Source organism: Citrobacter braakii, from assembly GCF_002075345.1.
Classification (GTDB): Bacteria; Pseudomonadota; Gammaproteobacteria; order Enterobacterales; family Enterobacteriaceae; genus Citrobacter; species Citrobacter braakii.
In genome coordinates this window covers 115,344-173,014 of record NZ_NAEW01000001.1, presented here as the reverse complement: position 1 = coordinate 173,014, position 57,671 = coordinate 115,344, and the positions used below count along the sequence as shown (strand labels likewise).

Below are 57,671 nucleotides of genomic sequence, written 5' to 3'. Positions count from 1 at the left end.
CGGTAGCCTGGAGGAATAAACGGAGGGGACCACGAAGTGGCAATTTTCCCGCCGGGAGCCGGGATTGTTAAGGGTACGGCGATAGTACCCTTAACACGTTCACAGGGAGGATCGTTTCAGAGAAGTGACAAACATAAGGTGAACGTAGCAATATACCGGAGGCAACAGATTCATTACCTCCGTATGTGCCACTCATCCTCGTTAACTGACAAGCATGACTCCGGTAACGGGGCCTTTTTTTATGGATCCAGAGGGAAGCATGAAACGAATCGTACTGACATGTGCAGCGCTGCTGTTGAGCGGCCAGGCGCTGGCGGATGACTGCGCCAACGCGAACACTCAGATTGAGATGAACACCTGTGCGGCAGAGCAGTTTAAGGCGGCCGACACCAAACTTAATGACACTTATCAGAATGCGCTTAAGCGCGCCGCCCCAACCCAGCGCGATTTACTGAAAAAAGCGCAAATCTCATGGATAACCCTGCGCGATGCGGACTGCGCGTTAATCAGTTCCGGCACCGAAGGCGGTAGCGTCCAGGCGATGATTTCCAGCCAGTGTCTGACGGATAAAACCAACGAGCGTGAAGCGTTTCTCGCCTCGCTCTTACAGTGCGAAGAGGGCGATTTAAGCTGTCCGTTACCACCAGCCAGTTAACGCACGCGGATCCCTTCAATAATCATCCGCTGCACGCTCTCCACCGTTTGGTTAAAAAAGGCTTCATCACGCAGCGTTGCGCCCGTTACCGCCTCTACCTGTGGGGCAAAGTCGGCGTAGTGCTGGGTTGAAGCCCAAATCATAAAAATCAGATGATGCGGATCGACCGGAGCCAGTTTCCCACTTTTGATCCAACCGGCAATCAGCGCCGATTTCTCATCAATTAGCGTTTTGAGATCGCCCGTTAATTCAGCCATCAATAAAGGCGCACCTGCCAGCATCTCCATACAAAACAGTCGTGAAGCCTGAGGGTAATCGCGCGACACTTCCAGCTTAAGGCGAATGTATTCTTTAATGGCCACTAGCGGCGCAAAGTCTTCGCGAAAAGCCTTCAACGGAGCCAGCCAGACGTCGAGGATTTGCCGCAAAACGGCAATATAGAGCACCTCTTTTGACGGGAAGTAATAAAGCAGATTCGTTTTTGACACACCCGCCTGCTCAGCGACCTGTTCGAGACGCGTGCCGTGGATCCCATATTGGGAGAAGATATTTAATGCCGCGGTTAATATGGCCTGGCGTTTTGCACTGACGGCCTGCGAGCGCTTACCTGTTTTTTTCTCTGCGCGTTGGACCATGCGCCCTCTCCTTCTTGTGAGGGCGTCAGCATACCAAATCACGCGGTGAATGGTTAAATTAAAGCGACTCCGGCGGTGCCTCTTGCACTACCCCTTTTTTCTTTTTGAACTTCAGTTCGCTGACCAGCACGCCAACAATAATGAATGCTGCGCCGAGCAAAGCCAGTAGCGGTAAGCGTTCCCCCGCCAGGCGACCAAAGATCCCCGCCCACACCGGCTCACCGGTATAAATGACCGTCGCGCGCGTCGGCGAAACGCTGCGCTGTGCCCAGTTCATGGTAACCTGAATAATCGCACTGAAAATCCCCAACCCCAGCGCCACCACCAGCAATCCCGTAGACATCGGGGGTACGGTCTCTCCGGCCGGTCCCATCGCAATAAACGCCACTATCGAAGCGGTTGCCAGTTGTACCACCGTTACCCGCCGCACATCCACTTTTCCCGCCCACGCGCTAATCAGGATAATTTCTGCCGCAATCGCCACCGCGCCGGCGAGTGTGATCCACTCTCCTTCGCCTAAAGCCAGCAAATTGCCTCCCGGTCCGGCGAGAAAAATCAACCCGATAAAGGCCAGCACAATGCCGACACACGGCATCAGGCCGGGCATACGCCCCAGACACAGCCATTGTAAAAGCGGGACCAACGGCACATACATCGCGGTAATAAACGCCGATTTACTGCTGGGAATAAACTGTAGCCCCCAGGTTTGCAGACTATAGCCCAACGCAATTGCGATACCGATCGCAATGCCTGCTTTGACTTCCAGCCACGTCAGTTTATGCAATGTGCATAGTGACAAAAGCGCGACCGCCAGCGCAGCGGTGGCAAAACGCACGCCGACAAAGAAAAAAGGTCCGCTCAGGGTAACGGCATATTGCACTGCCAAAAACGTGCCACCCCAGAACATAGTGATCACAATGAGGATCGCTTCCTGAGGTTTAACAGAGAAGGAATAACGAGAAAGTAATGACATGAGACACCCGATTAACTGAATGTCGTTAGTCTGCGTTGCGTTTTGTTACAGTTCAACCTTGCAGACAAAAAAACCGCCGGAAGAAACCGGCGGCGGTGGGTGGCTACGTAACGTCTGACTCTGATCCTCAGCCGTCACGGCATATCTGACAGCTAGCCCGGCAATTACGATTTGTTGTTGCCGTGGCTATTTTTGCCCCCTTTTTTGCCTGCCTCTGAAGCGCGTTGCGGGTCATTCTTAAAATTGCCCCCGCTGTGCTGGCCACCTTTTCGACCTGCTTCTGATGCTCTTTCGCGATCTTCCGCAAAGTTGCCGGAACCGCCTCGATGGTTTGCCATTACTGACCTCCGTCATTGATTAGACATCATATTGCATAGGTACTGAGGAGTGATACCTCACGCAGCGTTACGGGCGATACCCTGAAAATAACTGCGTGGGATTAAGCATAGTGAAGCGTGGCCTGAGCAGCCGCTAACTGTAATATCCTGCAACAGGATTGGTGGTGATAGAGAAATAATCACAGCGAGAAATCAATAAGTCTTTCTTATGACTACCAAATTCCACCCGGTTAAATATGTATCATTTTGCAACAAGAGAAGTTGTTATAAAAATTGTTATAAATCAAAGAAGTGATTGTGAAATTTGCACTCCTGACAGTACGTCATATCTTTAAAGGTAGGTAGCGAGTCGCTACGGACACGGTTAACTCGAGGAGTAGTGTAAAATGGCAAAAGTTCTGGTGCTTTATTATTCCATGTACGGACACATTGAAACTATGGCCCATGCAGTCGCAGAAGGCGCAAATAAGGTAGATGGCGCGGAAGTAATTATTAAGCGTGTACCAGAGACCATGCAGCCGGAGATTTTCCTCAAAGCTGGTGGCAAAACACAAAACGCACCAGTCGCAACCCCGCAAGAACTGGCAGATTACGATGCCATTATTTTTGGTACCCCCACACGCTTTGGCAATATGTCCGGTCAGATGCGCACCTTCCTCGACCAGACTGGCGGGCTGTGGGCTTCAGGCGGCCTGTACGGCAAACTCGCCAGCGTATTCAGCTCGACAGGAACCGGCGGCGGTCAGGAACAAACCATTACATCAACCTGGACTACGCTTGCTCACCATGGGATGGTGATTGTGCCTATCGGTTACGCGGCGCAAGAGCTGTTTGATGTTTCTCAAGTTCGCGGCGGTACCCCTTACGGCGCAACCACCATCGCCGGAGGCGACGGCTCACGCCAGCCAAGTCAGGAAGAATTATCTATCGCCCGCTATCAGGGTGAATATGTCGCAGGTCTGGCAGTAAAACTCAACGGCTAATCTTCAACAGGAGGATTCGAATGCCAACTCAAGAAGCGAAAGCCCATCGCGTCGGCGAATGGGCAAGTCTGCGCAATACATCGCCGGAAATAGCCGAAGCCATTTTTGAAGTCGCGCATTATGACGAGAAACTGGCGGAAAAAATTTGGGAAGAAGGTAGCGACGAGGTGCTCATCAAAGCCTTTAAGAAAACAGACAAAGATTCGCTCTTTTGGGGTGAACAGACTATCGAACGCAAAAACGTCTAGCGCTCAGACTCCCCCGCGAACACGGGGGAGTTTTTCTTTTACTTAGCCGCCTCATTCAACACGCTGTCGAACTTATCTATCGGGCAAAAACCATCCGCATCTATCGGACACCCTTTCAGCTCCAGCGTTACGCGCTGCGCCGGGGATTTCAGGGTCAGAACGTCAGCATTACGCAACTGCTGCGAGCTCTGATACACGTACTCGATTTTCATCAGATCACGATTCGCGTTGCTGTCATGCCAGCGCTGGAAGACAATCTTCCCGCCAATCGGCGTACGCTCGTTCTGATCGTGAAGCTGGTACGGTTTGAAATCCAGCGCGGTGAGCAGCGATGCGATGTTTGAGTCATGCCCCACCAGCACGGTTATTTTTGGCGCTTTTACGCGTTCAGTAACCAGCGCATTATCAATATACTTCACCAGCGGTTTGGCGACGTTCTGCGCCACTTCCGGGGAGGTGAACAGGCTGTCCTGATAGCCATTTTTCAGCTTCGACAGAACCTTCCACTGTTGATCGGATTTAATCTCGCCCCAGGCGACCTTGTCCATCGGGAAGCCTTCGTAATATTGCAGCGTGAAGGCATCAACCAGCGAATTTCCGACCTTCAGCGGCCCCGAAACCCCAGGCTCCTGCTGATATTTCGCGCTAAACGTATCTTTGGCATCGGTCAGGGAACACTGCTGTTTTTCTTTGCAGGATGGAGAGTCTTTGTAGTCGGTCATTTGCTCAAGCAACTGATAGCTGTCGTTGAGCTGCATTTGGCTACGCTCTTTCTCCATTGCCTGAACCGCCTGCTGGCTGAAGGCGGCGGAATCATCGGTGATCACCGGGTTAAAGGTGGGATCCATGGTGCCCATTTTTTCCTGATGATGGACCGGGACGTCGCAACCCGGGAAAGCACCGGTGACAAAGAACTGCGCCGTCGCGACCGTACGCTGCAGGCTGTTAGCATAGGTATAGACCGTACCCGGCGCCGGACATTCGCCCGATTTCACCATCCCCTGCTCTGCCAGCCACTCTCGCATATAGTGGCCCATATAGATTTCCAGCACGCCGCCTTTGGTGGTGAGTTGTCCGCCGGGGACATCCCATTCTGGCCATTGTTTGGGGGTGGACTGCTCAAGAACACTGCCATTATTGGCTAAAGGTGCGCGTAAGTTATGCCGACTCATCATCAATACTTGCTGAAGCTGATAGCCTTCCGGCGCGGTCTGCGCCTGCGCGGCGGTTGACATTAATACAGCCCCTGCCACGGCTGCGGCGATTAACGATTTATTCATCCCTACGACCTCTTGTTGTTATCAATCACAACAGAGTGTGACAGAAATATGACATATTTCCCGGAACGCTTTCGCAAAACGAACCATCTACGGTGTCGTTTTAATACCGAACTCGGTTTCTAATTTGCGAATGCCAAGCGGGGTGAAGGTGACGCGGCGACCACTCAGCTCCGTTTTTATCCATCGTTTTTCAATCAGCCAGCGTAGCAGCGATGCGCCAAGCACGCCGCCGGGATGGTAACGTCGTTCACTCCAGTCCAGACAACCGCAGGTTAATTTCCGCCGCGATGCGCTCGCAGCAAGGACAATCCCCATTTGTGCCAGTTTTTCCTGCCCAAGAGAGGTCAGCGTTTCACCATCCGGCGTTAACCATTGACGGGAAACCAGCGTATCGAACAGCCTCACCGCCACCTCGCCAGCGAGATGATCGTAGCAGGTTCGGGCATGTCGTAAGCCTGGCGGCGTCGTGATTTTTCGTGGCGTAGATGTAGCCCACGCCACGCCCATCAGGCGCTCCAGCAGTTCAGCGATATCGGAGCCTGCAAGGCGAAAATAACGATGCCTGCCCTGCGCGAGCGCCACAACAAAACGTTGTTCGCACAGACGCGCCAGATGCGCACTGGCGGTCGACGCTGACACATCCGCCACTGCGCTGAGTTCGGTCGCGGTCCAGGCGCGGCCATCCATCAGGGCGCACAACATTCGCGAGCGCGATTTATCGGCCATCGCCGCCGCGGTGAGCGCCATTCGTGACTCCAGAGCGCCCTCTTCCTCACTTAACATCACTGATGCCATAGCGACCTCTTTGACACTGAATGTCTGAATTAACGATGCCATGAATGCGTTCTAAAGTCACCGCACAGGTCACACCGCACGCAGCATCATCTCAATACCCAACCCGACCAAACAAAACAGAAAACAGCGTTTAAACACGAGCGGAGAAATAACCCGTCGTACACGGGTTCCTAACCACTGACCAATCAGCGCAGGAACAATGGCCAAAGCCGATAAGCTCAACGACTGTACGGGCAGCGCGTTGTGCCACCACAGACCAAGCGCCAAAGCCAATGTCGAAAACGTAAAAGAGATCCCGAGCGCCTGAACCAGTTCATCTTTCTCAAAACCCAATGACTGGATCCAGGGCACGGCGGGCATCACAAATACACCGGTTCCGCCAGTCAATAAGCCAGTAACAAATCCTATGACGAGGGAGTACGGTTTTTCATGCTGCGGAGCCACTGCGATTTTCTTTCCGGCCAGCGTCCAGATAGCGTAAGCCACCAGCGCCACGCCGAGCGCAAACTGGGTACGGGTGGTGTCGCCGCCGGTAATCCAGGCGCTGGCAAGCAATGTCGCCACCACCACCGTCAATAACATCGGCCACAGTCGTTTGACTAATTGACGCGTATTTCCGCCACCGCCAAACTGAAACAGATTGCTAATCAGCGAAGGCAACAGCAGCATGGCCGCCGCCGCAACCGGCGAAATAAGCGATCCGAGGATCCCCATAGCCACGGTGGGCAATCCCATACCAGTGACGCCTTTTACCATCCCGGCGAGGACAAACGTGGCGGCAATCATCATCACCAGAGCGGGCCCAAACGCTAACGAACTCGTCATGTTGCACTTTCCTGAAAAAGAGAAGATGACCCATTCTGGACGTTAATCGCGGCGCTCGCTTCGCCAGGCAACGAAATATGTCTTCCCGCTTACGGGTAATAATATAAAAAATGCCGGGTTTCCCCGGCACATTATCAGAACGTTTTGGCCCACCACAGCCGCAGCTTCATGCCCCAGTAGCTGGTCCAGCCGCTGGTTGTTGACACCACCCGACCTTGTGACACTACCACCAGCGTGGGCGTGACGCTAATCGCCCAACTGCGGGAGATTGCCCCGTTCGCATCATTGATGACCGGAAAGTCCACGCCTTTACGCGACAGCCAACGAGACACCTCAGCTTCACTGCCGGAGCGTAACGCAATGGTCATCACGTTTGCCCCTTCCGAACGCAGCCTGGCGACTTCCGGCGTCGTGAAGCGGCAAACGCCGCACCAGCTCGCCCAGAAATAAAGCAGCACCGGCTCGTCTTTGCTGAGCGCCGCCAGCGTGACGGTTTCACCATCCAGCGTTTGCAAAGGCGTGCTGTCAAAAGAGCCAGGGAGCTGCGGCGCGCGCCAGACATCCATCAGCAGCATCGCCCCTGCCAACAGCGCCAGTAAGATCAGCCCTTCGCGCAGCCAGCGGCGCAGTTTACTGAGCATTGGCCGCCGCCAGCTTTTCTTTGACCACTTCCTCAAGGGTTTCCCACGGCACCGCACCGGGAATAAGCTCATCACCAATAATCGTTGCGGGGGTGCCCTGCACGCCCACCAGTCGCGCCAGTTGCAGGTTAGTGCTTAGCGTTTCAGCGCTTTGGGCACCCAGCGTCACCGGACTGGCTCCCGATTTTTCCTGTGCCTGTTTGATACTGACATCGGTATGGTAACCCTTTTTCTGCATCAGTTTTTCATGTAGCGCCAGAAACTGCTGCGGATGCTCAAGCCAGGTAGTCAGCACGGTCCGCGCCGCCAGTTCCGAACTTTCCCCTTTAAACGGCAGAGGTTTAATCACTACCGCCACGTCAGGATATTTCTGCACAATTTTTTCCAGCATGGGATCCAGTTGCTTGCAGTACGGGCAGTTGTAATCGGTGAAGTTTATCAGGGTCAGTTTCGCCTGCTTAGCGCCAATCCGCGGGCTGTTGGGATCGTTAAACAGGGCCTCCTTGATTAACGCTTCAATTTGCTTTTCCTGTTCCGGTGTAAACGGTGCAGGTTCTTTAGCTACGCTGACGGCAGAAAACAGGGTTAACAGCAGAACAATCATTATTTTCATGGGGTTACTCCTTTGGCGTCGGTCAACGTTTGCAATACCGCATCGCGGGTTAACAACGTTGGTAACGCCTGGCCTTCCGGCAGACCGGGGCCATAAATTTGGTTATACGGCACAGCAACCTGGCCGCGTTTTTTCAGAAATTCGGTGATGGCTTCAGAAGGGAGCGTCCAGTCGCCGCGCAGCGCCACTACATCCGGCTGTTGCAACGCGGCCTGTACGTCATCTTTATGCAACACGTTGTATTTGTTGACCTTACAAGTGATGCACCAGTCGGCAGTGACGTCAATGAACACTCGCTTATGTTGCGCCAGCGCATCCTCAATCGCCTGCTCGCTAAGCGGTTGCCAGTTCACGCTTTCTTTAGCACTAGCGTGTCCGGCCAGCCCTAAATGTGGGAGCAGCAACGTCGTAAGCCAGATAGCCGAACCCAGCATCATGACACCGAGAAGACGCCGCAAAATATTCATCCAGCGTCCCGGACGCGGCAAACGCAGCGCCAGACCGGGACGCAGAGCCACCAGCAGCCACGGCAAGCTCATCCCCAGACCAAGTGCGATAAACAGTCCCCACAACGTTGGCAGCGAAGCGGTCAATGCCACCGCTACCGCTGTTCCCAGAAACGGGGCGCTGCACGGCGTGGCGAGCAGGGTCGCAAATGCGCCTTGCCAGAAATGTCCCGACAAGCCGTTGCCACCGTGAGTCGCCAGCGTGGTGGTCATCGCCGAAGGCAGGCGGAATTCAAACCACCCGAACAGGCTGGCGCTGAACGTCAGCATCACCACGACCATGACTCCAATGAACCACGGGTTCTGAAACTGGATCCCCCAGCCCAGCGCCTGATTGGTTAAACGTAGCACCGTCATCAATAGCGCCAGGGCCATAAAGGAGACCAGGATCCCGGCTACCGATGCGAGGAACTGACGGCGGATCTGGCGACGGCTTTTTTCCTCAACCAGCAAAATAGAGCCCAGTTTCATGCCGAGAACCGGTAACACACAGGGCATCAGGTTGAGGATCAAACCGCCCAGCAGCGCCATTAGCACCACCTGCCACAATGGGAGTGAGGCGTTCTCAATAACCGGGGCTTCGCCAATCGCAAGACGACTTTCCTGGGCAACACCGTTATCTGACAGCACCAGCGTGACCGACTTACCGCGTAAATCCGGCGCGCCTTCCCCCCAACCATCATGAACGGGCACCGTGGCGCGTAACGTCTCACCTGCGACGTGAATTTGCGGCATGCCAAAATCAGCATCATCAACGGCGTCCAGATACAGCCCAGGCGCAGTCCAGCCTCCCGCGCGGTGAGCCTCGACGACCAACTCGCCGGCCCGTGCGCCAGCGCGCAAAGTATCGGTCAGGCCGCTGGCAAGCGGGATCTGCCCCATTGCCTGCGCATAGTCATGCGCAAAAGTCGGGTCCTGGGTCGTGGAGGTCACGGAAAAAGGAAAATCCGTCAACAGGCAAACGTTGCTACAGGTGGATAGCGTCAAAACACCGCTAAGCGTGGCGGGCGATCTGCCGCGCACAACCATCGGGAACGTCACATTATCGTGATAGCCCTGGGTCGTGATATTAGCGACCTCAAAGCGTGCAGGGGTTGGCCAGAACCAGTCGACCGCAGGCATTTCCCCTTGCCAGGCGATAGATGGCGCGACGCCTCCCTCGCCCGGCGAACGCCAGTAGGTTTTCCAGCCGTCCTCCAGTTTAACATCCAGCAACAGACGAGTTTCGCCGCCTGAGGACGTATCAGCGCGTAACCGCACGCTGGCGTGATCGTTATCGGGTGAACGCAGCCAGCCGGGTTCAGCCGCCCAGGATACGGGCAGCCATAGCAATAACAGACAGAGCAGCGCCTGCCTGAAAACAGTCATCATATATTTTCTCCGTGAATAATTATCTAACAGTCAGCAACGGCTGTTCTGTCATTCACGGAAGACGCAAAATCGCAGATGTACCCTTAGCGTGGGCGGCGAGATGGCTCGCGGTGGGAAAAAAGGCAGACGAAACGCCCGCACTGGCGCCAGCAGCGACAGTAGCAGACACAGCACCAGAATAGCGCCTTCGAACAGTACCGGGGGCGCCGCCAGTAATGACTTCGCGCTCAGTTCACAAGGGGTAACGGACGAGGCCTCATCGGTCTGCGCTTGTGCGCTTACGACCACGCTTGTGGCAACGGTGTCCATCTGCAACGCGTGCAGGCCCGCCATGCGTTGTGCGGTGCAAACCATCACCACAACACATGCCAGACAGAGGAACCACCATCCCATCCGTTGACGTTTCGCCATTATACCCTCACTGATTGATGCGAGTTATCTTAACCACTCACCAGGTTTTGGCAACCTTTGCGCTGTAAAGTTATGTCCTGTCATCAGCAGGATATACCGCGATTTCAATCAGATTGAGATCGGGATCTCTGACATAAACCGAGCGAATCGGTCCCATCGCACCGGTTCGTGCAACCGGTCCCTCAACAATATCGACCCCGTGCGTTTGAAACGTGGCAATCACCTCTTCCAGCGCACGCGTGGTGATAAAACACAAATCCAGCGCCCCCGGCGTTGGCGCGTGAGCTTTGGGTTCAAACTCTTTTCCCCGAATGTGGAGGTTAATTTTCTGATTGCCAAAGACGAAGGCTTTCCGCCCTTGCGCGAAGGTTTCCAGCCTCATCCCTAAAAGTTCGACATAAAAACGAACGCATGCCTCTTCATTATTGGAGGTCAATACCAGATGATCCAGGTGGTCAATCATAGCGATATCCATTTTGGTTGCTCATCACTGACACTTACCCTATTCATTCACACGCTACAAGAAAAAGAGAATCTTACGGCTGCGTTGACAGAACATAGCGCAACGCGTTGCGGCTCACGTTTTATAAATCAAATGATAATTAATCATATTTCCGTTTTTATTTATTACAATATAACATTGCCAAAGTAATTACGAAAATATCACGGAAGTGATCATTCACTATTTACGAAGAGTACCAAAGGATATTCGCAGAACAGTACATAAATACTGTCCCGCTACGTATTGATGCGTAAATGAAAGTAAGGGGCAGCGCATTTTTAGGTGATTATCGTATTATAGCCCGACGCAATGAAGAGCGTATTCATTCGCAGAAAATTTGTTTATTGAATGTTATTTAGAGTATATGGAAATGAAAAAATATTTATTACCCCTGATTGGGTTACTTTTTACCGTTAGCGCTCAGGCAGCACCATTTACCGACGGCAAAGAGTTTATCTCACTGGAAAAACCCGTCGCTTCAGCCCCGGCAGCGCTGAAGTTTTTCTCATTCTATTGTCCTTCCTGCTATCAGTACGATGAAGTTTTTGAAATCACTGATAACGTGAAAAAAGTTTTGCCTGCTGACGTCAAACTCACCGAATACCACGTCGACTTTTTAGGCCCTCTGGGGCAAGACATGACGCACGCCTGGTCCGTCGCCATGCTGTTGAACGTGCAAGATAAAGTTAAACCGTTGCTTTTTGATGCCGTGCAGAAAAAACAAACCATTAAATCGGCGGACGATATTCGTAACGTATTTATCAGCGCGGGCGTCAGTGCCAGTGATTATGATGCTGCATGGAATAGTTTTGCCGTAAAATCACTAACCGCCAAACAGCAAGAAATGGCTAAAGCTGTAGATTTAACCGGTGTGCCCGCCTTTTTTATCAACGGTAAATATATGATCAATCCGAAAGGACTGAAATCTGATGACCTTAACGCGTTCGTACAAAACTATGCTGATACGGTCCGCTTCCTGATCACTAAATCCTGATGTTTAGCTAATCTCACTATTCGCACCACACAACAGACGCCATAACGTCAAAAAGCGCTGTTGGTGGTGCAACGCCCGCATCGTTTATAGCAATATCCTCCCTTCCCGGTTGGCATTCTCCGTTATCAGGATTACCCTAAACTTAGCGGTGATACCTGTTGTCAGGGTTCACCTTCTGCAAGTGTTGATTTACACGAGAGAACGCTATGGAATTAAAGGATTATTACGCCATTATGGGCGTGAAACCGACAGACGATCTCAAGACAATCAAGACCGCCTATCGTCGACTCGCCCGTAAATATCATCCTGATGTCAGCAAAGAGACTGACGCGGAGGCCCGGTTTAAAGAGGTTGCTGAAGCCTGGGAAGTCCTGAGTGATGAACAGCGACGCGCCGAGTACGACCAGTTGTGGCAGCACCGCAACGACCCACAGTTCAACCGTCAATTCCAACAAGGAGAGAATCAACGCTATAACGCCGAAGATTTCGACGATATCTTCTCCTCCATCTTTGGTCAGCATGCGCAACAGTCTCGCCAGCGTCATGCCAGCCGCGGGCACGATATTGAAATTGAAGTCGCCGTATTCCTCGAAGAAACGCTTACTGAGCATAGCCGCACGATCAGTTACACCCTGCCGGTTTACAATGCGTTCGGCATGGTCGAACGTGAAATTCCTAAAAGGTTGAATGTGAAAATTCCGGCTGGCGTCGGTAACGGTCAGCGTATTCGTCTGAAAGGCCAGGGCACCCCCGGTGAAAACGGCGGGCCAAACGGTGATTTGTGGCTGGTGATTCATATCGCGCCACATCCGCTGTTCGATATCGTTAATCAGGATCTGGAAGTGGTCGTTCCCCTGGCGCCGTGGGAAGCCGCGCTGGGCGCGAAAGTAACCGTTCCGACGTTAAAAGAGAGCATCCTGCTGACCATTCCTGCGGGCAGCCAGGCCGGGCAGCGGTTACGCATTAAAGGCAAAGGTCTGGTAAGTAAAAAACATACCGGCGATTTGTATGCGGTGATCAAAATCGTCATGCCGCCGAAACCTGACGACGCCAGCGCCGCCCTGTGGCAGCAGTTGGCGGATGCACAAAAGACCTTTGATCCGCGCAAAGAGTGGGGGAAAGCATAATGGCTAACGTCACCGTCACCTTTACCATTACCGAGTTTTGTCTGTACACCGGTGTGTCAGAAGAAGAGCTACATGAGATTGTCGGCTTAGGGGTGATAGAACCTCATGAAGACGAGACTTTTGACGATCATGCGCTGAACGTCATGCGTCGCGCGATACGCCTGCGTCAGGAGCTGGAACTTGACTGGCCGGGAATTGCCGTTGCGCTGACGTTGCTGGAAGAGAACGCTCAACTGCGGCAGGAAAACCGCCTGCTGCGCCAGCGATTGTCTCGCTTTATCAGCCATCCTTAATGTGTCAAGGCCAGCATGGTGCTGGCCCTTTTATTATCCGCAACCCGCTCTTAATGACATTGCGCAGCAGATGGCATACAGTCAGCGATAAGAATTATCTCAAACAATAAGACGTTGAGCCATGCAGCTTAAACCCCTCACAAAAGGACGTTTTCACAATATCTGGCAGCAAGATGATGCCTTAATTGAGAAGATATTCCAGGAGTTGCTCTCTGAAACACAGATTATCCAGGAAGATGACTATCTTTACCGCCAGGGACAGGTAGTCGATCGACTGATCATGGTGCAGTCAGGAAGAATTTCTCTGCGTTATAGCGCGGAGAATGGTCGCCGTTTTCAACTGGGTGCAATGGAATGTGATGAGCAACTGTTTGGCGAAATGGAGTTTTTTACCGGGTATCGTTGCCAGCTTGATATCGTAGCCGAAGAACCGCTGACCGTGGCGGTATGCAACTGTGACCGTCTGGAGGAAACGCTGAACCAGCACCCCAGACTGGCGATATTTTTCGCCAGCGCAATGGCCGTTGATTATCAGGATATGCTGGAAATCTTCCTGCACCGGATGCTCTACCCTATCGTACATAACGTGGCGTATGACCTGTATCGCCAGCATCAGGACAAGCAGCCAATGGATGGTTTTCATAAAAAATACCAGGAAGCTGAGCGATTTGGCACCACCGACCGGGTCTATCGGCGGGCGGTGAAAGCGCTGACGGATGCCGGGCTGGTAACGCGCACGAAGCAAGGACTGGAGATTAAGGATCTGGATGGGCTGCGTAAATTTCTCGGCAATGACATCATTGACTGACACACCAACCCTGACAAACAGAGCATTGGTGTGTCATTTCAGCGCAATCAGAACTTATAGGTGAGGTTGAAATAGTGACCCAGCCCGGTGGTACGCCCTGCTCCACCGTGATTTTCCATTAATGCCATGTTGCGAAAATATTTTAAGCCATAACCTACTGCATAATGCTCTGAATGCCAGTAGATGCCGTTATACCATTCAATCGCGTTATTGCTATATAACGGCTGGTTAGCAATCTTGTTCGCGGCGAACTGGTAGTCAAAGTAACCCTGATAGTTCAAATAACTGCCGTTGGCGAACGTATAGAACGGCGTCGACCAGTTGGTCGAGAACATGTAACCATCCCACTTGCCTTCGTTATCTGCACCGTAATTTTCACGTACATAGTGCGCATAAATGTTCATTCCCACCAGACCAAACCACGGCACTTTAACATCCGTGCCGAGACCAACGTAATGCTCAAATAATTCCCGGTCACCAATGTTATTTACCGTTGCGATATAGAATTCGTTAAATGGCCCAACGGATAAATCTTTATTAAAAATGGCGTCGAGGGAAAAACGTGGAGATATCTTGGCAAAGAAGTTATCTCCCCCGTGACGATCGTCCTGCTCGCGATCCAAAATATCAAAGAAATCCACATAACCATACAGATCGATAATCCCGGATCGTGCGCCAAACTCCAGCTCAAGATAGGTGTCATTACGAATACCATAAGGCACTTTCGCATCCACACTTTGCATTAAGTTCATCTGCATCCAGTTAAAATCATTTTTTCGGATGTTGCCATCAGCATAATCAGCCGCAAGCGCTTGCGTACAGCACATCGCAATTACCGCACCCAGAACTGTTTTTTTCATCATTGATTTATTTTTCTTCAGCATTTTCAATTCCTTTGAGCAAGGTTGAGTGTCGCCCCACCAGATAAATGGCGTGACGGCGGGCTATCTAATTAAAGAGGTAAGCGTTATTACTGTGTTTAATTACGTTTGAGTTTTAATGTACCCATCAACATAATAAAGATAATTAAATACAACACCGGTATTGCGTACATAATTTTCTGCAACCCCATAGTTTTTTCCATTAGCGCACTGATCGCCGGACTAAACATGGCGCCAGCACTACCGCTAATTAAAATATAAGAAACGTTCTGGCTACTCGCGCGCTTCACGAAAGAAACCCCGTAGGCAATAAAGGAGTTATACAGCGCTGCGCAGACAAACCCGTAACTATAGGCCAGATAATCAAGCCCGGAGATATTTTCCTTCGTGACAATGATGGTAGTAATAACGCAAGCTAACAAAATAATGCTAAGCAGGAAATAATGTATCTTTACGCGGGAAACAATAACGGTTGAGACTAACGCGCCGACCAGCGCAGCCCCCCAGTATTGCGTAATAATATTACCTGCTTCTTCGAAGGGAATACCAAATTTGTTCTTCACAAATAATGGTGCCCAGGTCAGGAAGGTATACAGCGCCAACATACCTAAGAACAGGCCAATGCCTCCGCTGATAATCCCTGGATTCCACTCGGATTTCACCGGGTCTGCGCTATCCGCTGCAGGGGCCGCTTCACAGGCGGTAAAGCGGGTGAGAGCCACAACGCCCAGCGTGAGTAAGGCCACTATGCCTACGCTCAGATAGCTGTAACTCCACGACATATTGTGCGTCAGGGCGAAGGTGGTAATCAGCGGGAAAACTACGCCCGCGACGTTAAAGGTGGCGTCCTGCACCACCAGCATCGTACTTTGAATGCGATCCTGCCAAACCGAAACCACGATCGTTCCCGCCACGCACAGACCAATCCCGCCGCAGAAACCCACCAGGGTCATGGCGACCATCACCGGCCATAAGCCAGGGCTTAAGTGCATTGCCAGAGCGCAGAGGAACACTATCGAATAGATAATGAGCGTCATACGCTTAACGCCGATTTTCTCAATCAGGAAAAAGGCGGCGATGGTCCCGGCTAACGCCCCACCGTTAAGCAACGAAAATATCGAGGCGACGGTATTCACATCGGCACTGTAGCGTACTGCAATCGGTTCAATCAGCATGCCAAACTGACTGGCAAATCCTGCCATAATAAAATTTGCCAGAAAACTAATCAGCGTAAGTGCTATTTTATTCTTCATATAATGCCATCTCTGATTGGTTCATTTAAATGCTGATGCTAAGCCGTAACAGCTGTATTTAGCGCCAGCTCTATCATATTTTTAAAGGTTAACTGCCGTTCTTCCGCCGTTGTTTCTTCTCCTGTCAGGCAATGATCGGATACGGTTAATATAGCCAACGCTTCAATATTAAATTGATGCGCTAAAGCGTATAACCCTGCCACTTCCATATCCACACCCAGCACACCAAACTTTTCCAGTGCAGGTATTAAATTTTCGTCAGGATCGTAATAAAGATCGCCACTGAAGACATTGCCGACTTTAACGTCAATACCGGCCTTCTGCGCCAATGCCCACGCCTGCTGCAATAATGGGAAATGGGCAGATGTCGCCATCGTGTAGCCCGCGCTACGTTTTAAATTTGTGACGGAATCCGTTCCGGCGGCGATGGCAAGAATAATATCTCGCATTTTGACATGATGTTGTGTTGCCCCCAGACTGCCGACACGAATAATTCGCTGTACACCGAAGTCATGTACCAGTTCATGAGCATAAAGCGTCATTGACGGAATACCCATGCCATGTCCCATCACCGAAACAGGTTGCCCAAAATAAAGACCGGTATAGCCCAGCATATTGCGTACATTGGTGACTTCGCGGTAATCCATTAGATAATTTTCGGCAATAAACTTAGCGCGAAGCGGATCGCCCGGCATAATAACGGTTGGCGCAAAATCACCCGCTTTGGCATTAATATGTGCAGTCATAACAATTCCTGAATTATGGGTATTGAAGATATGCAGGGATTGTAACCAGCGGATTGCAGAGGATTGAGGACAAAAGTCCTGCTCAGAGGATCGGCCTCTCATTTCTGAGAGTTAGTGTTGCGGGCTTGTGGCCCAGCGGAAAACCGCGCTCCCGGCACAGTCGCTCGGAGGTATCGCAAAACAAGTCTCTGCGAAAGGTAAAAGTCGAAGTGTCGATCTCGTTTTGTATCAATGTTAAACTCGCACACTTTCTATTAAACCTTTCTTAATTATGATAAAGCTACTTTCACGCTACATTTCCGTAGGGATTGTAAACACGGCATTACATTGGGCGGTGTTCGGCATCATGGTATACATCATGAAAAATGACCAGGCCGTGAGCAACGTGGTGGCATTTTTGATAGCTGTGACATTTTCATTTTTTGCAAACGCAAAATTTACATTTAGCGCAAAAGCCACCGGCCGAGGGTATGTGCTATTTGTTGGATTTATGGGACTACTAAGCTTTATCTCTGGTCAGGTATCTGATCACTACAACATTTCCCCTCTCATAACGTTGATAGAGTTCTCCTCCATCAGCTTGGTATGCGGCTTCTTATACTCCAGGTTCATTGTTTTTAGGGATCCGAAATGAAAATTTCTCTGATTGTGCCGGTGTTCAATGAAGAAGATACAATACCTATTTTCTACAACACTGTGCGTGGACATGAAGAACTAAAAAAATATGATGTTGAAATTGTGTTTATCAACGACGGTAGCAAAGACGCTACAGAATCAATCATTAATGCTCTCGCCGTATCTGATAAGCTCGTCGTCCCCATATCATTTACGCGCAACTTTGGAAAAGAACCAGCAATCTTTGCCGGCCTTGAGCGTTCCTCTGGTGAAGCAGTTATTCCGATCGATGTTGACCTACAGGATCCAATCGAAATAATTCCATTGATGGTCGATAAGTGGCTTGCGGGTGCAGATATTGTGCTGGCAAAGCGCGCAGACCGCTCCACGGATGGAAAACTGAAGCGCAAAACCGCTGAATGGTTCTATAAATTACACAATAAAATAAGCGATCCAAAGATCGAAGAAAATGTTGGTGACTTTAGACTTATGTCCCGCGATGTAGTTGATAACATCAAACTCATGCCGGAACGTAATCTCTTTATGAAAGGTGTGCTTAGCTGGGTAGGTGGCAATACTGATGTTGTTGAGTACACACGCGCAGGACGCATTGCTGGTAAATCAAAATTTAATGGCTGGAAATTGTGGAATCTTGCTCTGGAGGGTATTACCAGTTTTTCAACGTTCCCATTGCGAATATGGACCTACATTGGTTTTTTTGTAGCCGCTGTATCCTTTTTGTTCGGTGCATGGATGATTATAGACAAGATTTTTTGGGGAAATCCGGTCGCGGGATATCCATCTATTATTGTTTCAATCCTTTTCCTTGGTGGGATTCAGTTAATTGGTATCGGTGTGCTTGGTGAGTACATAGGTAGAATCTACATCGAAACCAAACAACGGCCACGTTATATAGTTAAAAAACAAGACGGGATTTAAAATGTTCTCCAGATACGATAAAAAAGCATTGTTTATTTACTCAGGATTAGCCCTGTTGTTTATTTACCCGTTAATCCAGGCAGGCATATATTACAGAGATGATTTAGACAGGTCTATAACTGGATATTACGGCTGGCGTGGTTTAGGTCGACCTTTTGCAGATATTTTAACCAGATTTTTTTCTGCCAGTGGGCACTATAACCTGGACCTATTTCCTTATACCATGCTCGCATCATGTATTTTCTTAGGCGCATCTGCGCTTGCGCTCAGTAAACACCTGATTAAATCAGATATTCCGAACGCAAACATGGTTGCCGCACTTTTAATATTCAACCCATTCATTTTGCAAAATATTGCGTACAGATATGATAGTCTCGGAATGTCGATTGCCTTTTTCCTTACGGTGGTTGCATATACTTATAAAAATAAAAATCTGACGATAGAGGTTGCGACAAAATTAATCGCTGGCGTATTATCTTTAACTTTATATCAACCATGTGCCAATATTTTTATTGGTTTGCTTGCAATTGATGTAATCATCATCGCAACAAAAAAAGATGTAAAGGTCAAGGAATCAATAATTTTCTTATTCAAAAAAACAATTTTATTCGTATCATTTTTTCTTATCTATATGCTTTTCTTCTCGCCTAAAAATAACTCTCGAGCAGAATTAATACATCTAGACCAAGAGGGATTAGAGCATCTGGCCAAAACATTAATTGCCTTAAAAGAAATGGTTCTTTCTTATCTATATCACCCGGTTTACATTTACTTCGCAATCCCAATACTTATAAGTTGCGTGTTTATGCTCATTGCTTACCGTAATAATATAAAGCAAATAGCATCATTTATTTTGTACGGAGCTGTATCCTTTTTAATATTCATTATTTCACTTATGGGGCCAACATTATTACTTCAGGACGCACCAGTACTTCCCCGTACTTTAGTCTCATTTTCAGTTATATTGGTTATAATTGCTATCCCGATTATGCGTTTCGCTCCTCGTTTTAAATACGCTGCACTGATCCCAGTCATTGCTTCGCTTGCTTTTAGTGCTCAACTAAGCAACGCTATGAAGTCACAACAAGAATATGAAGATTTTGTTTTTAGCATGATTGCGCAAGACATTGCCACTCATAAAGACATCGTATCCATTGGTACTGTAGGCCAATTGAATAAAAATGAAAGAGCAAGGTTATTAATAGATAACAAACCACTTATAGGCCATTTCGTTTTTCCAGCTACTGAGTTTTTAGCGTCATATCAATTGGTCAACAAAGGGTTCACGCAAACCCTTCATGGTTATGGGGATGAGCAAGAAAATAAAAACAAACTATCTGATATCATAAAAAAAGGTATTAAACCGGTCTCGTCAAATGAATATTATACATTATTCATTTCGGACAATAACGCCATCGTGTTTTTAGGGAAATATAGCAATTAATTATTTCCAGCCCTCGCACTTAATGCTGAGGGCTTTATTTTCGAAGAGTCAGCACCAATCATATCCAGCGAAAAAGAAGTTACCCAGAGCTCGCCAGGGCTGAAGTGGTGAGTCTGATAGTTGCCCGGTAATTCCATTCCTTTGCCAATTTCAGGCAACGTAACAGCACTAACTCTCACAGCAACAGGTTTCAAATTTTCCTTATAAGCAAAAATGGGTCCATCAGCCAGCTATGCCATGGAAGAGTAACCCTCTTTTTCTGGCAACCCACATCCAGCATGGTGAACCTTACAATGTCAGCAAAGCGTTGCTGAGTATTGTCATACTCACGGCTTGTCGTTCAGGGGAAGCTCTAGCCATGAAATGGTCTGAAGTTAACTTTAAAAATGCTGTCTGGACTATTCTGCAGAAAAAATGAAAGCCAGTCAGATGCACCGTGTACCACTGTCAAAACAGGCAATGGCGATAATTGAAAATATGTGGGGCCTGCATAAAGAGCTCGTTTTCCCTTCTCCACGTAAACAGATCGTTTTATCAGATATGGTACTGACAGCTTTTCTTCGCAGAGTCAAAGCTAAAAGCGATGTTCCTGGCCGGGTTGCAACAGCACATGGATTTGTTCGAGTTTTCGTGATTGGTGCAGTGAGCACGGATACCGTTTTTTATTTTACCGTGGGGAGATGTCATTCATGACCCGTTGTCCATTTGACGTATAAGGAGCTATTGAAAGTCATTGTTTATGCGGCTTCGCTTTCTGCATATTCGAGACTCTGCAGATACTGTAGCGCCACAGGGTCAGCAATATATTCAACCAGCCCGTGGTGACGCTCCACCTCATCGATAATTCTGCTGAGCTCGACCCGGAAGAACTCCTTACGCAGGTTGATGCGGTTAATCCGGTAGCTTTCCAGATGGTCATGCAGTGTCTTTTCAAGCGTAGGAGCGTCATCGCAGGAAATCATGGCGTGGACGTCAAAATCAAACGGCACGGCTGCGCCACTTAACTCTTTCACGCGCTCCATAGGCTCCAGCCGTCGGGTCATACCAATTTTAAAAACGTTTTCACCGAAGGAGCCGATATTAGAAATCACATACACATGGCCCTGCTTCGTGAGCTGGGCCATGGATTTGGCGCGCTCATACTGCTGATGCACGTCCTGGATTTTTTGCTCCAGCTCCAGACGCTGTCGTTCCAGCTCTTCCCGGTGAGCACCTTCAGCAGCGAGCAGAGCCTCCCCCAGTAAGCGCTGCTGCTCAGCAAGGCGTTGCTCCTCCTCTTCCGCTTCGCGCTGCTGCTTCTCCAGTTCGTCCTGACGCTGTTTTTCTTCCCGCATCTGACGCTTGAGATCTGCCTGATATTCTTTTTCTTCCTGCGCTTTTTCCAGCAGGGCCACCTTATCCAGAAACTGCTGTTTTACGCTTTCCCAGTCGGCATTATCTTCAAGTTCCAGAAAGGTGATTTTCTCGCTTATAGCAGCATAAGCGTCTCTCTCTTTTCTGAGCTGGTCGTACTTGCTTTGCCAGTTATTCACCGTAGTGCCGGAAAGCAGTGTTTTGACTTTGAATTTATACGCGGAGTCCACAATACGCTGCAGTGCCCGGGAGGCTTTATTTCTGGCATTGTGAAAGTCATCCCACTGACCGGAAAGCTGTTTCTTTTCCTGATACAGGCCGCGAGCCACTTCAGTACTGACGGTTTCGTCAAAGGCTTTCTCTTTCTGGGCCAGGTCCGACGCGGCCTGTTTCGGCTATCCGATCATCGGCATCCAGGAACACCACCCATTCGCCACTGTGAATCGCCAGTGCGGCGTTACGCGCGGCATACAACCCCTGATTTTCCTGATGGATAAGGACCAGTCGCTCATCGGTGATAGCGCTGAGAATATCCTGAGCACGTTTGAGCAACTACATCTGAATAAAGGCGAGGTGTTTGAGCGCGGTGTGATAAATGTGTTCAAAGGCTTATCGTGGGATTTTAAGACCAATAGCCCATGTAAATTTGGGAAGAAGATCATCGTGACGGGGCTGGTCAAATTTGACCGGTGAGGATTTGGGCTTAACTGGGGCCGGCAGTGCGCTCGGTTAGCTGATCTTGAGCGGATGCTGATGCTTATGGATGGTCAGCCTGTCCCCGACAATCGCGCTGACGTTACCCGTCGGCTGAGCGACCATATCCATGAAAACCGGCACAGCAACCGTTACGAAGACGAGATGTTTTCAATCAAATACTTTCAGAAGGGGACGGCTCATATTACGTTCAGACGAGCAGAACTGGTTGATAAGCTGAACGACATTATCGCCCGGCACTATCCGGGAGCTCTGGCGGCAAGATGAAAGGGGTGTGACCTGTCCGATGCCTGCTCAACTGAGCCAGCGCAAGCCAGACGGTAATGGCATACTGGATACTGGCAGAAAAGAAAAAACCCAAGTCGCATAACGACTTGGGTTTCGTATTTGGCGGAAGCGTAGAGATTCGAACTCTAGAACCCTTTCGGGTCGCCGGTTTTCAAGACCGATTACAATATAAATAATATCAAAGAGTTAATATTAATTCTTGGTATATCAGCAACATTCCAACTTTTTTAAAATCAATATCTTAAATACTTATCGAAAGCTAATATACCAACAATTTTTTGTGATTCCTTCAGCTTTCTGATACACGTGACCGGAGGCTTGACCCCCGGTCAGTGCCTTCACTATCTTGTCAGTTTCCCACCTTCTCCCTGTACTCCCGATTGAACCTGTCCACGACCTTCTTCATGTTCTGCTCAATCATCAGCACCCTGTCGGCCTGTTGTCTGGCGGTCAGCGTTGGATCGGAGTAAACCTCGTCCCGTTGCTTGCGCAGATTTTTAAGCTGGAGTTGCGACTGATGAGTGATGCCGTTCATCGAGAGTTGTCCGTTGTATTTATTCCTGAATGCCGCACGGTCAGCGCCGCTTAACGATTTCAGTTCAGCATTGTACTGACTCAGTTCATCAATATGGTCGTACATCTTCTGCTGGTCAGCGTACGGCATAACCTGGCCTGACAGTTTACCCAGGAACGGGACCTGTTGAGCCGGAATACCAATACCGTTGTACGTTTTGGCGGCGGCGTCGACCGTCTGACCAATAAAGCGCCCTGTACCACCAGAAATATAATCAATCCAGTACTTCATGCTGTCAGGGTTGATATCAACCGCACCGGAACGGTACTGGCTGCCGCCTGTCGCTGTATTGAGCCAGTTCGCGAAAGACTTATAGACTTCCGGCGTTGAACGTCGGCCCAGCGTACTGTCAGGCTTTGGCGTACCCCACGGCGCATTCTGACGACGGATTTGCGTACCCATGAAGTTCTCGTTCATCACATAGTCAATGAAAGGCCGTGGAAGCGTGGGTGACAGATTTTTCAGCAACGTACCGCTAAGCGTTTCGGAGTCTTCGCTGCCGAGTGGGTTAAACGCGCCCAGCGCACCGCCGATGATATTCCCTGCCGCTTTCACTGGCTTAATGCCGCCGCTGCCCACGCCTTCTATCGTACCGCCCAGCAGGTAGAACATGTTGTAGCCGTAAGGTAACGGGAACGTCCAGTATTCGCCCTGCCTGCCGCCAAACAGCGACTTCATGATGACCAGGTTATGTTCCTTCACGTAATCCGGTACTTTGTCATACCAGTTCACGCCGTCTTCGTCCTGGCCCGCGCCTGCACGGTTCAGCGAACCCAGCAGATATCCGGCCCCCATCGCCGCCAGCGACAGTTTCTGCGTCCGGTTGAGATTGCTCCAGCGCAGACGCTGCAACAGTGGACCGCTACCCTCCAGACGCCCCAGCGCACGGATCATATTGGCAGTACCCTGAACGCTGGCATTGGCGAACATATACAGAGAGTTCAGCACCGTACCCAGCTCACCGCGACGGTTGAAGTTCACCGTCAGATTTTTGGCAAGGGAGGCGGCCTGTTGTCTGCTCATGCCCGCGTCACGTCCATGCTTGTAGGCTGAAAGGCGCAGCGCGTTTTCCACCGCATTGTTACCGTCCTCCACCAGTTTAAAGAAAGCGTGCCAGGACTGAATACTTTGCCCCTGCCAGCCTCCCTTAGCCTGTGCCACAAGCCTGTCCATCTCCTTCATCCGGCCTTCGAGGTCGTTAATCCGGAACCAGCCTGTTTTGGCACCGTCTTCAACAAACTCCTTCCATAGTTTCTGCCATTCACCTGTCTTACCGTTGCGCTGATTACCCCGCAGACTGTCATACACCGCTTTCATGGCGATACCGCTGTCGCGAACCACGCTCAGTGCAGACATTTTTTTACCCACCAGCAGGCCGTCAGACCGCCCCTGCTCACCGTAAATGCTCATTACCGCCGTCTGGAGGTCACGCCCAAAGTTAGTGACGAGGAATGAAGGGTTGTACATGGTATTAACAGATGAAAGGAAACGGTTGATACTGCCAAATGCCCGCAGCGTTGCTCCCGTAACTTCCGGCCCCATGTTCTTCATTGCCTTCGCCAGACGTTCATCATGGAGTTTGATGTAGTACGTTTTGCCGTCTTTTTTGGTGGGGAAATATCTGTCTGACATCATCGCCATCGGGACTGGCATTTCCTCAACCTGGCGGATTGTCTCACCCGTTTCCGGGTCGTTTTTTTCCACAATCCGGCGCGTGGTATCCGGTTTATCATCAGTGAATACCTGCCAGTAGTCCTTATCCGGATTATCCTGCACCAGTTTCAGAAAGGCGTTACCCACCTCATTTTTACGGTTGCGGATAAGGGATTCGGTTAAGTCCTGAATAGCCTGCGTCGAGGGTGACTGAGCCTTAGAGTTACGACCCATTGCCATCTTGCTTTCCTTGCCGCTGACCACATAGCCCCTTCCGGTACGCGGTAATGCACCGTCTGCATCCTGCCCCTTGAGCGGTACATAGTGCTTATAAGCATTCTGCCAGGCATCGACAACACCTTCTTTTTCCAGTCCGGCAGTCTTAATCAGCTCACGACGACGCGCCAGCATGTCATCAACAATACCCGCCAGACGGTCATACTGTGCCTGCTTACCGCTGCGGCGTATCTTATCCATAATCCCTGCCGCTTCCGCGTTAGTCATACCCGAACCACCGTCCGGCATTTTCGGGTTAATTTTCGCGATATGCAGGTTACGCTCAGACGCGTGGCGGGCATACAGATATTCATCAAGGGCAGACTGCGGAATGTCATAGTCAGCGAGCAGCTTCGCCAGCGGTTTAACATAGCGCTCTTTCATCACGTTCAGGTCATTCTCGGCCTTACCGTGGAACAGTTCTTCCGCCAGATACGCGTTGTTGCTGTCATCCAGCTTACCGCCGGAATTGCGTATATTGTCCTGAACCGCTTTCAGCACCTGGAATTTATCCTGCACGCGACGTACAAAGCGGGCTGCCAGCGTTTCTTCCGGCGAAAGTGCGCTTCTGGAACGGGAGTAATACGGACCCTTGCGTATGTCGTCAGGAGAGAGTATATTTCTACCTGAACCCTGATGATCGCTGTCCCCGTGCAATTGGAGCACCCCGGCAGATTGATTATCAGGGTTTTGTTTTTTGTACAACGCCAACCCTTCTCTGTCCATTTTGCTAAGCTTGCTGGGGAAAGCCCCGTAAACAGACGCAATCTTATTTATTTCAAGTCCTTTTTTATCTGCTTTCAGATGCACTGCACCAATCACCGGATCGCCATTTTTATCAACGGCATCAAACAGCATCACGACCGCATTTTTTTCAGTGGCGGACTGATAAACAGCCTCTGGATCATGCATCAGTTCGGGAAGCTGCTCTATCACTTCCATCGGTACGTCGTGTTTAACACCATTTGTAGCCTTACGCACGGTATCGCGGGAGATCACCAGCGGTAAATCAGGCGCCCCAATATGACGAAGTACCGGAGGGGTGCGGCCTATCGTAATGCTGATATCGGAGGAGCGGTGAGACTTTACAGCTTTCGCTAAATCACGGCGATAGCGCTCACCCTCACCTTCCGGCACTTTGAACGGATCAGGTTTGCCCGTACGCGAGTAAGATACCTCGCCACCATCACGCGGTACGTATCCTTCACGTACACGCTGGCCTAACGTTCTGATGGTGTCACGAATATAGCCGATATCGTTGAGGTCTGACGGCTGAAGCAGTCCGGTACGGCGCAGGACAGCCTTCACCAGCGAGACAATACGGTTCCATGCTGCCCCCAGCTTACCCGGCGTGTGCTTCTCCGCCATATGCGCCAGAAACTCACCCGCCTGCACCTGTGGCGATTCATCAGCGTACGAGGCGTCAACCTTGCGCCAGATATCCTTAATCGTGGCGTTATTGCTGTCGCGGGTTTTCAGCACATTATCAATGATGGTTTTGTACTCGGCAGGCGTGACAACGTTTTCCATCGCATGGTGAATGATTTCGTGACGTAATTTTTCACGTACCGTACGACCATCAGGCAGGTTGTCAGCCACCAGAACGATTTCATGCTCGTCAGGGCGATAGAAGGCGTGAACTTTACCGTGATTATCCAGCGATTCTCCGGCCAGTTCTGCCGCTTCTGCCTGCGATTTCACCACGCGAACATTCAGGTCGTTATCCTTAATGCGGTCCATCACGGTACGGGCCACGGTTTTCACTTTGCGTACGCTGCTGCCCTGAGTCTGAGTATCAGCGCTGTGTCCGGTCTGTGAAATCACATTGCCTTCCGGCGTACGCTCCAGTCCGTCACGGGAATAAAACGCCACGCCTTTGTCAGTCTCGCGGGTTTTCAGGGTGCTGAAAAGTTTATCGAATGCCTGGCGGATACCGCCGTCCAGCTCTTCGTTCGTCGGGTAGGCGTAAGTATCCGGTGAGCCGTGGTCATCAGCCTTACGGATATTCACCAGATAATCGTTCTCAACGCCAGCGGCTTTGGCCTTATCCTGTACGTAACGCTCAAAGGCACGCGCAGACATTTCAACATAGGTAGACCAGTACGGTTTGCTGCGAACATCATCGAGGAGGAGACTACGACGACGCATACCGCTATTGTTAACAGCCTTCACGACGCCCATAAATGCGTCATACACCTCCTCCCGCACAGGGTATGCTTCAGGCTGATACAGACTCCCCCGGGTATCACGTGCGGTCATGAACCTGTCGCCGGAAGCAACATCACTATCCCTGGCGACGTCATGCTGCCCGAAGTAGTTGTCCAGCGCGTGGAACCACTCATGCGCAAGAGAACCGGCCCCGTTACCTTTGGTGAGGTTAATCGCCACCTGCCCTGGTTCATAGTGGGCAGCGGCGGCATTTTTGCCACCCTTACCCCGCGCACCAAATGCCAGGCCAAGACGACCATTCAGGGAAAGTGCCTTAGCCGGAACTTTCAGCACGTCCGACATATCCATCAGCGAATCATATGCCCGGTTGAGGTCAGACTGACGACGCGGTCCCTCCACGTAGTTACCGAACTGCACGCCACGGAAACCAAACGCATCACTGAACTTCTCCGGCGTAACGTCACCTTCACGACGATCGGGACCTGAGCGGTCACGGTTGGAAGCATTACGCTGTTCCTCGCGGGACTGTTCACGCAGCGCATTCAGTTTTTCCAGCAACCCGGCGCGGTGAGTTTTCGTGTATTCGCGGGCTTCGGCTGGCGTTTTAAAACCACGCTGAAGCACGGTTTTATTTTTACCGTATGCAATGAACACTTCCCCCGAGCGCTTATGCTGGTAGATATCCAGTTTCGTTTTATCATCAGCAGACTTCGGGGAGCCGGACTGCTGGTCAAAATACGCCTTCGCTTTTTTATGCAGGTCATTCAGGTCTTCCGAGTCCAGAACACTACGGCCTTTATCGTTTTCCAGGGAGTGGATCACCTTCGGCGGGCTGTACTCCTTACCCCCGAACATGCTGTAGGCGTGGGTTTTGACGCGGTAGCCTGACGCCTGCTCAATCTGTGCAGGTGACAGTCGATGTAACATCTCCCAGGTGTTCACTATCTCGCGATAATGCGAACCTTTTTCCTGGCTGATACGGTCAATGAATTTATCGGCGGGCAGACTGCCATCCAGCAACTGTCCGGCGGTATCACGGACTTCCTCAACCTGTTTTGCCCAGCGATTCAGGCGATGGGATGCACGGGGCTTCGCGGGTATCATGTTGCGTAACAGCGCCAGCATTGCCAGTGTTTTATTATCCGTTCCTTCCGCAGCCATTTTTTCATAGTCCGGCTTCGGAAACAGTTTGCTGAACGGCTGAGTTCTGTAGTCTTCTGCCGTTTTATCCGTATTCAGATCATCAGCCAGTACCGCGCGGCGATGTTTGGCTGCGCCGTGGATCACCTCACCGAAATCATCAATTTTTTCGCCGGATTTTTCGGCCGCAGCTCGAGGGGATTCTGTCTTTTCCGGCTCCTGAACTTCGGGTTGCGATGGATTATTTTCACCCTCACCAGCCTTTGCCGCCATTTCGTGCTTTTCGATAAGATGATCAGCATAGTCCATCGCCGTTTTGCCGATATCCTTCTCAAACAGGAAACGACCATCAGGATGTTCCAGTCGGCGCGTACCGTCTTTCTCTCTTATGCGCCAGCCATCCGCCACACGATTTTCCACCAGTTCACGTACTGACGTAATTTTGCCATCGCTTTTTATGCTGCTGGTCAGGTAATTACGTGCGCGTTTACGGTGCATTTCCCCGTCTTTGGTTGCCAGAAATGACGCCAGCGCTTCATCGTGCTTCTTCTCGCGTTCTGCTGCAGCCTTTTCATGCTTCTGCTGCGCCTGCACCATCCGGTCAGCCTCTTCCAGGCGGGCGCGACGGTCTTCCATCTCCTGCTCATGTTCAGTTTTACCACCCTCCCGACCTTCCGGCGCGGGCAACTCACGATAAGACTGTTCACCCCGGAATGTTTCACCCTGGCGAGGTACACCTTCAGGTGAGACGGACTGACGGCCTTTCTCGTAGCTTTGCCCCTGTACCTCACCAGTCGTGGTGTAACGTCCGCCACGACCAGCGGGAGGTTCGTCAGGCATATGGCGCACGTCTCCCGGCATCGGATAACCCTGACCCGGATGGATATCACCAGGTGAAGGCAGACGCGGACGCTCAGCCAGTTCATTATCAGTAGGTCCTGAGTCCCCTTTAGCCATCTGCTCATGCACCAGTTCTTCTGGTGTCGGCGCATTACGACGGGTCAGGTGCTGCTGAACTTCCGTCGGCTCGTCAGTAAAATCGCGGAAGCGCGGATCACGCATAAAGGCGGGAATTTCCATCGGATCAGTGGTTTTTGGCTTATCCGGTATGCGCTCACCCATCGCCAGGGTGTTAATCACTCCCCTTGCGCGGTCTTCGGATACCTGCGGGTTATCCATTTCAACCGCATACTGACGATCACCTTTTTTAACGATTTCCGGCTTTAACCCGGTCTGCTCAGCGTTACGGAAAACATCACTGTTTTTTGCGCTGCGTGCGTCGGAAAAATAATTGTTATCGGAACGAACCTTCTCAATACGCTCAGGTGGGCGCGGAGACCCCTGTGTGATCTCGATATGAGGTATGTCATCACCGAAACGTACTGTAGGTACAGAAATACTCTGCTTCTGTGGCGCTTCTGCCTGTTGTGGTTGTTCAGTCGCTTTCGGCTGCGGTTTCAGTACCTGACGTGCGGCTTCCCAGCGTATTTGTTCAGTCTCATTGCGCTTCTCTTTCTCGTTGAGGTCACGATATTCCGCCAGTACCTCATTACGCGGCTTACCCTGCATCTCACCAACGATACCCTTCAACTGGTCAGTACGCTCCATCTCTTTGAGAAGACTATTAGACGCATGTTTACGATATACCGCATCAACATCATTTTCGGGCGCAAGGTCGGCATCAGTATAATGCTGTAACAGTTCGTCGCGACTCAGACCGGAAAACTGCTGGCGGTAACTTTCAACGGGGTCGGCGGGTTTCGTATGCGGGGAATCCTGCGCCATTTCGCGGGCGCGTTGCGCTTTAGCATCAAATGCCTCACGCGCGGCATCGGTTCGTTGCATATCAGGCTTACTGTTACGACCGCGAACACCAGAAACAATACCGGCACCACCGCCGAGAATACCGCCCAGCAGCGTACCTTCTCCTGTTGCATGTGCCACACCCTGCATGTGATCGGTAGCAATACCCGCATCTTCATCACGCGCCACATTCTGCGCATACTGTGAGTAGCCGGACTGGAGACCGTTCAGCGTACCTTCCCTTAATGCACCTTTGGTAAATCCCCCAACAATGCTTTTTGATACGCCGTTCAGTACCATATCCGCCACGGCCTTATCGCCCATCATGGTACTGCCGATATTGACGGCGAGAAGTTTAGGGTCGGTTGCGACAGACATACCAACCCTGTTCGCCAGTTGTTCTTTCGCCACCTGAACCCTATCAGCGTCGCTGAGATGGGCGTATTGTGGGTCACTCTGAACTGACTGATACAGATTCACAAAGGTCGGGGAAGAAGCCAGTTCCTGCGGCGAGGCATTCAGCACCCCCTGCGCTGCTGACGCTGCGGTATTACCCTGAGCATCAGCCGTACCACTCGCGATAAAGCCATATTTGCTGGCGGTTTTGCCTGCCTGTGTTGCTGCCGTCTTTCTGGCTGCGATTTCCATCGCATCATCAGCAACCTTTTCTGCGGCTTCTTTAGTCAATCCCTTTCTGACAAGCCCGGATACGGCTTCCCGCCTCAGTAATGCTGATGTAACCCCTTTTGCCGCAATGCCTTCCAGTCCCCCGGTTAGCGCCATTGAGCCTAAATCACCAAACACATTAGCCAGATTCAGCGTCAGTCCGGCTATGCTACCTGTAGCTCCCTGCTCAAGGGCATTTTTCGCCTGTTCGGAATAACCGGACTCCAGATCCTGTTTCCAGTCGCTTACCCCCTCCTGGAGAGCCTGTCCGCCTTTATGAAGAAATCCGCCAATATCAGACAAAGCAGACTTTGCCACAAAATGGTCGGGCGATAATTCACCCGCTTTTTTCTCCAGCCATTGACCGCCAAAATTCGCCAGCGCACCCACACCTTCAGGCAAATTAGCAGCACCAGATGTGACCGCAATACCATAATCCTTCATATTCGCGCCGGTACGGTAATCCTTGACGTTTCCGGGAGTCAGGGTGTCAAGGTAAGCATGATAGTCAAAAGGCTGCTCGTCAGGTTGCTCGATATTCAGATCGGTACGGTTAGGGTTTATTTTTTGCGCTTCGGGACGTACATCAGGAATTAAAGGCATTATTTATGCTCCTTAAAAACAGAAAAGCCTGCATAAGCAGGCTCAGGAATTATCAATAAAACATGTGTATCAGGACTAAACAGGGGGCAGACGTTGTTTACCGTAATTCTCTTTTATCAACCTGTGTGTTTCGTCGTTACTGGCTTTCTCCATGGCCTTTTTCGCTTTTTTTCTTTCATCCTCAGCTTTGCTTGCGGCTTTTAAAACCTCATCCTTTTTCAGCATGCCCAGATTTCCCGTCTGCACATAATAATTGACCGCATCAACCGCATCGGAATTACCTGCAATTTCGGGATCTTCCAGTAATTTTTTTGACGCACCATCTATCTGCGACTGCTGAACCCTCGCCTTCGCGCCAGGAAGCCCAAGCCTCGCCTCGAACTGGTCGACCGCTACCTGTCCATCTGTTCCACCTCTTGCCGCGCTCGCATAAATCTTAGCCTCTTCTTTCTGGATATCAGCCTTTGAAAGTCCCTGCGGTTGCTGCAAATACTGAAGGTAATTGTGGCTGGCTTCGACACGCGATGATGCTGTATCCAGTAATCCGTGAATACTGACGCGTTTCACATTATCCCGTAAATCAGAACTCCGGTTCTCCGTAATGGGTTTAATCGCCTCCTTTCCATCTGCATATTTCACTTTGACAAAGACGGCGACATCATCAGCGGAATGATGGTTATGGTCACTCTTATCCGGTACAGGGGCAATATGGTGTACCTGTGCAGATACTATTTTTTGCCCGGTTTTCGGATCAACCTGACCAACGGAACGATTGGCTTCTGTCTGGAAAAGAGGTGCAATATCACCCATGTTTTCGTTAATGCTGTGCAGGGTTGCCATCGGGTCTTTATGCGCTTCCGGCGACGACATGATGCTGTAGAGTTTTTGCCCGGCTGACACCGTTGACTGTGCGTACTTTGGATCTTTCAGTATGCGAACAATCGGAATGCGATCATCAGCATCAGCAGCCATGTCTTGTGCTGCACTCCAATCTCCCGCCTGAATAGCATTCGTTATCCCTCTCGTTATAGGTTCATTCTGCTGCATCATCTGCTGATACTTCGCATTGTTCATCCTGAAATCATATTCCTCCTTTTGCATCCCCAGACGCTGCCGCTCCATTCCTATACGGGCACCTGACTCAGACTGTTTTAAGCCAAACTCCTTTCCCCAGTGCTCATCACCCACTTTTTCCCTGCTCAGCGTGTGCTGATAATCACGATCGCCTGTCTCTTTTTCGTAGCTAAATCTGTCCTGCGCCATCTGATAGTTACGATCGGCGTTCTTCTGTTCCTGAGCCAGTGCAGCCTCACGCAGCCCCAGCGCCTTACGCTGCTGCATCGCATTATCAACGGTACTGAACCCCGCCAGTAAACCCTCAGCAAATCCGTCCATATATCACCTCTCAGAATAGTGAGCCGAAAAGACCGCCTGCGACAGCACCTATCCCGGCACCTATTGCTGTTCCAATACCAGGCACAACAGAACCAATCATCGCTCCTGTGGTCGCACCAGTCGCCAGTCCAGTACCAATATTCTGCTTATGCTGCATTTTGGCCTGTTCTTTCATCTGCTTGTTCATCATTTCGCGCTGTTCATTCAACTGGTCAGCCTCACCCAGCCCCTGCATTGCCTCTTTGCGCGTCTGATTTGCCGCGTCAAGTAATCCGTATCCCATCTTATGTTCCCGCGTTATTGTTACTGCCGCCGCCGATATTAAGCTGCTGGCGTACAGGTGCTGCCCCGCCAGTCAGAATGTTCATCTGGCGGTCCTGTTGCGCCTCGCGAATCCCGTTCTTCGCACCGGCTATTGCCAGCGCCGAGCGTAACCCCAGGGTGTTATCCTGCGGATTCTGCGGCCTGATAGTCCCGTAACGTGCCATCTGGTTATTCAGTCCCTGTTGAGCAGACCGCAGACTTTGTGTCGCTATCCCGTCAGTTCTGCCAAGCTGCTCATTCATCAACTCATTATTGGTGCCAAGTTCCATGAGCCGTTCCTGCTTCGGGAAGTATCGAGTCAGCCAGTCGTTATACTGCTCTCGAATGAGCTGAGCATAAGTATCAGAAGCGTAGTGTTTATCGCCAGTTCCTCCGCCATTTGCCCCATAGACGCCCAGCGGATCTTCCTTGTGATACGGCATAAGGAAACTTTTCTTATCACGCGGATCGACACCAGGAGGAAGGCCAAGAGCGGCACTTCTGAGATTGTCCTTGCTGAATGGGTTTGAGACGTGAACTACCTTTTTAAATACCTTTCCGAATCCCATAATCAGCCTCCGTTAAAAATTAAACCCGCTGGCGAAATTCTGAAGACCATTAGCGCCAATTCCCGCCGTTTTCGGCACAGGACTGCTGTTACCGCCAAATTTATTAGAAGCATAACCAGCAAGCGCCCCCATACCAGCACCTACCAGCGAAGCATTCCCCTGACGCCGCATATACGCCGCCTGAGCATCCATGCCCGCTTTACGCAGACTGTTTTCCGCTAGGCTGTTGTAACCCTGCAACGCATCGGCTTTCTGCCCCGCCCCGAGAGCGACCACATCCTGCAACCCGGCAATGTACTTATCAGCCTGAGAAGACTGTACGCGGTTGGTTGCGTCAATCTGTCCGATAGCCTGTTCCCCAGCAATATCGTTCATCGCTTCCTGGTATTTGCCGCTGGACGGATCAACACCGGCGGCTGCAAGCTGGTTAGCGGCCTGGTGTCTGACCTCTCCGAACTGTTTCTGGTAGCCAAGATTCGTCACCCCGGCCAGATTCTGGTATTTCTCCTTGTTGTTCAGCTTGTCCACGTCCGCCATGAAGATATTTTCCATTGGCTTCAGTTTGTCGCTATAAAGACGCCATTGCTTCATGGCTATTTCCGCCTGCGCCTTCTGCTGCGATGTTTCTTTGATTTCGTTACTGCCTCCGCCACCCTTACCCATTTTCTGGCTCCTTATATGAAAAAACCCTGCCGGAGCAGGGTTATCAGTGATGTCGTACTTTTACACCTGAATGCGAAATACCATGAACCCGTCCTCATCATCCGGCATCCGTTCAAATCCAAACCGTCCGGACAGACGGATAAACCCTTTACGCGTTGTATGAAACTCCGCCCAACGACCACCGGACATGCGGGTTAATTTCTTTACCTCCGGCAGATACCGCGACACGCTGTCATAACCCTCGCAAATTCCCAGCCAGACCAGCACATACGGAACGCCGTCTTTCACCATCGGTTTCAGGACCAGTTGACCATCCGGCGCACCAAAGCAAAACGCCTGCTTTTTACGGCAGGCGTCCTGTATTTCATTCAGCAAATTCGGGTTGCAGGTATCAGCCATCACCCGCTGCATGTATCGTTCGAGTTTTGTCATTGTCTGCTTGTCCTTCCTCCGGCCAGCCCACTACATAGTCCTTAATTGCCTGATAATCGCTCAGCGCATCAACGTCCTCTTTCATCTGGCGCTGACGTTCGTGGATTCTGAAGCCCTGTAAAAACATCGTTGTGCTCATTGCTGTACTCATGGCTTCAAGGTCTGTGGACTTAACGGGAACATCAATATTGTCAGCATCCGTCCAGAAAAAATCAGCGGGCAGTATATTCAACCGGTCAGCCTCCAGGGATGCGCTAAGACGGTCCTGCGAAGCTTTATCACAGTCCCAACGGTGACCATTGAGACTGAAAGTGATACTGCCGTGCTCCTGTTGATTGCGCCAGACATTTATTTCATCGTGTTTTTCCAGCCTGGCTACTGTGAGCATTTCAGAAGTAACAATAAACGGCTCAACCTCTCCGTATTTTCCCGATTTCAAATCGGAATAAAGTTGTGGACCGAAATCCGCTGAATCATACGCTGTCGCAATATAAGGCAGATAAAGCGGTGTACCGTCCGGCGAGGTTAAATCATCAAAGCGAACATCCGCCATGATAATACCGTCATCCCCGTACCGGGCATTTTTTGCATCGGTAATAAAAGTCATTTATCTTCTCCCATAAAAAACCCCGCTACAGAAATCTGCAACGGGGTTAAAAGGGTGCTTTGAGGCTATTCTCAACACTATAAAGAGTGGCGGAGGATTGCTCCCCCGCCATAGCTCTTACCTGGATTCGTAAGCCATATGAGCCACAACCTCCGTTCCGCCGCTTCGGAAGCTAACGTCGCAGAGGGTTTTGTTATTCAGTAACAACACTCCGAGAAGCGTGATACTGACAACGATTAGCGCTATCAGCGCCAGTTTTTGTGGCTTCATAGCCTCGTTTCTCCTTGACCTTTCGGCCTGTAAGAGGCTATCTTCATGTTGTCAAGCATAGGATAGGCCTCGTAGGTGGTTAATAAACATTAATTACCTTCGGGGCTTTTTCTTGCCTGCCATTCACTAATGCTTCAGGCAGACAGCCCAAAGCACCCGCAGCCAGTGTTACTGATTCAGATGTGGGTAATCAAGCCTTCGACATCCAGACAACGGCGAATCTGCTACAACTTATTGTTATAGGTACGCCTGCTGGCAGAAAGTACACTTTAACCATCAGTCGTCCATCCAGATTTTCGGAATAGGAAGAACCACCGCCACCATGAACAGTATACTTTCCTGCTATAAAGTTGCTCATGGTGACCGATGTTCCCGGGCCTTGAAATTCTCCATTGAAATAAAAATCCGCATTATTCCAGTTGATTGTGCCGTGTCTGCCGTGCGACTGCACTTCAGCAGCGAGCACAACAAGATTCATTGCCACTACCTGTGCCGGAATATAAACACTGCCTCTATTAAGCGCATATGTTTTCGCAATATCCCCGTCAATCTGAGCAGCACTCAGGCGACCGTCTATCTGACAGTTCTCCAGAATATGAACATTGCCCATCGTGCCGCCGACCGCATACAGATCGTAAAAAGCCCCCCCACGTGAAGTAACATTGTTCAGGTTCGCATTCACGGCATTCACGTTGCCGTTTGAGTCAACCGTAAAATTACCGTTACTGATAGTGGCGCTTCTGATATAGGGAGCAGTCAGCGTTGCGCCAATTTTCACATCATCAGCCACGATATATTGCGCCGACAGCGTTTCAACCACCGCGTCATAAATCACCGCTTTCTGGATCACGACCTTACCGCCTGACACCGCAAACGGATACGCCGTATTGCCGGGGTTATTCGGGTCGAAAATAAACAACTGCGATGCCGCTATCGCCACCTGGCTAATCGGATTACCTGCCGCGTCTTTCCCGGCAACGATACCAATACCTGCTGTTATTCCGTCAGCACTGGCTTTCTGCGCCCACATCGCCTGAAACGCTTTGCCACCATCTTCACTGATTTTCTCTATATGTTCATTCGTGGCTTTTGCTGAATCACTAATTTCCTTTTTCAGTTCCTCAACAATCGGGGATTTAGCCGCTTCATCGTGTATCTGGTCAATCACGGCCTGCACATCCATCTGCGTTTCTGCCGGAGTTCCATCAGGTGAATTATACGGACCAGACACGCCTGCTGAGTTAACAAACCGTATCCAGTAAAATCCTTTCCAGCCCGGATCAACCGAATCGCTGTAAACCTGCCCCGGTGTTGTACCAACGAGAACAGCATCAGAAAGGTTATCCTCCGTACCCCGCCAGATTTCAGCGAGGGAATGCCCGTTATATTTCGGCATAACCCACTCAAGCAGCACGTAGCCAAAACCACCCGTAACCTGTAAACCTTCCGGCTTTGTGGGACGTTCAGGCGGCGGTATATCCGGGAAAATCCCCTGCCCCAGACCAGGAGCAAGCCTGATACCTCCATTGCCTCCGCTCATTTTCGCCAGTTTCAGTTCTGCAAGCTGGCGTTGCGTGACAAACGCATCTTTCCCGTCACCGCGCTGGCCGGTCCCAATCTCCATATTTTCGACAACAGCAGCCAGATCCTTTCCTGCACGCCACGGTTTTTTACTCATGCTGGCATCTCCGCCATCGATGTACTGAGGGTAATTCGCTCAATCTGCCCAAAACCTGACACTTCGAGATACCATTCACGCCCTGTTACTGGCGGCAGTTTCAGCACGGAATTACGGAGGGAACCAGGGGGTAACTGGATCACCGGCTGTCCGTCCGCAAATACAGAAATCCCGACTCGTTCAGGATAAGGCGCTTTGATTCGAAGGCATGAAAAACTGGTATTTTCCTGCGCAATAAAAGTTTTTGAGCGCCAGACCAGCGGTAATGGCGTGTTAGCGCCCTGTGATACAGATAACTCAAGCCCTTTTACCAGGTACAATGTATCGGTTGCTGTATCGTTATACGCCGTATCGAACGTCGTGCTCATATGCCGGATATCCATATCCTGCGGGCTGAAGATAAAGACTGCCTGACTGCCATCAGTTTTCGTATAACGGGCCACATATTCGCCGCGATACTGATATGCTTTGATGGATGACGGGTTAAACATTTCGCGCCACTGTTCCGGCGAGATAATTTTTTCTGTGGCAATAAGCGCGTTACCATCACCACTCACCGAAACAAGCCCGTTTGTTCCCGCATAGAGTACAAAACCATCCATCACAACCATGCTTTGTCTGCTGACACACGCCTGCGTTAACGGCAGCTTTGCCCCTGAAATATTTGACGGTGAAACACCGCTGAATAAATAAGGCTCGCCCTTAGTTGCAACAACCAGCGCCGTTCCGATTGAGGCTATGGCGACAATATCTTCCGCCGTGGTCTGTCTGTACGAATCAGGCCAGGCATACGGCAAAAAAGCCTCAGAAAACATCACTTCGTTTCCGGCAAATCCGGCAGCAATACCGTTTGCCATCATGCAAAGGCCAGTCATGTTGTCCGGCGGCATAACGTAATGTTCTGTCTCAAGTACAGGTCCAAGCTGTTCAGTCTGTAAATCATCGTGAAATGACAGCACTCCGGCATCCAGCTCGGTCACCAGCAGGAAATCTGCATTACCGCCACCAGAAGCAGAACGATAGATACGCTGCCGGGTAATATTCGAATTCTGTAGCGGCGGAGGCTGCATGGTTAAATCAACGGAGCCGCCTTTTTTAACTGTCGCTTCCATTGATGGCGGTCCGGGCGGTCCCTCTTCGCCATAAGCGGTGACAAAGGTCTGAGTATAAAAACGGGTTTCATCATCCTTAGCATCGTCTTCTTCAGTACCCTCAACCGGAGGAGGATTTAATACACTACATGTAACAGCACTTTCCGGAGCTGGTACGCCAAGCCGGTAGCTGTTGGCCGGATACTGCCCGCTACCCGATGTCGCAATCTGCGCACTGGTCACTTTTGGGTACTGCCCGTCGGTATAATACACTCGTCCGTAAGGGTCCTGCGCTACAGGGCTGCGTACAGCATCGACAATTCCACTCCAGGTGAACCACTTATTCTGTCGGTACAGGAAAAGCGTTTCTGGCTTTATGCCAAATGTGACTTCGTTTTTACCATCGTCACTGACTGGCGTAATCACGCCAAACCGGAAATGGCAGTTTTTCGCCAGTACGGAATAGCCATCCGGCAACATATGGGGAAGCACGCGCGGCATTTCACCGTGCATGGAAACAATATCAATAGCAGGCATGTCGAAAACTCCGAATTACAGGTTGATTTTTGATAGCTGCATGTGGAAAAAATGTTAAGTCCGACACAAAAAAAGAGCATCAGGAGATGCCTGACGACGCAGCCATATTTGTGGGGGCGTTGAGAACCGCCCCTGTTTTTTTCAGCGAAAATGGGCATATTGAGGAGTGTCGTTTATGAAGACTGTCATACTCATGCTTACTCTCATCCCGGCCCTGATGATGTTCGTTTTTCAACGTGCAGATGTTGCCAGCAGACCTGATTATGTTGAAGAAGACTCAGTTTTTTAAAAAGTCGGGATACCAGGCTGAAATTCTGCCGCTCCGGATATTCAGATGGCTAATGCTTACTATGCAGGCTGTCTGTATTGTGGTGTTTCTGGTTGGCACATTTGAAGTTGTGCTCAATAATATCGGAGAACCGGGAGAAGGCCCTTTCGACACGATCATTAGAAATGAATGTTCTTATTGACATCCACTAACTGCATACGCGAAAAAATACCCGAAGCACTTTGTTTACCTACTACAGAGCACCATAAGGCGCCGTGTTGTTAACTATTACCAGCAAATTCAGGGGGGTTTGAACGCGAGCCCCTTTTTTTTTTGTTTTTTGAATGGAACTGACTACGTGATTTCTTCATACGGATTGTGTTGTATCACCCTTCTGCTGTTTTTTGCCGTGATTGTTATACTGATAGATCGTTATTTTTGATGTACAATCGAAAATCGACGTCTTTATTTGCGGTTCGCCACTGATTCTGTCATAAGTGAGTAGTGACGCCCGAATACACGACGCAACGTGTTCCAGGTAATTCTTCACGTTGTCGGGCGTCACACCCTCCCCATAATACCCGCATATTTTCCCGCTTGATTTGTAGTAACTGCATGTGAAATAAAAAACGTGTATGGTTTCGTTCTATTGGTCTTTATTATTCGGGGTTGTTATCCGACACCCCTTTTTTTTGGCGGTGAAATTATGGGTTCAATTGCAATGGTACTGTTCGGGTTTATTGTTATCTATTCACTGGTCATCGTTGTTGCGGCTTTCGCTGATGATTTTTTCCGCAAAAACAGAAGCCGTTAGTATTCCCTTTACTAAAGGGCCGCAAGTCACGCAGGAGGATTTATGTCACATACCATGTTCGCAACAATTGAGGCGTTCTTTCTGGTCTTCGTCATCCTTTTCATTTGCTTTGACATTATTCCTGCATTGATTCAAAAGATAAGTAAGAATAAATAACATTACACTCAGTAGCTCCCCCTGCCAAACAGACGCACCGCCCAATACATCACCGTCCTTTTCCACTTCGGCACGCCCAGCACCGTCATTCCGTCCAGGAATATCAGGTCAGCTTCTTTCTTCGTACGCAGCGCGTTGTCGTACAGGTAATCGTGAATGATGGCGGCTTTGGCGTATTTGCCGTCTGGCGGTAGCAACATCCAGAAAATACGCGGAACGGTCGCAAGGTCAGTGACAAATCCTGCGGGTACTTCGATCACATCGCTGTTATCGTCACTGAGGTAAAACGCGAACGGCTCGTGTACGCGCCATAAATAATGACCCAGCATTTCGAGAATTGCCGGAGTTGTGAATCTGCTCATGGTTTTTTATCCACTGAGTGTGGAATAAAGAAAGGGATTCATAGAAATGAGTTCCATTATCTTTTGGTGTTGGGGCCTGTAAAAAGGCCCGTTTTTTTGCCCCGGTTACAACCAGCCCACACGGTAGTTGCGGATATCAACCAGCGTTGTTAAGGCTTCCATTTCCGCTTTCATCTGTAACTGACGCTGGTTTATCTGCACTCCCTTTTCGAACATCGCCTGCTCAATCGCGGCGGCCAGCGCTATCAGTCCGGCGTTATCCATCGGAACGATGTTATTTTCGCCGTCTGTCCAGGCAAAACCAGCCGGTAGAGCACCACGTTTTGCCATCGCCAGTGAGATACTCATTCTGTCCTGCGTGGACTTGCCGTAATCCCATTTATGACCGTCGTATTCGAACAGGTAGCTGCCGTTCTCCTGCTCATCGCGCCAATGATTGATTTCGGCGCGTTTTGCCGCTTTTGCGGCGGTGACCATTTCTGGTGTCACGGTAAATGGAGTAACGGGGCCGTATTTACCGGCTTTCAGGTCAGCGTAGAGCTGACGTCCATAGGGGGCCGGGTCATGCGCTGCGGCAGTATAAGGCAGATATAAAGGCGTCCCGTCAGAAGCGGTTTCGTTATCAAATCTGACTTCTGCCGTAACGGAACCATCTTCACTATATTTCCCGTTACGTACATCAGTAATTACCGTCTGTATTGTCACTCAGTTTCTCCTTATCTTTCGCGGCGAAGTAAAGTCAGGGGGGTGTCCTGATAAAATCCCAGGGCACTCATCACTCGCCAGGTTCCGGTTAAACCACTATCGCGCGTAATTACTGTCGCACCGCTGTGAAAGTTAAGATAAGCAGCATGGATATACTGACCTGGAATAAGCGCATTCGACATGTCATATACATTGGGGAATCTATTCGGTACTAAATACTGCGTCAGTACCCGCCCCAGCACATAACTATTAGGTTCATTAAACTGTGGTGCAGGTCCAGTAGAAAGCGGTATGGTGACGCCATCACCCACAATGGACGAACCGTCTGTTTTTACCGCTGTAATACCTTCCTGGAAAGCAAGGTACGCGGCAACTGAAGTGTCAGCGTCCACAGGTTGGTGTAACTTCCATATATCGTAAGCTGATTGGCCTGGCGTTTTGGCTATCAGTTCGGCGGCACGTAACGCCTCCTGCGCTGAGGCTGCGGATGTACCAGCACTTGATTCTGATAATTTCGCCGCGAGCTGTGATGCCAGCGCTGCCGTTGCGGACGCGGCCGCGTTCAGTGCTGAAGTACGCGCACTGGACGCAGAAGCACCGGAAGACAGACTGTCGGCTTTCGAATTATCCGCACTGTTAGCGGCCTCCATTGCCTTTGATACCGCTGTTTGCGCATTTGATGCTGACACATCCACATTCACCTGAATGGCACTGGTCGCTTCTGTCTGCTTCTGGTTAATCGCCAGTATTGCGTTATTGCGGTTGATATCCGCCGCCACCGCAATATCCGTATTCGATTTTTCGGTGGCGGCGGTTATAGCCGTTACCTGTCGGTTTACATGTTCATCAAAGCCTGTTACCTGAACGACCACCACATCTTTTGCCGCTATGGCTTCTGTCGCTGCCTGCGCGGCTTTCGTTGCATTATTCCGTGCAGATGTCGCACTGCCGGATGCTGAAACTACACTGCCCTGCGCCTGTGTGGCGGAGGTAGTCGCAGTTGTGGCTGCACCTGTTGCTGTTTCCGCTAATTTTCTGGCGTTTAATTCACTGGCGGCAGCGTTTGTTTCAGACGCTTTTGCAGCATTCGCGCTTGCCAAGGCGTTTGCTTCCGATGACTTTGCCGCATCCTTACTGACCAGCGACTCCGAAGCACTGACAACGGCGTTCATTTCAGATGATTTTGCCAGGATCTGACTCGTGTTCGCCATTCCTGCCGATACCCCTGCCGCTTTTGATGCTTCTGATGCTGAATCCGCGGACGTACCCGCCCGAGTTTCCGCCAGTACCGCCCTGTTCTCACTGACCTTTGCTGCTGTTTCTGAGGACTTACCGGCACTGGCTGCTGTTTGTGCGGCGGTAGCAGATATACTCGCCGCCATTGCGGACATGGCGGCACTCTGCTTACTTGCAGCGGCGCCTGCGGCTTCCTGTTTCGCACAATCTGCTGAAGCTTTGGCATTAGTCCGGTCCTGTGCGGCCTGCTGACTGGCAGCCTGAGCGCTGTCCGCTGACACTCCCGCACTTACCGCTTCATTATGTGCGGAATCAGTATACTCCTGGCCCAGAAGCCTGACAGACTGCTTAACTTCTTCCCCTGTTGCGTTAACCTCTGTCTTTGCCTGAAATGCAGCTTTCTGCGCTGTCTCCGTTATTTCCCTGCTGGCCTGGCAAACATGTATGTCAAAACCGTCCAGCCGCCCAACCACTTCGTCCCTGGCAAAAATGACGTCCTTTTTTATTTGTGTAGACGTCGCTGCATTATCAGCTATCAGTTTTGCGTTTAAAGCGGCAGTATTCGCGCTTTCTGCTGCTGCCTTTGCTGATTCATCGGCTGTTCTCGCGGAGACTGCCAGTACACCTGCTGCTTTCGTGGCAATTCTGGCGCTGTTACCGGCACTGAGCGCAGCATCTGTCGCCATCACTTCTGAACCTTTGGTAGCCTGCTCAGATAATAACGCCGCATCTTTTGATGTCTTCGCCATGAGCGCCGCTTCTGAGGCTTTTCTGGCTGATTCTGTCGCTGCCGCAGCCTGCTGCCCCGCCTTTAGCGCGTCCCCTGACGCAGATAATGCCGCACCTGCTGCCGTTGCCGCGTCCCTTGCTGCCGATGTGGTTGCGATCTGTAGTTCCTGCGCAAACTGTTCCGCCTTCTTCTCACTGCCTGCCGCATTAGCCTCAGAACGCGCCGCCGCTTCAGCACTGGCTTTTGCATCTGCGGCTGTTCTGGCTGCATTATCCGCGCGGCCCGATGCACTGAGTTCAAGCTGCCGCATGGTTTCAAGGTCATCAGCAACGTTGTTCTGTATCTGCCGGAAATCCACCAGAAGTTCATCAGGAATACTGACTTCGACCAGGTTACGGCGCAGTACCATATTGAGCGTCACAGTGGTTTCGGTGCCATCAAGACGAAAGCTGCCATAGACCTGACTTTTCCCGTTCACGGCAACGGTCAGTGAATAGACACCAGGTAAAACATTCATGCCGTAATACCCGGTATCGCTGGTGACCGCCGAAGCGCTGACGCCCGCCAGTAAATCAGGTGAGGTGCTCAGTGCGGTCAGCATAATTTGCGCCCCGGCAATGACCTGTCCTGTGGGTGATTTGAGAATACCTGCAACCAGAATACTCACGCTGTACCTCCCTAAAACTGAGCCTGCTTCATCTGTGCCATAAAGCGGTCTGTGTTCTGCTTAATCCCCATCTGATCAGCAAACGCCTGATAATGCTGCATGGCCTGCCCGGAATTTGCACCTCCGGCCGCATCCTTGCTGAAAGCCCGGAACAGTATCCAGTCAACCAGCGGATTCACATATACTTCTTCTATTCGTATTTCGGTTTTGTCCTCCAGACTGGTTATCGTTATGGCATCAGGAATACGGCAGACAACAGCATCGATGCTGACGCTTTCATCCGGCGACGGGAAAAGGTAAAAAATACGGGGAATCATTTCGCTGTACACATAACGTTCAGGCACACCACTCAGGCTATGCCAGTCCGGATAATCATGATCGAGAACATCACGCGGAACGGGTAAAAGCGCGTTACCGTCCGTCAAACGGATAATATCAATGAGCCGCAGTGCTCCGGCGGGTAACGTCTGCCGCGAGCCGGGAACACATTTCAGCGTCTCAACCGAGGCCCCGGCATCAGGGCGGGCCAGTATGACGGCGCGAACAGCGTCATTGTAGTAGTCGCACAACTCCGCCAGCGGCCAGCGAAGCATAAGCGTGTCCAGGAGCTGCGTATTCACGCGTCCGATAATTTCTGCAACTGTTGTCATCAGAAGAACCTTTGCCTGCGAACCGGATTACGGAAGGGAGAAACCGGGCTGATATCCAGTGCATCACGATATGCCCGGCGATAACCATCGGTGAATTTCTCGCGAAAATACTCTGACCGCTGCGGGTCCTGCCAGGGTTTACCTGCCTGCATGAATAAAAGGGAAGCAGCCCCGTCGGCAATCACCTCCGGATAATCCATCAGTTCATCCGGTACGGTCTTCGCGTCTGCCCGGGGGGCCACGGCAAACAGCACACCAACCAGATGACAGGAGACCGTAAACATCAGGGATTTATCCGTGGAAATATCAACGTCGCTGTCCGCGAATAGCTCCCGTTCCGGCGTGGCAATGCGAATAATTCGTGTGCAGGAAACCGGCGCATCGTCACTCACCAGTGGATAGATCACCCCGGCCTCCGGATTCAGGGTGACGATACGGCGGCAGTACAGCGACTCACGGCAGAAAGTAATGGCCGCCTGCAACACTGCATCGGCCATCATAATATTCAGCGGCCCGCTGATATTCCGCCTCACATATGGCAGAAAGTCATTCGGCGAAACCATCCTGTACGCTCCCTGCTTTCAGCGCGTCACGAACACGAACACGGAAATCACCGGCACTTTCCTTCGCATCTTTTTTCAGACCAAGTTCTTCTGACTCGTTAAGAGTGAAAAGCTGTGCCAGGGTGTATTTGCTGATATCCAGTTCATCCCCCTGAACTTTGACGACAAAGCTGTTCTCCGCCGCTATACGGGCTTCTTCCTCAAGCTGCCGCGCCAGCTCCTCTTCCTTAAGCCGTTTTTCTTCTTCCTGCTGCTGAAGAATTGCCTCCATCTGCTCATGGCGAACCCAGACGTCAGGGAACTCCAGCAACTGGTGCGCCACTTTATTGTCCACATGAACGGGCTGAAGACGCGGGAACACGGCGCGGCTTCCGGTAATGGTGTCGCGTTTCACATTTTTTTCACCGATATAAACGATGGCAATTTTTTCGCTCATTTCTCTTCCTCAGAAAAAAGTAAGCCCGCGCAATGGCGGGCAGGTTATCAGTCAGTATCAGTAGCCAACCACGGAGTAACGAACCAGTACGTTCAGCTTTCCGGTTGCAGACACGCAGTCAACCGTTGCCGTCAGCACTTCTCCATCAGTTAACGTGGAATAGGGTTCAACTACAAAGTGATGCGTCACTTTCGCGTGAACATCATCAGCATGTACCAGTTCATGGTCGCCACTTTTAATGGTGACCGTTGCCCCGGCGCCAATACCGTCAGTCGTGATCTGAACTGAATTGATACGCATCCCGATCGGAAGACGCAACAGGCGTACTTCCGTACCCGTTGGCGCACCGTTGAGTTCAATAAAACCCTCAATAACGGATTCGTTACCGTGCGCCCCCTGATAAACGTTCTCCTTATAAGACTGGGCGTAAATCACACCCGCTTCTGGTTTATCTGCCACAGGTCCGGCCATAATGATTACTCCTTAAAAAAATGCCGGGTTTAAATACCCGGCTGAATAAGAGGTGAGATTAAAATCAGATGCGTACTGCGGTATCGACGGCAATGACGCCGTGGTCCTGCATCCGTCCGGTTTTATCCTCGAAACGGATTTTTTTCAGGCCGTTGATCCAGTTAATAGCGATCTCGGTACGGTTATCCATATCCGTTTTTTTCTGAATCAGATTGAAATGACCACCATCTTTCTGACCGTAAGCGTTGGCCAGCGCCTGGGCGCCGAGCAACATTGCGCGGTCGATATTGGTTTTCACTTCAATTTGTTGCGTGGTAGCGGCAAGGTTATTATTCGAAATCCATACACGGGAGCCGGTATAGAAGCGAATCGGCATTCCGGCATATTTCCGCACCAGAATGTTACGCCACATCGCACATTCACCTTTGAACAATGGATGGTTGAATCCTTTGGAGCGGTTGACTGCACGAACCATCATCTGGTTCCAGTCCTTACCGGAGGTGCTGGTGTACCAGTCATTCCACTGACGGGGGGTGACGTACAGCACGTAGTAAGGGTCTTCACCGTACAGTTCATCGCCTTTCAGGCGAACGGGCTGTAACGGATGTGCCATTTCGTCAATGAACAGCGCCATATTGTCAACCAGGCTGAGGGTGAACACGTCTGAAGAGTCCACCGCTTCAAGAGAGGTGGCATCGCCACCGAAGAAATGGCGGTTATGGGTTGGCGGCATGACATCATTAATCATGATCTCTTTAAAATCACGATGTGAAGCCAGCGGTACGATAACATCGTCAGCCATGAAATCACCGCGAGCCCCCGCCAGATGAACTACAGCACACTGGTCCTGCAAATCGTTGAAGTAGGTTCCCAGAAGGGTACGGGCTGAACTGGCAAGATTGAATTTGGTACGCTGCTGTGACATACGTCCACCCGCATCCACCAGATGACGCCCCTGATCGATACGAAGAGAGAAGTCTGCTCGGCTCAAATCTTCCCCGCGTCCTTCAATGCGCTGGTCCCCCATCGTCGGCAGTTTGGAAAGTTTGTGCATAATGCTGAAACTGACCTCATCGCCACGCTCTTTCTTCAAATCGGTGATACGAACGACCGGCGCACCCGCGCTGGTTTGTTTTGTGCTTTTTTTGTCCGGCGAAACGGCTTTAGGGGCTTCCTGTTGTTCAGTAAGGATATTCACCATCGAACGATTACGGTTAGCGGCGGTGAACAGTGCCACCTGGTACAGCTTATTCGCCTGGGCAGTAGTTACTGTTGACATAATTTACTCCATTAAAAGAAAAACCCGCCTTTCAGCGGGTCGGATTCGGTGTGTTACCCCAGCTTCTCAAGGATCGCGTCGATATCCGCGTCGCTCATGCCGCTCATTACGGCCTCTGCATCTGCATAAGAAGCACCAAGTAACTGCTCAAATTTATCCTGCGGTACTGCTGCCGTGTTCCCCAGATCTGACGGTGAATCAGGCACCGTTGCCGCAGTATCGGCTTTAGCGACTTTCTCTGCGGCAACAGCAAGAACCTCATGGTTGTCCTGCTCCACGACAGGATGGGAAGGCGTTTCACCGTAAGCAGCTCGCGTACGTCGTGCCACTTCGGCAAAGCGTTCCGTCAGCGGTTTATATTTCCATGCGGGGTCATTCTGTAACTTCTCATCAAGGTGAACTGCGATGGCAAACTTGTCAGGGTCGGATCGTTGCCATTCAGCCAGGTCAGGCGTGGCGTTCAAAGCAGCAACGGCAGCGGAGTTATCCTGTTCTTCCACCTGCCGTTGCGGTTGTTCCTTCTGGATCTGTGCCTGTAAATAATCGTATTTACGGGCCATCAGGGTGAGCGCGTCCGCCATTTCGGGGTAATCCTCCCTGATTTTGGCTATCTGCTCGTCAGAAATACGCGCATCTTCCGGGAGAGGATCTGGCGTCATACCAGCCTGTTTGATTTGTGACGTCAGCAAATCAATTTTGCGCTGCTCTTCAGCCAGTTGTTGCTCATAACGCTGAGTCAGACGTTGCTTTTCAGCACGCTCGGCTTCAAGAACGTCATAAGGAATAACATGTTTCCCGTCCCTGGTGAGAATCCCCTTCACATCCTCCTGCGGTTGCCCCTCTTCATCAGTACCGGCCCCCGGCGTCGGTGCCTTTTTATCGCCCGTGTCAGTTTGTACTGTTTCAGAAGTCTCGCTGTCAGAATGTTCCGCACGCTCTTCCTGCTCCTCGATGTCACCCTCAACCTCGATATCACCCATTTTTGCCATGAGTTCTTCGAGCTGTTCCTGGGTTTCTTCACCTGTAATTTCAAAGTCCATAATTCCCCGCATGTCTGTTTGTCGGACAGATCCGATGTTGATAAATAAAAGGCGTATCGCTGCCCCTGCGAATAAGCACACTGTTGCCAGCGGGCTTAGCAGCAGAAACAAAAAAGCCAGCGCGAGGCTGGCTGTGTACTGGTGAACTGGAGGTTAAAGCTGCATCGCTTCTATCCGCTGCTGTAATGTCTGTAATATCTGTTGTTGCAAAAGTGCTGATTCCTGCTCCGAGTTCTGTATCCCTGTGAGAACATCGGCAGCATTCGCCTGGTTCAGTGCATCCACATAACGTTGTCCCTGCGCTTTCGCTGTATCAAGCTGCGCGGCTGCGGCGTCCTTCTGCGCGGCAGCCTGTGCTTTTGCGGCATCCGCCTCCAGTTTTGCCACCTTCCCGGCCATTTCGCGCATCTGAAGTTCCATCTGTTGCTGCTGTATCTCCTGCTGCTGTTGTGCCTGCTGCTGCTCTTCCGGCGTCATTTCATCCGGTGATTTCGGTGTTCCCAGCGCGGTACGTATACGTTCAACAAACTCCTGTTTGTCCGGTACATCCAGGAGGTTCACCCACAAATCAAGCACCGCAGCCTGTACTTCCGGCGGTAAGCCCTGGATAACCTCAGACATACGCTGTGCCAGTTGCGCCTTAAACGCGGGCGTCTGCTGTACCGGCGCGAGGGCAATATAGGTATTAAGGCGGGAAATATCGTTGGTCATCTCACCATCATCACCGTCTTCGTTAAGCGTCACTGTCTGACGTTTGCGCTTGTCGTTCCGGTTAATGACCACCGCATAATTCCGGCGTTTTTTCAGGTCTTCCAGCAAATAACTCAACAACAACCGTCCCACCTGCTGGCAGGCGAACTGGTAGTTGTCGTTAATTTCAGCCAGCGTGGTACCGCCCTGCTCCACCAGGTTACTGATGGCAACGCCTGATGATGCATTGGAGTTCTGCCCCAGGAATGCCGCATAAACACCCATTGTGTCCTGGATGAGTTTTTCCGACTCCTGCATCACCGTAAACTGCTGGTTAGAAATCTGAGAGTCCTGTTGAACGCTGAAAACATCAGCTATGGAGGTTTTGTTTTTCCGGTCCGCATTCAGGCGAATAACGCCATCAGGACGTTCGACCTGTTCCATTACCTCAGAATTGGACATATCGGTGGCATCGTTGTCCATCACAACCCGTTTGGCCTGTAACTGCCAGGTCAGTTTCAGACGACGGAAGTTCACTTCATCCTGTGCGGGGATTGCGCGTGACACCAGCCCGTAAGGTTCGCCCGTTTTATCCTTGCGATAGCCCCAGAACGGCACCAGCGGAAACATCCCCTGCGGTGCAGTACACGGTCTGTCGGTAATAAAGTGTGGTCCGACAAACCAGGCCTCGCGGATACGGCTTACCCGTCCGATGGTGACCTGAACGCGTCCGGTCGCTACTGCCACGGCCTGCATCAGGTTATTTTTATCGAAGGCTACGACACGACCATTATTCAGTTCAATAACGGGCATCCGCTGGTAAACGCGGTAATAGACCACCTGAAGCAGTACACGCCTGCGGTCGCTCTGGAGCCATTCGCTTTGCTCACGGCTCCAGCTCTGGTATTCCTCCCATGCGCTCATTAACTGGCTGTCCTGTCCTTCAGCCAGCGTGGTATCAACAAATCCCCGCCATTCATGGACAGCGTAATCGATGATCTGCGACATCCCCGGAAACGACACTTTCGCCTCGTCCGTGTCCATCCAGCGACGGCGCATCAGCCAGCGGCAGTCACTCAGGTCAGCTTCCCGACTCAGCCAGTCCCAGTACACTTCATTCCGGTTTACCGTTGAGACTTTAAATTTCGGGCCAAACGGATCGCTGTTACGACGGACTTCAACCCAGCTCAGCCCGGCTTTAATTTGTTCCGCGTAAGCATCTGAACGTGCTTTATTCAGGTTACTCAGGCGGCACGCATCGGCAAACTCCGCATTGATGGCATCAGCCAGTTTTTCAGCTTCTTCATCCGGATCATCGGACACCACCATCAAATCAGTGCGGGTCTTGGCTTCCATACCGAGCACACCATCAATCGTTGGTGCTATCAGATTATGAATGGTCTTCGGCTGGCCTCGTTCTTCCAGTACGGTAATGACTTCAGGATCGAGCTGATCACCATCATAATAAGCGCAAGCCTTGTTTGCACCGTCACGCCACTTTGGCTGGTGATCAATATCGGAGCTGACAGCCAGTAATTTTTGCTGTGAAAAACGCGGGGCTTCTGCGCCTGGTGAACCCGCTGCGCTGGTCTGTATCTGTTCTGTGTTCATCAGTGAGTCATCCAGTGTTTTTTGGTGCGTTCAGTTGGTTGCGACTTAATGCGTACAGGCATACGCGCCCGCATTTCCTGTGCGATGCAGTAGCTCATCACCTGGTCATCGAAGCAGCCTTCCTGTGCATTCATTGAACCTTTCGCGTTGTAGACGTAGGTGTTCATCTCGCTCAGCGTGCCTGTCCAGCGGATACCGGAAATCCCGTTATTCAGCAGGGTCTTCATTCCCTCAGTCAGGATCGGCTTGCTCTGGCGCGTGGTTAACCAGCCCAGACGCGGCGTATCATCGTCGTTGTCCTGGTCAATATGCTGCTCGTTGTAGATAAAACGGGGCGGATAAATCTCACGCAGTTTGAGAATGACCGCATGGCCGTGGTTATTGCGCTCAGGTCCGATAAAGGCGGTGTTATACAGTTTCCCCACATGCGCCAGCAGGTGAGCAAATAACTCAGCGTCCAGATGTCCGAACCAGTGCGCAACCTGTTCGCCGGTACTTTGTTTGACCACATCCAGTGACGAGCGGTCGCCGTGCTCCAGCCCTTCAGCCGGGTCAGCACCGATGGCATACTGCTCGTCCGGATCGGGCAGTTCCCAGACCAGAAGATAATTCATCAGCGTACGACTGAGTTCATCCTTTTTACCGCTACGTAAAGCCTGTGCCTTTGTTCTGGTGCCCGTTACAGGCTCAATGTCATACACAATCAGTGGAGGAATACACCCGGCTTCGGCCTGCAATGTACTTTCGGCATTAAACACTCTCCGGCCTGACGTAAGGAAAGCTTCCTGCGGCGTGGAAGGAAACTCCTGCTTCATTTCCTCGCGCTGTTCTGTCTCCTTGTTGACATACCATTGCTTCTGTCCATCGGTGAGCGTGATATTCATGGCTTTTTCAACAGCCGAAAAATACTCCGCTTTTTCGCGCGTCAGTCTCAGACCGGAGGCCGGCACTTTCGCACTGTATTTGGGGTCCTGCCACCACGCATAAAAGTGGAACTTATAATCCTGTGGTGACAAATCCAGACCGGAAGTCGTTATCTCCTGTGCCCGGTTGCTCATGTCGTAGAAATCGCCGCCAACGCCTTCTGCGGTGGACTCGTCGAAAATAATGCATTCATCCGCGACAGCATTCAGCGTCCCCGTACGCAGCTCTTTGGCCTTAGCCGGATATTTCGCACAAATCTTGCCGTGCTCGGAGATATGAAGACGCTGAACCGTACCGGAACGAAACGAGGTCGCCACCTGAATACTGGAGCCATGACCAAACAGGATATAACCGCCGCTGGCACCGCTTCTTCGTTCCGCAACAGTGAATGAAGCCCGCAACCACGGGGGAAGATTGTCAAACGGCACTGCAATTTTGGTACGAAAAATCTCACTGGCTGCCTGTTTATCCTGTGCCACAATCCCGCACTTGAGGTGTGCCGTGAACAGCGCCTGGTCCAGCAGATAGATATCAATTGCCGTCGAGAACCCCAGTTGTCGCGCTTTAAGAATGATATTTTTGTTATGCATACTCCGGAAAAGCTGGCGCTGAGCCGGACGCATTCTGAAAGTAACCAGTTCCCCTTTTTCATTCTGGACTTTGTAGAGATGATTAAGACGCCACCAGGGATTGCTCAGTTTTGTCAGAATAAAAAGGCGCTGTTCTGCTTCACTCATCCCGGATAAATCAGGTTCACAGTATTGCGGCTCACTCTTCGGGGATGTCATCTAACCTCCCGGAATGGCTCATACCATGAAGCTCTGACACTATTTCAGTCATCGGGGTTGTTACCCCCTGCTTCTGGCTGGTGAGAATATCGGTCTCAGCTTTAACTTTTTCTCTGGCTGCTGCCCGGTACTCGGTATCGGCAATAATTTTTGCAGGTGTGACCGCGATAATGTCCAGCGTACCCAGCGTGCGCTCTATCGATTCAATACGGGCAATATTGCGATCGAGGGCAGTCTCAGCCTGCAAAATTTTTCCGTACAATGCTGTGCGCGCCAGAATATCTTCCGTTTTATCCAGTTCGGTAAACATGCGTTTCAGGGTTGCTGTTACCGAAAGCGCCCTTGCACGGGTAAATACCAGCTCATCAATGAGTGCCATTTCTGCCGCATCATCAAACAGGTAGTCTTTTTCCAGATACCTGGCGTATCCACGGTGTTTTACTGCGGCAGTGTTACGCTCGACGAACCGGCAAACGGGATGAGGATTTCCACCCCGTTTTTTTCGTTTCGTCTCTGCCGAATTTGCGCAATTTTCGTCATCACTGTCTGCCAGATTTTCTTCTTCGCAATCCTCGTCGTCACTGTTTTTTTCTTCTGAAGATGCGTCATAATTTTGCGCAGTTTTTTGTTCCTTTTTTTGCGCACTTTTCTGCGCAGACTCCTGCTCATTTTTGCGCAGTTTTATATACCGTCGGGCTGTGTCATAGCTGATGCCATTCTGCTTACACCAGTCCTGAAGCTTGATACCTGTTCTGGCATGAGCACGCTGAAATTTTTGCTCCAGCTTTTTCCAGTCGGTCTTTGCCATAACATCTTCCTGTTGTCACGCTCTCCATACGTAAAATCTGGTGAACAATAACCCCCGCAAAATCTCAGATTTCACGTAACGCCATCATTTTTGTTCATTATTCAATCGGAAAAATATTTCACCACCCCGTTATTGATAATAATTCTCAACAACTGTAGTGTGAGTTAACGTTATCCGTTATGTCATTGGGGAGATTTAGATGGTTGCCAAAAACAAAAAACACTCGCGTCGCATAGTCCGTTCGTTACAACGCTCCAGACTTGGTTATTTTTTCCAAAGACTATCAGACCGCAAGGATACGCCTGAGTATGTTTCAGTAACATCAGATACCAGGCCGCTGCTTATTCATCTCGTCCCGTCAGAAGAAACATAACCACATTGTGTTCTGATATAGTCCTGCGCCCCTTCGATCTGCTTTGTCACTGTGGCTATTCCGTCCCTGAGACGCCAGTAATCCCGCTCAGCATTCGCTGTAAGGGTGGCGGTGGAAGCATTATCCACGCCGGGGGAGGTGGTGGCTTTACGCACGGCTGCGGGGCATGTTGCGTTGACGTACAGGCGACGGCGGCCAGCGGCAACGTCATCGCGCAAAGCATCATTCTCAGCTTTCGCATCGGCTAACTCCTGTGTGTATTTTGCATCAAGGACAGCAACGTCACGCTGGCGCTTCGTCATGTCGATAATTGTCGCGTTCGCCAGCGCCAGCTTATGAGTAACGGTGTCCCGCTGCTGCCGGAATCGTACCGCGTTACTGTGGTAATGGTCCGTTGTCCAGGCCAGCGCGGCGGCCACTATCAGCAACGAGGCTATTACGCCAGTAGTTATGCGGTTCATGTCACCACCAGCGGATTTGCCCAATCAGATAGCCAATAGCAGCGACAAACAGTACCAGCCAGATCAGGATAAATTTCCAGTTTGGTAATTGCTCAATCATTAGTCGCAACTCCCTAATCAGTTTGCTAATATCAATCACAGGTTCTCCCTTGCCTTATTCAAGGTGCAGAAACAGAAAACCCCGACTGTTTGCGGCAATCGGGGTTTTCGCTTTTATATTCTTCGTGAATCAGCCGCCAGCCAGATCCAGCGCTCTGACGAACACATCAAACCCGTAGGGCTGCTCGCCGTTCTCGTGCCGGATGATGGCCTGTAGCAGTTTCATCATGAAACGGCTGTCGTCGGTGTGGACGAATTGAACAGGGGCTGTGCCAGTCGTTTTTGCTACGCTGTCAATATATGCCTGCGTGTTATTCTCGTTTGTGGGTGCCCAGCGGTTAATAATGCCGGTGATGGTGTTCAGGCCGTGTTTACGCTGGTAGTTGCGCAGAATAACGATCATCGCCCTGATGCCGTATTCCGGTGTTACAAACTGGCAAAACGCTTTATCGGTACGCTGCTCTTTCGGTACCAGCCCTTTCCAGTCGTCGCCCCAGCGGATATTGCCGGGGTTGTTGTTACGAATGCCGCGAGGTGAATTAGTCATTGTCCTGTCCTTCCTGCTATTTTCTTCGTCACAAACACACCCAGTGCCCGGATATGCTCAACGCCGATAAGCCCTATGGCTGCGCCAATACCTACCCGCCAGTCTTCAGATAACCAGGAAACGGGAATAGGTTTAATCATGGAGAACGCGGCAACGGCCAGCAGACAGCACAGTGGCACTTCAAGCAACAGACGTCGCCAGCTTCTTCCCGTATACAGAACACGCAGTGTTGCAATAACCGCCGTCATTAAAAGGCTGTCCAGGGGAATGTCGCCATTAATCCAGCTTTTCACCATCACCCACCAGTCCGTCCAGCTATGTGGGTCGTTATTCATAGAGCCTCCCTGCTCGCCTTTCTGCGGAGGGTAGATAAAAGAAAAGGCCGCACCTGGCGACCCGTTTATGCTGTTGTGGAAACGTTACTTTTTGGCGCTGGCTTCGGTGGCGTCCGGTGCCGGTTGTACCGAGGCGGCAATATCACTGACAATCGCGGTGTACTGCTCTATCGCGGCCTGCTCGTAGGCATCGAGTGATTTGCCCTTTTCGTTCGGTGACTGGATCTCCATCTGGAAAATCTGAGTGCCGTCCTCTTTCACTGCGCATACAGCAACACGAACCTGCTCACCTTCCGGCAAGATGTAGCTGACTTTGACTTTGTACATAATTTCTCCCGCCTGTCCGGCGATTTTAGTTAATAAAAAAGCCGCGCATTAGCGCAGCCCTGTTGACCCGTACAAACTGAAATGCTTATCGTTTCTTCGTTGCGCATATCCTGAAGAGTGAGCAACCTCCAATTTGATGTTAAACATTGTGTGATTCGCCCGGCCTGTTATTCCGGGCTTTTTTTTCGGGAGAAGCCAGAATGAGCACCTTCGAAAAACTCGCAATATTTATCTGTTTTATGGCTATCGCTGCAGCGTTGATTTTCTACAGACTGCATAACCCTTGATGCGGGTCGGCGTTAATCGCATCCGCGCACATAGCCGAGGATGTACCCAAGTCCATTACATATAATTAAATCACGCATTAGCGCAGCCCTGTTGACCCGCACAAACTGAAATGCTTACCGTTTACGTGCCTTAACCCTATGAGGCAAAACTCGTAAATACTCATTTAGACGCTATTTCGTCATTCCAGCCCGGTTCTCTGACCGGGTATTTTTTTGCCCAAAGAAAAAGGCTACCGAAGTAGCCTTTGTTTTCCCTGGTATTGTAGTGTCGCGGTGCCGGTCGCTACCCGGTGAGCCTTTGGTTGATCTGCCATGACCCGTGTTCATGTCTGCTGCAACTATTGTCAATACACACAGATGATCAGTTTGCCCCGCGCTAACGGGATTCACCGCAACATCATTACAATAACATTATAATTTACATGGTTTACTAGTTTAGGATTTATCTGTTTAACTTAAACACAGAAATCAGGCAAGGTGTTGATGGCTACACAGTTCTGCTGAGTGTGTAGACCTCCAAGTGTTGACGTATCCCTTGTTTTTCAAGTTCAGTATTTACTGCCCGCCATCCCTGTGGCGGTTTTTTTCTGCCTGAAATTTGCCCTTTAACGATGGGCCGCCGCCGCGTGACCAGCGGAGCTACACAGGGGGATATGGTGCTGGTTAACGGATCTGAACCGCTACCCATTCGCTTACAAGGCGACTGCTCTACCGTTGGAGCTAAACCAGCATGTCTGGGAATCGAACCCGCATCATCAGCTTGGAAGGCTGAGGTAATAGCCATTATACGATGACCGCTTATGAACGCAGGTCTTTCCCTGCCGTCACCGCGACGATATTTATAGTCATGCGTGGAAAGACTATTGCGTCGGTAGGCTACTTATTCAGTAGTCTACACTTGCCTGGTGGCCCTTGCTGGGTTTGAACCAGCGACAAAGCGGTTATGAGCCGCCTGCTCTGACCACTGAGCTAAAGGGCCGATAGTGTTACGGTGCCGGGTGCCTCCCGGTGAGTCGTTGGCTGGCTGCCGACCGTGACTCGCGCTACCTTGATAATTAACTATCCTGAAACCACTTCCGCCCATGCGCATAGCTGGATTCACCGCAACGCCTGAAAACTACTGTTTGCTGGTGGTATTTTGCAACCTCTCCCGGCAAGGGTGGAATTATCCCTACTCTTAGTCCGTTGACACTCATTAATGCAAATGATTATCGTTTTCACATCTTCATAAGTTGCGATTGCTTGTGAGGGTCATAACTCAAAACGTTGCTTCCAATACATTTCCCCGTCACCTGCCCGGTGCCGGGGACTTTTTTACAGTCAGGAGGTCCCCGGATGAACGCACTGGCACAAGCACTCTACTGGTTAGTGGCTATTGTTTTGGGAGGTATATGGTTCGCCTGGATGCTGGCTATAAACGGGCTGTTTATTTTCTGAGTACTTAATTCCCGTATTTCTGGTTCTGGAGCGGTCAGCGGGAATCGAACCCGCACCAACAGCTTAGAAGGCTGCTGCTCTATCCTGCTGAGCTAGTGGCGGATTAGCGTTGCGGTGCCGGGTGCCTCCCGGTGGACTTACCAGTCACAAAGTCCGCGGTCTCGTTTACGTTTCTCATCAGAGAAATTTGACTGTACGCCCATGCGCATAGCTGGATTCACCACAACACCGGAAAAGCTACTGTTTGCAGATTAAGTCTGGCAATAAATTTTTTAATCATCTATCCCCAGAAAAATCAGCTCATGCTCTATACGCTCGATAACAACGCAGTATATGACTACACCACAAAAAAAACTGGAGAGCAGAAGCAGCCTGACACACCATTTTTTCAACATCATCGCCTTCCTGTACTGACGTCGAAACAAACATTTCAAGATTGACTGGATTGTAAAGTTGCGGTGCCGGGTGCCTCCCGGTGGATTTCTCCGCATAGCCAGTAGTGGAAGCTAAACCTAACTACACCCCTACGCCTAGTGGGATTCACCGCAACAACAAAACCCTACAATCACCAGGTTATTTATGGCAAGTTCACATAACTGATTTTTTTCTGATAAATATCAAAATTTCTCTAATCTGATCTGCTTTATTACCATGCAACGCATGACGTTTCCGCTCAAGCAAATCAACGATATTGCCTGTCGTAACCCTTTTGCCATTCTCAAGTAACTGGATAACCGTATCGCCAATTTCTTCGGCCATGAAGTGGTTTTGTTCTACTCTCAAGGCATCACCCTTTGTATGGTTATAAATATTTTTGTTTTACAACAGGCAGAAGATTAAAAGCAAAACAAAAACATCGTTTAGTGACCCACTTTGATTTTGTGGCCCTCTGAAACGACAAAACCCCACCTGTTACGGCGAGGCTTTGATGATGGAGTTGTGTCAAA

General features: G+C 50.7%; 50 protein-coding genes, 2 tRNA genes and 5 pseudogenes. 12 read left to right on the top strand and 45 right to left on the bottom strand.

Annotated elements, in window-relative coordinates; translation table 11 throughout:
* Positions 1-259 precede the first annotated feature (259 nt).
* Positions 260-655, top strand: a complete 396-nt coding sequence (locus tag BZK42_RS00900; protein WP_016152584.1) for a lysozyme inhibitor LprI family protein — start codon at positions 260-262, stop codon at positions 653-655.
* Here BZK42_RS00900 and rutR read toward each other — a convergent pair.
* The 3 genes from rutR to BZK42_RS00885 all read right to left on the bottom strand — a co-directional run bounded on the left by rutR (position 652) and on the right by BZK42_RS00885 (position 2,601).
* Positions 652-1,290 carry an HTH-type transcriptional regulator RutR gene (rutR, locus tag BZK42_RS00895; protein ID WP_016156165.1) on the bottom strand — a complete coding sequence of 213 codons (639 nt, stop codon included), beginning with the start codon at positions 1,288-1,290 and terminating at the stop codon, positions 652-654. The two genes, BZK42_RS00900 and rutR, sit on opposite strands and share 4 nt — an antisense overlap.
* 58 nt (positions 1,291-1,348) lie before the next feature.
* Positions 1,349-2,263 (bottom strand): DMT family transporter, encoded by a 915-nt coding sequence (locus tag BZK42_RS00890; RefSeq protein ID WP_080858582.1) that lies wholly within the window; start codon positions 2,261-2,263, stop codon positions 1,349-1,351.
* 164 nt (positions 2,264-2,427) lie between these two features.
* On the bottom strand, positions 2,428-2,601 hold the full coding sequence (locus BZK42_RS00885; protein ID WP_003036022.1) for a con-10 family general stress protein: 174 nt from the start codon (positions 2,599-2,601) through the stop codon (positions 2,428-2,430).
* Between the two features lie 386 nt (positions 2,602-2,987).
* Here BZK42_RS00885 and wrbA point away from each other — a divergent pair, with 386 nt between their 5' ends.
* Positions 2,988-3,584 (top strand): NAD(P)H:quinone oxidoreductase, encoded by a 597-nt coding sequence (wrbA, locus tag BZK42_RS00875; protein WP_003832057.1) that lies wholly within the window; start codon positions 2,988-2,990, stop codon positions 3,582-3,584.
* A gap of 20 nt (positions 3,585-3,604) precedes the next feature.
* Positions 3,605-3,832 carry a YccJ family protein gene (locus tag BZK42_RS00870; protein WP_016152581.1) on the top strand — a complete coding sequence of 76 codons (228 nt, stop codon included), beginning with the start codon at positions 3,605-3,607 and terminating at the stop codon, positions 3,830-3,832.
* 38 nt (positions 3,833-3,870) lie between these two features.
* On the opposite strand, the gene agp is transcribed toward BZK42_RS00870, so the two are convergent.
* From agp to BZK42_RS00830, 8 genes are all read right to left on the bottom strand, one after another.
* The gene (gene agp / locus BZK42_RS00865) at positions 3,871-5,112 is read right to left on the bottom strand and encodes a bifunctional glucose-1-phosphatase/inositol phosphatase (RefSeq protein ID WP_016156163.1); all 1,242 of its coding nucleotides are present in this window, start codon (positions 5,110-5,112) and stop codon (positions 3,871-3,873) included.
* Positions 5,113-5,199: 87 nt separating this feature from the next.
* Positions 5,200-5,907, bottom strand: a complete 708-nt coding sequence (locus BZK42_RS00860) for an ArsR/SmtB family transcription factor (protein WP_016152579.1) — start codon at positions 5,905-5,907, stop codon at positions 5,200-5,202.
* A 69-nt stretch (positions 5,908-5,976) separates the two neighbouring features.
* Positions 5,977-6,732, bottom strand: coding sequence for a sulfite exporter TauE/SafE family protein (locus tag BZK42_RS00855; RefSeq protein WP_016156161.1), 756 nt, complete (start codon positions 6,730-6,732; stop codon positions 5,977-5,979).
* Between the two features lie 134 nt (positions 6,733-6,866).
* Positions 6,867-7,373 (bottom strand): protein disulfide oxidoreductase, encoded by a 507-nt coding sequence (locus BZK42_RS00850; RefSeq protein ID WP_080858581.1) that lies wholly within the window; start codon positions 7,371-7,373, stop codon positions 6,867-6,869.
* Positions 7,363-7,986, bottom strand: coding sequence for a DsbA family protein (locus BZK42_RS00845; RefSeq protein ID WP_080858580.1), 624 nt, complete (start codon positions 7,984-7,986; stop codon positions 7,363-7,365). Before BZK42_RS00845 ends, BZK42_RS00850 begins: the two co-directional genes overlap by 11 nt.
* Positions 7,983-9,863 carry a cytochrome c biogenesis protein CcdA gene (locus BZK42_RS00840; protein ID WP_080858579.1) on the bottom strand — a complete coding sequence of 627 codons (1,881 nt, stop codon included), beginning with the start codon at positions 9,861-9,863 and terminating at the stop codon, positions 7,983-7,985. Before BZK42_RS00840 ends, BZK42_RS00845 begins: the two co-directional genes overlap by 4 nt.
* A gap of 48 nt (positions 9,864-9,911) precedes the next feature.
* The gene (locus BZK42_RS00835; RefSeq protein ID WP_016152574.1) at positions 9,912-10,274 is read right to left on the bottom strand and encodes a hypothetical protein; all 363 of its coding nucleotides are present in this window, start codon (positions 10,272-10,274) and stop codon (positions 9,912-9,914) included.
* Between the two features lie 70 nt (positions 10,275-10,344).
* Positions 10,345-10,749: a VOC family protein gene (locus BZK42_RS00830; RefSeq protein ID WP_016152573.1), complete on the bottom strand. Its 405-nt coding sequence runs from the start codon at positions 10,747-10,749 to the stop codon at positions 10,345-10,347.
* 397 nt (positions 10,750-11,146) lie between these two features.
* On the opposite strand from BZK42_RS00830, the gene dsbA reads away from it, so the two are divergent.
* The 4 genes from dsbA (at position 11,147) to BZK42_RS00810 (ending at position 13,998) form a co-directional block, all read left to right on the top strand.
* The gene (gene dsbA / locus BZK42_RS00825) at positions 11,147-11,770 is read left to right on the top strand and encodes a thiol:disulfide interchange protein DsbA (RefSeq protein ID WP_047359508.1); all 624 of its coding nucleotides are present in this window, start codon (positions 11,147-11,149) and stop codon (positions 11,768-11,770) included.
* Between the two features lie 206 nt (positions 11,771-11,976).
* Positions 11,977-12,897 carry a curved DNA-binding protein gene (gene cbpA, locus BZK42_RS00820; protein ID WP_080858578.1) on the top strand — a complete coding sequence of 307 codons (921 nt, stop codon included), beginning with the start codon at positions 11,977-11,979 and terminating at the stop codon, positions 12,895-12,897.
* On the top strand, positions 12,897-13,190 hold the full coding sequence (gene cbpM, locus BZK42_RS00815) for a chaperone modulator CbpM (RefSeq protein ID WP_016156156.1): 294 nt from the start codon (positions 12,897-12,899) through the stop codon (positions 13,188-13,190). The genes cbpA and cbpM overlap by 1 nt, the downstream gene beginning before the upstream one ends.
* Positions 13,191-13,311: 121 nt before the next feature.
* On the top strand, positions 13,312-13,998 hold the full coding sequence (locus BZK42_RS00810; protein ID WP_080858577.1) for a Crp/Fnr family transcriptional regulator: 687 nt from the start codon (positions 13,312-13,314) through the stop codon (positions 13,996-13,998).
* Positions 13,999-14,045: 47 nt separating this feature from the next.
* Here BZK42_RS00810 and BZK42_RS00805 read toward each other — a convergent pair whose 3' ends face one another.
* From BZK42_RS00805 to deoD, 3 genes are all read right to left on the bottom strand, one after another.
* Positions 14,046-14,882 (bottom strand): outer membrane protein OmpK, encoded by an 837-nt coding sequence (locus BZK42_RS00805; RefSeq protein ID WP_016152568.1) that lies wholly within the window; start codon positions 14,880-14,882, stop codon positions 14,046-14,048.
* Between the two features lie 95 nt (positions 14,883-14,977).
* Entirely contained in the window at positions 14,978-16,132 is a 1,155-nt protein-coding gene (tsgA, locus tag BZK42_RS00800) for an MFS transporter TsgA (protein ID WP_080858576.1), read from the bottom strand.
* Between the two features lie 38 nt (positions 16,133-16,170).
* On the bottom strand, positions 16,171-16,878 hold the full coding sequence (gene deoD, locus BZK42_RS00795) for a purine-nucleoside phosphorylase (protein WP_016156154.1): 708 nt from the start codon (positions 16,876-16,878) through the stop codon (positions 16,171-16,173).
* A gap of 271 nt (positions 16,879-17,149) precedes the next feature.
* Between deoD and BZK42_RS00790 the strand changes: the two genes are divergently transcribed.
* From BZK42_RS00790 to BZK42_RS29165, 4 genes and pseudogenes are all read left to right on the top strand, one after another.
* Complete coding sequence (locus BZK42_RS00790) at positions 17,150-17,512, top strand: GtrA family protein (protein ID WP_046274453.1); 363 nt, start codon at positions 17,150-17,152, stop codon at positions 17,510-17,512.
* Positions 17,509-18,432, top strand: coding sequence for a glycosyltransferase family 2 protein (locus BZK42_RS00785; RefSeq protein ID WP_046274452.1), 924 nt, complete (start codon positions 17,509-17,511; stop codon positions 18,430-18,432). The genes BZK42_RS00790 and BZK42_RS00785 overlap by 4 nt, the downstream gene beginning before the upstream one ends.
* Before the next feature lies 1 nt (position 18,433).
* Positions 18,434-19,876, top strand: coding sequence for a glucosyltransferase domain-containing protein (locus BZK42_RS00780; protein ID WP_080858575.1), 1,443 nt, complete (start codon positions 18,434-18,436; stop codon positions 19,874-19,876).
* Positions 19,877-20,096: 220 nt separating this feature from the next.
* A pseudogene (locus BZK42_RS29165) lies at positions 20,097-20,532 on the top strand (tyrosine-type recombinase/integrase); the annotation flags it as partial.
* An 81-nt stretch (positions 20,533-20,613) separates the two neighbouring features.
* Here the strand turns inward: BZK42_RS29165 and BZK42_RS00770 are convergent.
* Together BZK42_RS00770 and BZK42_RS28115 are read right to left on the bottom strand one after the other, a co-directional pair.
* Positions 20,614-21,621, bottom strand: a pseudogene (locus BZK42_RS00770) (GIY-YIG nuclease family protein); the annotation flags it as partial.
* Positions 21,620-21,760, bottom strand: a pseudogene (locus BZK42_RS28115) (glycosyltransferase); the annotation flags it as partial. The pseudogenes BZK42_RS28115 and BZK42_RS00770, both read right to left, overlap by 2 nt.
* Between BZK42_RS28115 and BZK42_RS00765 the strand changes: the two are divergent.
* Positions 21,749-22,210: pseudogene (locus tag BZK42_RS00765) on the top strand (DUF4942 domain-containing protein); the annotation flags it as partial. The pseudogenes BZK42_RS28115 and BZK42_RS00765 sit on opposite strands and share 12 nt — an antisense overlap.
* Positions 22,211-22,580: 370 nt before the next feature.
* Here the strand turns inward: BZK42_RS00765 and BZK42_RS00760 are convergent.
* The 29 genes and pseudogenes from BZK42_RS00760 to BZK42_RS00610 form a co-directional block, all read right to left on the bottom strand.
* Positions 22,581-31,115, bottom strand: coding sequence for an LPD38 domain-containing protein (locus BZK42_RS00760; protein WP_080858573.1), 8,535 nt, complete (start codon positions 31,113-31,115; stop codon positions 22,581-22,583).
* A gap of 75 nt (positions 31,116-31,190) precedes the next feature.
* Positions 31,191-32,510, bottom strand: a complete 1,320-nt coding sequence (locus tag BZK42_RS00755) for a hypothetical protein (RefSeq protein WP_249025116.1) — start codon at positions 32,508-32,510, stop codon at positions 31,191-31,193.
* A 10-nt stretch (positions 32,511-32,520) separates the two neighbouring features.
* Complete coding sequence (locus BZK42_RS00750) at positions 32,521-32,793, bottom strand: YMGG-like glycine zipper-containing protein (protein WP_080858572.1); 273 nt, start codon at positions 32,791-32,793, stop codon at positions 32,521-32,523.
* A 1-nt stretch (position 32,794) separates the two neighbouring features.
* Positions 32,795-33,256 (bottom strand): hypothetical protein, encoded by a 462-nt coding sequence (locus tag BZK42_RS00745; protein WP_249025115.1) that lies wholly within the window; start codon positions 33,254-33,256, stop codon positions 32,795-32,797.
* Positions 33,257-33,394: 138 nt separating this feature from the next.
* On the bottom strand, positions 33,395-34,045 hold the full coding sequence (locus BZK42_RS00740) for a hypothetical protein (RefSeq protein WP_080858571.1): 651 nt from the start codon (positions 34,043-34,045) through the stop codon (positions 33,395-33,397).
* A gap of 60 nt (positions 34,046-34,105) precedes the next feature.
* Complete coding sequence (locus BZK42_RS00735) at positions 34,106-34,477, bottom strand: hypothetical protein (RefSeq protein WP_080858570.1); 372 nt, start codon at positions 34,475-34,477, stop codon at positions 34,106-34,108.
* A complete protein-coding gene (locus BZK42_RS00730) occupies positions 34,437-35,084 on the bottom strand; it encodes a DUF4376 domain-containing protein (protein WP_080858569.1) in 648 nt (215 codons plus the stop codon). The genes BZK42_RS00735 and BZK42_RS00730 overlap by 41 nt, the downstream gene beginning before the upstream one ends.
* Before the next feature lie 117 nt (positions 35,085-35,201).
* On the bottom strand, positions 35,202-35,354 hold the full coding sequence (locus BZK42_RS00725) for a Hok/Gef family protein (protein WP_080858568.1): 153 nt from the start codon (positions 35,352-35,354) through the stop codon (positions 35,202-35,204).
* A gap of 646 nt (positions 35,355-36,000) precedes the next feature.
* Positions 36,001-37,032 (bottom strand): annotated as a pseudogene (locus BZK42_RS00720) (phage tail tip fiber protein); the annotation flags it as partial.
* Positions 37,029-38,660: a hypothetical protein gene (locus BZK42_RS00715; RefSeq protein WP_080858566.1), complete on the bottom strand. Its 1,632-nt coding sequence runs from the start codon at positions 38,658-38,660 to the stop codon at positions 37,029-37,031. The gene BZK42_RS00715 and the pseudogene BZK42_RS00720, both read right to left, overlap by 4 nt.
* A gap of 1,246 nt (positions 38,661-39,906) precedes the next feature.
* Positions 39,907-40,260, bottom strand: a complete 354-nt coding sequence (locus tag BZK42_RS00705; protein ID WP_080858564.1) for a DUF1353 domain-containing protein — start codon at positions 40,258-40,260, stop codon at positions 39,907-39,909.
* A 105-nt stretch (positions 40,261-40,365) separates the two neighbouring features.
* Positions 40,366-40,965, bottom strand: coding sequence for a DUF4376 domain-containing protein (locus BZK42_RS00700; RefSeq protein WP_080858563.1), 600 nt, complete (start codon positions 40,963-40,965; stop codon positions 40,366-40,368).
* Between the two features lie 11 nt (positions 40,966-40,976).
* A complete protein-coding gene (locus tag BZK42_RS00695; protein ID WP_080858562.1) occupies positions 40,977-43,598 on the bottom strand; it encodes a carboxypeptidase-like regulatory domain-containing protein in 2,622 nt (873 codons plus the stop codon).
* Between the two features lie 11 nt (positions 43,599-43,609).
* Positions 43,610-44,248 (bottom strand): phage adaptor protein, encoded by a 639-nt coding sequence (locus tag BZK42_RS00690; protein ID WP_080858561.1) that lies wholly within the window; start codon positions 44,246-44,248, stop codon positions 43,610-43,612.
* Positions 44,248-44,811: a hypothetical protein gene (locus BZK42_RS00685; protein WP_080858560.1), complete on the bottom strand. Its 564-nt coding sequence runs from the start codon at positions 44,809-44,811 to the stop codon at positions 44,248-44,250. Before BZK42_RS00685 ends, BZK42_RS00690 begins: the two co-directional genes overlap by 1 nt.
* On the bottom strand, positions 44,795-45,247 hold the full coding sequence (locus BZK42_RS00680; RefSeq protein ID WP_080858559.1) for a hypothetical protein: 453 nt from the start codon (positions 45,245-45,247) through the stop codon (positions 44,795-44,797). The genes BZK42_RS00685 and BZK42_RS00680 overlap by 17 nt, the downstream gene beginning before the upstream one ends.
* A gap of 57 nt (positions 45,248-45,304) precedes the next feature.
* A complete protein-coding gene (locus tag BZK42_RS00675; RefSeq protein ID WP_080858558.1) occupies positions 45,305-45,718 on the bottom strand; it encodes a hypothetical protein in 414 nt (137 codons plus the stop codon).
* A gap of 64 nt (positions 45,719-45,782) precedes the next feature.
* Complete coding sequence (locus tag BZK42_RS00670) at positions 45,783-46,997, bottom strand: N4-gp56 family major capsid protein (protein ID WP_080858557.1); 1,215 nt, start codon at positions 46,995-46,997, stop codon at positions 45,783-45,785.
* 53 nt (positions 46,998-47,050) lie between these two features.
* Complete coding sequence (locus BZK42_RS00665; protein WP_080858556.1) at positions 47,051-48,037, bottom strand: hypothetical protein; 987 nt, start codon at positions 48,035-48,037, stop codon at positions 47,051-47,053.
* Between the two features lie 153 nt (positions 48,038-48,190).
* Positions 48,191-50,338, bottom strand: coding sequence for a portal protein (locus tag BZK42_RS00660; RefSeq protein ID WP_080858555.1), 2,148 nt, complete (start codon positions 50,336-50,338; stop codon positions 48,191-48,193).
* On the bottom strand, positions 50,338-52,050 hold the full coding sequence (locus BZK42_RS00655; RefSeq protein ID WP_080858554.1) for a terminase large subunit: 1,713 nt from the start codon (positions 52,048-52,050) through the stop codon (positions 50,338-50,340). Before BZK42_RS00655 ends, BZK42_RS00660 begins: the two co-directional genes overlap by 1 nt.
* Positions 52,031-52,858 (bottom strand): terminase, encoded by an 828-nt coding sequence (locus tag BZK42_RS00650; protein WP_080858553.1) that lies wholly within the window; start codon positions 52,856-52,858, stop codon positions 52,031-52,033. The genes BZK42_RS00655 and BZK42_RS00650 overlap by 20 nt, the downstream gene beginning before the upstream one ends.
* A gap of 345 nt (positions 52,859-53,203) precedes the next feature.
* On the bottom strand, positions 53,204-53,692 hold the full coding sequence (locus BZK42_RS00645; RefSeq protein WP_080858552.1) for a lysis protein: 489 nt from the start codon (positions 53,690-53,692) through the stop codon (positions 53,204-53,206).
* 229 nt (positions 53,693-53,921) lie between these two features.
* Complete coding sequence (locus tag BZK42_RS00640) at positions 53,922-54,338, bottom strand: structural protein (RefSeq protein WP_080858551.1); 417 nt, start codon at positions 54,336-54,338, stop codon at positions 53,922-53,924.
* On the bottom strand, positions 54,335-54,673 hold the full coding sequence (locus BZK42_RS00635; protein WP_080070196.1) for a phage holin, lambda family: 339 nt from the start codon (positions 54,671-54,673) through the stop codon (positions 54,335-54,337). The genes BZK42_RS00640 and BZK42_RS00635 overlap by 4 nt, the downstream gene beginning before the upstream one ends.
* An 84-nt stretch (positions 54,674-54,757) precedes the next feature.
* Entirely contained in the window at positions 54,758-55,000 is a 243-nt protein-coding gene (locus BZK42_RS00630; protein WP_080858550.1) for a hypothetical protein, read from the bottom strand.
* 941 nt (positions 55,001-55,941) lie between these two features.
* A tRNA-Thr gene (locus tag BZK42_RS00625) sits at positions 55,942-56,017 on the bottom strand.
* A gap of 173 nt (positions 56,018-56,190) precedes the next feature.
* A tRNA-Ile gene (locus tag BZK42_RS00620) sits at positions 56,191-56,266 on the bottom strand.
* 1,046 nt (positions 56,267-57,312) lie between these two features.
* Complete coding sequence (locus tag BZK42_RS00610; protein ID WP_223555664.1) at positions 57,313-57,507, bottom strand: hypothetical protein; 195 nt, start codon at positions 57,505-57,507, stop codon at positions 57,313-57,315.
* Positions 57,508-57,671: the final 164 nt, after the last annotated feature.

Bases quoted from the DNA above. Each gene is read 5' to 3' on its own strand.
- BZK42_RS00900 (WP_016152584.1), top strand. From the start codon at position 260: ATGAAACGAATCGTACTGACATGTGCAGCGCTGCTGTTGAGCGGCCAG.
- rutR (WP_016156165.1), bottom strand. From the start codon at position 1,290: ATGGTCCAACGCGCAGAGAAAAAAACAGGTAAGCGCTCGCAGGCCGTC.
- BZK42_RS00890 (WP_080858582.1), bottom strand. From the start codon at position 2,263: ATGTCATTACTTTCTCGTTATTCCTTCTCTGTTAAACCTCAGGAAGCG.
- BZK42_RS00885 (WP_003036022.1), bottom strand. From the start codon at position 2,601: ATGGCAAACCATCGAGGCGGTTCCGGCAACTTTGCGGAAGATCGCGAA.
- wrbA (WP_003832057.1), top strand. From the start codon at position 2,988: ATGGCAAAAGTTCTGGTGCTTTATTATTCCATGTACGGACACATTGAA.
- BZK42_RS00870 (WP_016152581.1), top strand. From the start codon at position 3,605: ATGCCAACTCAAGAAGCGAAAGCCCATCGCGTCGGCGAATGGGCAAGT.
- agp (WP_016156163.1), bottom strand. From the start codon at position 5,112: ATGAATAAATCGTTAATCGCCGCAGCCGTGGCAGGGGCTGTATTAATG.
- BZK42_RS00860 (WP_016152579.1), bottom strand. From the start codon at position 5,907: ATGGCATCAGTGATGTTAAGTGAGGAAGAGGGCGCTCTGGAGTCACGA.
- BZK42_RS00855 (WP_016156161.1), bottom strand. From the start codon at position 6,732: ATGACGAGTTCGTTAGCGTTTGGGCCCGCTCTGGTGATGATGATTGCC.
- BZK42_RS00850 (WP_080858581.1), bottom strand. From the start codon at position 7,373: ATGCTCAGTAAACTGCGCCGCTGGCTGCGCGAAGGGCTGATCTTACTG.
- BZK42_RS00845 (WP_080858580.1), bottom strand. From the start codon at position 7,986: ATGAAAATAATGATTGTTCTGCTGTTAACCCTGTTTTCTGCCGTCAGC.
- BZK42_RS00840 (WP_080858579.1), bottom strand. From the start codon at position 9,863: ATGATGACTGTTTTCAGGCAGGCGCTGCTCTGTCTGTTATTGCTATGG.
- BZK42_RS00835 (WP_016152574.1), bottom strand. From the start codon at position 10,274: ATGGCGAAACGTCAACGGATGGGATGGTGGTTCCTCTGTCTGGCATGT.
- BZK42_RS00830 (WP_016152573.1), bottom strand. From the start codon at position 10,749: ATGGATATCGCTATGATTGACCACCTGGATCATCTGGTATTGACCTCC.
- dsbA (WP_047359508.1), top strand. From the start codon at position 11,147: ATGAAAAAATATTTATTACCCCTGATTGGGTTACTTTTTACCGTTAGC.
- cbpA (WP_080858578.1), top strand. From the start codon at position 11,977: ATGGAATTAAAGGATTATTACGCCATTATGGGCGTGAAACCGACAGAC.
- cbpM (WP_016156156.1), top strand. From the start codon at position 12,897: ATGGCTAACGTCACCGTCACCTTTACCATTACCGAGTTTTGTCTGTAC.
- BZK42_RS00810 (WP_080858577.1), top strand. From the start codon at position 13,312: ATGCAGCTTAAACCCCTCACAAAAGGACGTTTTCACAATATCTGGCAG.
- BZK42_RS00805 (WP_016152568.1), bottom strand. From the start codon at position 14,882: ATGCTGAAGAAAAATAAATCAATGATGAAAAAAACAGTTCTGGGTGCG.
- tsgA (WP_080858576.1), bottom strand. From the start codon at position 16,132: ATGAAGAATAAAATAGCACTTACGCTGATTAGTTTTCTGGCAAATTTT.
- deoD (WP_016156154.1), bottom strand. From the start codon at position 16,878: ATGACTGCACATATTAATGCCAAAGCGGGTGATTTTGCGCCAACCGTT.
- BZK42_RS00790 (WP_046274453.1), top strand. From the start codon at position 17,150: ATGATAAAGCTACTTTCACGCTACATTTCCGTAGGGATTGTAAACACG.
- BZK42_RS00785 (WP_046274452.1), top strand. From the start codon at position 17,509: ATGAAAATTTCTCTGATTGTGCCGGTGTTCAATGAAGAAGATACAATA.
- BZK42_RS00780 (WP_080858575.1), top strand. From the start codon at position 18,434: ATGTTCTCCAGATACGATAAAAAAGCATTGTTTATTTACTCAGGATTA.
- BZK42_RS00760 (WP_080858573.1), bottom strand. From the start codon at position 31,115: ATGCCTTTAATTCCTGATGTACGTCCCGAAGCGCAAAAAATAAACCCT.
- BZK42_RS00755 (WP_249025116.1), bottom strand. From the start codon at position 32,510: ATGGACGGATTTGCTGAGGGTTTACTGGCGGGGTTCAGTACCGTTGAT.
- BZK42_RS00750 (WP_080858572.1), bottom strand. From the start codon at position 32,793: ATGGGATACGGATTACTTGACGCGGCAAATCAGACGCGCAAAGAGGCA.
- BZK42_RS00745 (WP_249025115.1), bottom strand. From the start codon at position 33,256: ATGCCGTATCACAAGGAAGATCCGCTGGGCGTCTATGGGGCAAATGGC.
- BZK42_RS00740 (WP_080858571.1), bottom strand. From the start codon at position 34,045: ATGGGTAAGGGTGGCGGAGGCAGTAACGAAATCAAAGAAACATCGCAG.
- BZK42_RS00735 (WP_080858570.1), bottom strand. From the start codon at position 34,477: ATGACAAAACTCGAACGATACATGCAGCGGGTGATGGCTGATACCTGC.
- BZK42_RS00730 (WP_080858569.1), bottom strand. From the start codon at position 35,084: ATGACTTTTATTACCGATGCAAAAAATGCCCGGTACGGGGATGACGGT.
- BZK42_RS00725 (WP_080858568.1), bottom strand. From the start codon at position 35,354: ATGAAGCCACAAAAACTGGCGCTGATAGCGCTAATCGTTGTCAGTATC.
- BZK42_RS00715 (WP_080858566.1), bottom strand. From the start codon at position 38,660: ATGCCTGCTATTGATATTGTTTCCATGCACGGTGAAATGCCGCGCGTG.
- BZK42_RS00705 (WP_080858564.1), bottom strand. From the start codon at position 40,260: ATGAGCAGATTCACAACTCCGGCAATTCTCGAAATGCTGGGTCATTAT.
- BZK42_RS00690 (WP_080858561.1), bottom strand. From the start codon at position 44,248: ATGACAACAGTTGCAGAAATTATCGGACGCGTGAATACGCAGCTCCTG.
- BZK42_RS00685 (WP_080858560.1), bottom strand. From the start codon at position 44,811: ATGGTTTCGCCGAATGACTTTCTGCCATATGTGAGGCGGAATATCAGC.
- BZK42_RS00680 (WP_080858559.1), bottom strand. From the start codon at position 45,247: ATGAGCGAAAAAATTGCCATCGTTTATATCGGTGAAAAAAATGTGAAA.
- BZK42_RS00675 (WP_080858558.1), bottom strand. From the start codon at position 45,718: ATGGCCGGACCTGTGGCAGATAAACCAGAAGCGGGTGTGATTTACGCC.
- BZK42_RS00670 (WP_080858557.1), bottom strand. From the start codon at position 46,997: ATGTCAACAGTAACTACTGCCCAGGCGAATAAGCTGTACCAGGTGGCA.
- BZK42_RS00665 (WP_080858556.1), bottom strand. From the start codon at position 48,037: ATGGACTTTGAAATTACAGGTGAAGAAACCCAGGAACAGCTCGAAGAA.
- BZK42_RS00660 (WP_080858555.1), bottom strand. From the start codon at position 50,338: ATGAACACAGAACAGATACAGACCAGCGCAGCGGGTTCACCAGGCGCA.
- BZK42_RS00655 (WP_080858554.1), bottom strand. From the start codon at position 52,050: ATGACATCCCCGAAGAGTGAGCCGCAATACTGTGAACCTGATTTATCC.
- BZK42_RS00650 (WP_080858553.1), bottom strand. From the start codon at position 52,858: ATGGCAAAGACCGACTGGAAAAAGCTGGAGCAAAAATTTCAGCGTGCT.
- BZK42_RS00645 (WP_080858552.1), bottom strand. From the start codon at position 53,692: ATGAACCGCATAACTACTGGCGTAATAGCCTCGTTGCTGATAGTGGCC.
- BZK42_RS00640 (WP_080858551.1), bottom strand. From the start codon at position 54,338: ATGACTAATTCACCTCGCGGCATTCGTAACAACAACCCCGGCAATATC.
- BZK42_RS00635 (WP_080070196.1), bottom strand. From the start codon at position 54,673: ATGAATAACGACCCACATAGCTGGACGGACTGGTGGGTGATGGTGAAA.
- BZK42_RS00630 (WP_080858550.1), bottom strand. From the start codon at position 55,000: ATGTACAAAGTCAAAGTCAGCTACATCTTGCCGGAAGGTGAGCAGGTT.